The sequence below is a fragment of the Cohnella sp. 56 genome, assembly GCF_037963805.1.
Taxonomy (GTDB): Bacteria; Bacillota; Bacilli; order Paenibacillales; family Paenibacillaceae; genus Cohnella.
On the sequence record NZ_JAZDQE010000004.1, the window covers coordinates 1 to 57,671 of the forward strand.

Sequence of the window (57,671 nt, forward strand, 5' to 3'; positions counted from 1 at the left end):
CCATTTGTTGCGGCGTGAGATGTCGGCGGGCCAGGTTATGGAGTACCTTTTCTTGATTTTCCGTCACCGTCACTTCTGCTTTCTTCGGTCCGGTGGTCATACAAGAAACCTCCCTGGAAAAGAGCTGTTTCTCTTCATTACCCTTTTCCACAAGAAGCTTTTGTAATGGATTGGCTATTTCAAGAGTAGTGCACTAGCGGCCTGTCAAAATGGCTTGCCGGAAAGGGGGAACCGGATGCGCGATATTCAGCGGCATATGCAGCGGTTTTTGGAGCGGATGGTCGAGGAGGGCAGGGAACGCGGCGTTCAACTGGCGGCCTATTATGAGGGCGAATTGATCGTAGATGCATGGGCGGGCATCGCAGATTCGAGATCGGGCAGGCCGGTGGACGATCGGACGCTGTTTCCCGTATTTTCGGTGACCAAAGGCATTGCGGCGACGATGCTTCACGTGCTGGCCGAACGGTACTCCCTCGACTACGACACGCGGATCGTCGAGCTGTGGCCGGCGTATGGCGCTCATGGGAAAGAGGCGACCACGATCCGCCACGCGCTGGCTCATACATCAGGGATTCCGCATATGCCGGAAGGCATCGGCAGAGCCGAAGTCGCGGATTGGAACCGGATGCGGGACCAGATCGCGGCTCTCAAGCCCCAATGGCCGCCCGGCGAACATATGGCGTACCACGCCGTCACGTTCAGCTGGATCGTCGGAGAGATTATTCAGCGACTGGACGGGCGTTCCTTTCAGCAAGTTCTGCAAGAAGAGATTACGGGTCCGCTCGGCATTCCCGACCTGTACGTCGGTATCTCCGAAGCGGAAGAGCCGCGTGTCGCTTGGCTGGAGGAGCCCGAATTCAATCCGGAGATGTTCCCCGCGACGGGACTTCAGGCGATACCGGCTTGGATCTGTCCGCTCGCGGATTGGATGAACGGGTCTGAGGCGAGATTCGCCTGCGTTCCGGCGAGCAACGGCATCATGACGGCCAAGGCGGCTGCGAAGCATTACGCCTGCCTGCTTCCCGGAGGCGCAGAGGGAGTGGCGCTCTTGTCGCAGTCCCGGATGCAGATAGCAACGGCCCGGCAAATGACCCCGGGTCAGGGAGATCAGTACAGAGGTTTGGGCTACCAACTTGGTCCGACGAATCCCATGATGGGATCGCGAACGTCCATTTTCGGACATGCCGGTTATGGCGGATCGATTGCGTTCGGAGATCCGGACCGGCGGCTTGCCGTCAGCTATGCCAAAAATTTATTCTCCAGTCGTGGAGCGGGACTCGACGTCGTTCAGGAGCTAAAAAAACAATTGAACCTTGAGGACTAAAAAACAGTGGAGGTGCACGTGAATGAACACCATTTCCCGCAAAGAGGTACAAACGGAAAAGCTGCGGATTTCTTATCTTGAGGCCGGAAACCCTGAGCATGAACCGGTATTGCTTCTGCACGGCAACGTCTCATCCAGTCTGTTCTGGACAGACACGATTGAATTCCTGTCCGATCGCTACCGGGTGCTGGCTCCCGACATGCGCGGCTATGGGGAGACGCAGGCGGAACCGATCGATGCGACGCGTGGATTGCGGGATTGGTCGGAGGACCTGGCCGCCTTCCTGCAGACTTTGCGAATCGACAGCGCTGTCCACCTCGTCGGTTGGTCCTTGGGCGCAGGCGTTTTGATGCAGCTTCTCATCGATCGGCCGGGAACGGCGGCTTCGCTCACGCTGCTGAATCCGATGTCCCCGTTCGGATTTGGCGGTACGAAGGATGTGGAAGGCACTCCTTGTCATGCCGACTTCGCAGGCTCGGGAGGGGGCACGGCAAATCCGGTTTTCGTGGAACGGCTGAAAAACGGAGATCGGACGGATGAGGACCCGAACAGTCCCCGCAACGTTCTGAACCAGTTTTATATCAAACCGCCGTTTCGGGCCGAGAAAGAAGAACAATACGTCACCTCAATGCTGGCGACCCACGTCGGACCCGGGCTGTATCCGGGGACGTTCGTTGCCTCGGCGAATTGGCCGGGGGTTGCGCCCGGAGCGGAAGGCATCAACAATGCGATCGCTCCCAAATACGTCAATCTCTCTTCCTTCTCCTCCATCGCGGAGAAACCGCCTGTTCTGTGGATCCGGGGAGCGGATGACACCATCGTCTCCGATACTTCCTTCCTGGAGTTCGGGTACCTTGGCCAGTTGGGCTACGTACCGGATTGGCCGGGTCCGGACGTATATCCGCCGCAGCCGATGGTTTCGCAGATGAGATTCGTTTTGGACCAATATGAGGCGGGCGGCGGGAGTTATGAAGAAGTCGTCATCGAGGCGGCGGGTCATTCCCTCCATATCGAGAAGCCTGAGGACTTTAGAAGGGTTTGGAGCAGGTTCGTGTCCGAAGTTAAGTAAACGAAGAGGGCGGTTCCTGATCGATAATGGCGTATTTTTTGAGCTGTAGGAAAGGTAACTTTCCTGCGGCTTTTTCATGTCGTTTTTGTTCAGATAAACTTGTATAACGATGTATTGGTACAATATAATAAATTAAGGAAAATTTTCACTGTGGAGGTAGTTTGATGAGTAGAGAATTAATGAAAGGGAGCATCGATATCTTACTTCTTTCTGAAATTAAATCTGGTGACAAGTACGGATATGAAATTGTCCAATCTTTAAAGAAAAAAAGCAGTGATACATACCAAATGAGCGAAGGTACATTATATCCGGTCCTTAAACGCTTGGAGCGCAAGGGGCTTCTCACCTCTTACTGGGGACATGAGCCGTCTATGTCGGGAAGAAGGAAGTACTATCAAATTACGGAGTCAGGCATGAAGAAACTCGATCAGCACCTTGCAGAATGGAACAAAATAAACAAATTGATGCAATTATGTATGGGGGGGGCAGTATGAATCGAATCGCTACTTATCTGAAACAAGTTATCGATGCGTTAGATACCGATATTGCAACGAAGTCTGAAGTGTACGATGAACTTTATGATCATTTGCAAATGTCTAAGCAATCGTATGTGGAAAACGGATTTTCTGAGGAAGAAGCGGAGAGTAGGGCAATCTACGATTTTGGGCAAAGTAGGGCGATAGGATCAAAATTACAGATGAGCATGTTCCCGGCAAAATTTATTGTTAAAATTGTCGGTTGGTGCACATTCGTTTTATACACGTTATTTTTGATCCTTAATACTTTGATATGGACATCGCAAAGAACCGATTGGTACCAACGCTTGTTCGAGCCGGGAAATATCGCGCATCCTTATAATTTTACGCCGTTTAAGACAATAGGCCACTTTTTGATCCAGCACGAATCGTATAACTTTCGGGTTTTTACTTCCAATACTGTTTGTCCGGTGTCGTCGGGCAAGTATCACCATTGGAGTTTCAGTTATTGTGTCTGCAATGATTGAAGTCATTCAGTATTTAGCGCATTCCGGGATTGCGGATGTCGATGATGTCTTGCTTCGGGCCTTTGGAGGCCTAGTTGGCCTAACCGTTTATTTTTGTGTATTACGGATTTTGACTGAGCTAAAGAAATATCAGAAAAGGAAGCTATCGAAATTGCTGAATTAAGAAAGCAAAGCAATGATGTTCACCGCAGTGCATGTTACAAAGCTGACGAAGAACCGATAGATCCCCGACGAACGGATATAGCGACGCCTGGCGTCATCCAGCAGAGCAACATAATCCGCAACGATGCCGCAACGACCACGACTCGCCCGATCGGCTCGAGCTGCCAAACGATCGGCGGCCAAAGCAGCTCGCAAATACTGCGTAGTCGCAGTCACGTAGCGTAGCAGCCAGAGATATAAGCCAGAGATCGTAATACGCGTAATAACGGAATAATCCCAAAAACAACACCGGCCGGAACGCGGAATCCGTTAATGCGGATTCCGCCACTATTCAAATCTATACATAAACACAAAACCCGTATTTTATACATATGTATGTCGGATAGCTTCTGCGGCACCGGATTTGTTTTATTCCGAGTATTCGGTGCCTTTTGTTTATAGGTGCTACGTGAATTCGCGTGAAATTCTGCGCAGCGAATTATCAGGACTCTACACTGCGTCCGTCAGCCTTGTCAAGCGTCTCAGGCGGCGCGGCGAACACAGTCAGTTAGCTTAATCAAAAATCCCCATTCCACATTCTTATTACTTCTTTTAATTCTAAATTTTCAAAACTTAATTTATAAATATCTGGTTTCTTTAATTGAATTAAAAAATCCAAACCATAACTTGAATCAAAATAATTCATCATCAATGTCATTACAAGTCCATGTGTTCCAATCGCTATTTTTTTCCCAGAGTGTTCTTTTAATATGTTTTTTATCACTGATATCGATCTATTCTGGCATTCAGAATTAGACTCCCCGCCCGGTAAAGAATAATCAAAATCATAAAATTTATCACTAATGACGGACATTAAATTCTCAATAATTTCTCTAGAAAAATGCCTTTCCCTGAGATCTTCAAATGTTTCGATTTCTAATCCCAAGTTTTGTGCCAATCCCTCAATACTCAGAATTGCTCGGTTATACGGACTAGATATAATGACATCAATTCCTTCTTCTTTAAGAATTTCTGTAACTTTTTCAACATCACCCTTGCCCTTGGTGGTCAGTCCCCTTGTTCTTTCTGTTCCTTCATTGTAGGGTGATTCAGCATGCCTAACCATATAGATGATGGTGTTCATATAATCCTCCTTGATTTCACATCACGTGATAATCGAAGTTCGTGAATATTCCGTCTCAAAAAGTATTCGCGAAGTCATTTAAACTATCCTGCCCTTTAGTTTAATGGAAAACAGCAGACGAGCTTTTGGCCGGCTGCCGTCGTGTTGAGCTATAGTTCTCCATCACCGCTATGCCCAAGATGGCTGGACATAAAGCGAAACCATGCGCGCTCATTTTCAATATTATGGTCAAACACGACAACTCGAATAGCAAAAGGGGGCATTAAGTCTCCATTCAACTATCGTGCCCCGTTAATAAAATTGTCTTAGTTCTCGGTTTTCTCTTATCTATCTGTCATTATTAAATCCAGGTCTGGTGGGATATGTCCCTTCATCCGTCCCATCGTGGCAATTTGCCCCTTGTGGTGAAACTCATGCGTCACAGTATGTGTGAAAAGCCAAAGCGGTGTAGCTACAAACTTTTGTCCACTAAACTGACCTTCAATTCGCGTCTCAAAATTTTGTGAATAGTGTTCCAGAAATTCGAGAGCCAATTTATTCACTCCTGCAAATAAGCCGCGCATCGCGGCTACATCCATGACCGGTTCCAACCTCCATTCGAAAGTACGTCCCAAGCCGAACTCTCCGAGCCAAAAAGCGTAGCACTCCGCAACATGCAAATGCAATTCACGAATCGACCCACGACCGAATTGCCCCGCTTCCGTTATGTACTCATCCGCTGTCATTTTCTCACAATAATTAAACAGTATCTCACGTGTACGTTGAACATAATCGTACTGCTTCAAGAATAACTCCATCCCTCAACTTCCTTTCATGCACCAAGCGGCCTCATTGCCGCTAGAATTCCCACCTGCGGATTGCGATGATAAAGAAAATCAGTGCCCCGATAGAAGCAATCGTCCGCACATGATTCCACGGCATCCAACAGTCCAAATAGTCCTTCCACGTTTGTGCCATCTCCGCGCTCCCGGAGGTTACGGAGGCTAAAGTATCGTTGAGCGGTACATTAAATAAAGTTGTCACCAGAAACACGCCGACAAAGATGAGCAGGCTCCCGGCAATCACGTATAACGCGCCGATTTTTCCGAATTTGATAAATGAAAGGATTCCCAAAACGACGCTTAGTACAGTTGTGCCCATGAAGACCACCGTAAAGGACGATTGCAAAATCGTGGTATTAATGTTCTGCATGGCAGTAGCGCCTTGTTCCGCAGGAAGCTTGGCAAGCGATTGCATGACGAAGACTGAGAAAGCGAAAAACACACCAGCAAGCAAGCCGGCCCCCAACGAGCATGTAAAAGTTAAATAAAATAGAAGCTTCGCCATCACTATTTCCTCCTCTACCGTTCCGTCTTGCCTCCAGATTCTTCATGCGTTCCTTACTGCACTGCTTCAGTGTTCGCTATAGTTTTCTAAAGATAACAGTTGTTTCATCACGCATGACAATGTCTCGGTTGAATTCCCGGCCTGACCGGAGCGCCATGCGACAAAACCGTCTGGGCGGATGAGCATGGCTCCTCCTGCTGGGATCCGATAGATTTTGTGCCACCGGTTTTCAGGATCTTGTAAGCTTCCTGTTTGTCCAACGGTGTATATATCGATTGTTAGGTTGTTAAAATCGGCAGCCACATATTGTGCTGCATGGATCCATGTGCTGTATTCATCAGCCAAAAGGACAAAGTTTTTGTTGAAAAGATCAATCGTGGAAATGGGGTGTCCATTTCGTTCTAACCAGATATGGGGTGCACGTGTACCAGGTTTTCCATCAAGCTGTTCAACATAAGGTAATAAGCTTCTCTCTGCATCAGAGTCTTCAGCGATAACTGCTGATGAACGATATTGGTACCGCATAATAACATGATTATTACTAGCAACGGGAGCTATGCTCTCTTTTTTACTACTAACCATATTCAGCTGTCCTGTATTCGCGATCAGACCAGCTTGCTCGGTAGTAAAGTGGGAAACTGCTTTTCGTTCGATCTCATAAGTGCTTAAGAGCTCAGGTGCGGCCATGCCTTTTAGAACAGCAGCTAATTTCCAAGCTAAATTATGTCCATCTGCAATCCCTGAATTTCCACCAAATCCTCCAGTAGGTGGCATGAGATGCGCCGCATCCCCGACTAAAAAGATACGACCGACTTGAAACCGATCCGCTACCTTTACCGCAGCTTCCCAAGGAAGGACACTGATCATCTTCACATCGAGCTCCGGATTCCCCACTGCCTTACGGACCAGTTGGATACAGCGCTCATCAGGGAAGTCACTCAAGCTTTCTCCCCGGGCCGGATCGAAATTCACATGAAAGGTCCAAAGATCGTCATTATTAATCGATACCAACGTTCCGGTAGCCTCTGGGTGATTAATATTACAAATGCTAAACTCGCGACCTTCGACGTATGGTTTCAAATTGGCCCGGAAATACAAGTTCATATTATAGCTAAGCGTTCCGCGTCCGCTCATTTGAATCCCTAGTGCTTGGCGGATCCGGCTATTTGCACCATCGGCTGCAATCAAATATTCCGCATAGATCGTTTCGCGAACACCTGTATCACGATTCTGGATGATTGCTGTAACCCCTTGATCGTCCTGAGTAAACGAGACCAATTCCATACTGAATTGGACGTCCGCTTTATAAGCTTGAATCGCCTGCAATAAAATTGGTTCCATTAAATCTTGGGTCGTAAAACTACCACGCGTCGGGCTGAGTTGTTCAGTTTCAGAGACAAGCTGGTGTATCAAGTCTTTAATGGTTGAGAAATCTGCTTCGATTAATGTATTTGCTTGGAGCAGTCCGCCGCCACCTTTGCTTAAGGCTTCACCTGCTATACGAATCTGCTCTTCAATCTGAAAAGGGCGAAACAACTCCATCGACCGTGTATTGATCCCACGTGCTTTGGGATGAATAGATGTTCCATGATGCCGTTCAATCACGTAATAAGCAATGTTGTGATGACTCAAAAACAAGGCTGTTGATAAACCGACCAATCCTCCGCCAACGATCAATACAGGATATTTTTGTTTTCTCATACTGTTTTCCTCCTATGTTATTGGTAGATGGACTAAATTTATTCAGGCTTTAATGGGCAAGAATTTAACATTAACGCAAACCTTTGACATAATGACGATCGCAGGAAAAGTGTATATTAGCAAATAACTAAATGAACGTTCGTTGAGTTAAATTGATAAAAAAGAACGGGCCCTATACGGACCACATCTCGACATAGAAGTCGACCATTCGCTCCAGCTCTGCAGAATTTCGCTCTTTGCCAAATAAAATATATTGGAAGGCACCAATCGCTGCATGAGAGATTAGCTGAGACGAAGCCATCTCAAAATCCATCTGACGGATCTCGCCAAGTTCCGCACGCTTCTTTAAAAAACGGATTAATGCATCTGATGGCTGTTCAGCCATACGATTTAACCATTCCAATTGCTCTTTCTCCATCAAGTTATGTTCACGGATCAAAATCTGAAAGTATTCCTTGTCGTTCATAAACCGCTCGTTGAAGCCGTGGATCGCATTCAGCAACACATCCCGCATTGGCACATCACTACGAAATGTACTGTCAAACGACGTAAGAATGTTGGCCATCCGCTTTTCTTGTGTATTTTGCAATACAGCCTTTAAAATTTCCTGCTTGCCGCCGGGAAAATAATGATACGTCAGCGCCTCGGCCATGCCGATCTCTTTATTTAATTCGCGCATGGAAGTTGCATGAAACCCCTTCTCCGCGAAAAGCCGCTTCGCGATATCGAGGATCTGCTGTCTCCTCTCTTCCGCCAAGAGATCGCGGCTCGTCTTTCTTCCAGGAATAGGAAACCATCCTCCTTTTTCACTAAACGTTCGTTGAGTAAATAATAAGTTATAATTTTTTCCATGTCAAGTGAATTAATCGATCATACACCTTGTAACCTCGATATGCTCCAAAGATTCTTCGCTAGAATTTTGAATCGTGTCGTCGTTGAAAATGTGATTTCAGAAGCTTTGCAAGGAGGATTAGCATATGTCCCTCATTTAACGGGGAGATATCCAGTATGCATGTGATCCAATCATTTTCATATATAATATTGGATTCAATCTCTTTGCTACCCCGGTATCTTTATAAAACTACGGCTCCCTTTTGCTTTATATGAAATAGCACATGCTTGCTTAATGGACTATTTTTCTCAACCTTCGGGTGATGGAACATTTTAATAAAGCTCATGCCGATTTTAGTCATAACATTTTTTGAAGGAGTATTAATATCCGCTGTAAAACTGTAAATATCATGGAACCCCAAAGTGTTAAATCCATATTGTAAACAGGCTGTTGCACCTTCGGTTGCGTACCCTTTTCCCCATGCCTCTTTTTTCAGCCGCCATCCTATCTCAATACATGGTGTGAAATCGGTATCGAATGTCGCTCTATGAAAGCCTATAAACCCTATAAATTCTTTACTTTCCTTTACTTCAACAGCATAAAACCCAAAACCACATTCCTTTATTTCTGCTACAATTGAATGATAAAAACCGTTTGTTTCTTCTGCAGACAAAGTTTTTGGGAAATACTTCATAACTTGTTCATCTGCGTTAAGCCGATAAAACGGGGCCAAATCAGTTTCTTCCCAGTCACGCAGACGTAATCTTGATGTTTCTAAATAAATCATTCAGAACCCTCCAAAAAAGTTAGTTCTTGAACCATTTAATCGTGTAACCTTTTGAGTAATCGTATCCTTCGGGATTGCGTTCAATTACGTGGCAGCCTCAGACATAAGCCCATCCCAATATCATACGTTGACACTCTATATTAAAATGCCTGAAATTAATAAAATATTCAACATAATAAGACAACATACTTTACGTGGAATAATGAAAAAATCCGCATGAGTCGGGATCACCGAACGCTTGCGGATTTTTTCATGCGCTTGATTGTCTGACTGTTCTGCACTATTCCAGCGACTGAATGTAAAAGCTGCATGAATTCAACATTCACTAACCCCGTCAGCGCAATGCCGGAAAAACCGCGGGAATGAATGCAAGTTCTTGTCTTGCGCTTGGGACAAGAACTTGCTTGCATAACATAAAAAAGCCACGCTCGGCGTGACTACTTTATGGATGTATGTTCTTGTCCTCCGACAGATAGCGGCGCTTCAATGATTTTCGAACGCTACTGCCAGTTAACTTAACAGCGTTGTCAGCTTAGATTTTTTCGATTGGGATGTATAAATATAATTCTCCACTGCGATCTTTTGGATTATAGAACTCTTGAATTGCTCCAACAATTTGATAATTGTTTTTAGGCAAGTAGTCCGAGAGCATAAAGTTTAAAGTGTCTTGGTACGACTCCTGATTACACTTCGACACAACATATTTAAATGCAGGAAGAGTCCACTTCGTCCAGCCATGTGGAGGAAGTGCATCATCAGTGACTTCGCATCCTGCTAAATATTTGCCTTCATTCTTCCATCTTTCAAAATTCCCTTCAATGTCGCTCATTGCTCCCCAAACCCCAACAATGTTTCCTTGGGCATCTAACTTTGCAAGACTGCTAATTTCCGCAAAATTACTATTCGCTTCTTGCCATAACGGAGGTATCCAACTTGAACTCTGAGAAGATCCCTCACCCATTTTACCAATGACTGAGAACTGTTGTTTTTCTACGATTTCAATCACGTTTCTACCTCCCCATTCATGAATTTAGAATATTCTACCATGAACTCAATGCCAACTGTGCGACTGCTCGTTGCTTTAATGATTACAAGGAGCAGCACCACAGCGACCGACCTGCTTCCTGTCTTTCAATCAACAATAAATCATGCTAAACCACAAGCGATTAATTCATTGATATATTCAATCAAAGTTGAATCAGCTCTCCAGGAAATTGCCTTTCATGTGCCGCTTTGTTAACTTCGGAGACCGCAACCAGATCAACGACGTCCCGGCCCGCAATATTGTCGGGGGCCGGCAGGGTTGGGCATCGGCATCATCAAGACGGCCACCTCGCGGAGGGCGTCTCCCGGACAAGCTGTGCTGTATGAGCTCGAAGTTGTCAATACGGGCGCCATCGAGCTGACGGGCATTGTCGTCTCCGATCCGCTGCTGGGCGTGAAAAAACCACGCTGGCCAGCCTGCAACCGGACCAGCGCGTGACAATGCCGGTAAGCTACACCGTTCCGCCCGACACCGTTGCCGGTCATGTAATTACGAACACCGCTACGGCCGCCTCCGATCAGACGGGAACGGTGGATTCGACCGCCGAGGTAAGTGTGCTGCCGGTTTACCGCGTGTCGATGGGCAAGACCGTCGATCGCAAGACGGCCGTGCCGGGACAGACGATCGTCTATACGCTGATCATCGTCAACGGCTCGAATACGCCGGGATCAACGTTGCGGTCGCCGATCCGGTGACCGGCATGGCACAGACAATAGCCTGCGCATTAACTTCGTCGCCTCTCCGAATGCCGATCCCGCAGTGGGCATTCCGCTCAGCGAGCTGCGCTCGAGCGCCGTGCTTTCCGCCTATTCCGATATGACTACGTTCGAGGTGATGGAAGAAGAAGCGGAGGAATAAGACTTCCCTCTAGCGATGAAGCTGCCGGCGAAGTCAGTTCTCCATGAACTTCCAGATATGCAGGCTATGGCCCAGGCTCTCTTCATTTTTCTGCGCGGCTACCGAGAGCCGGACCGTATGCGGGCCGGGGCTTAGCGTCTCGCCGAGCAGCCAGATTTTCGGACGGTAGAACTTCGGGCAGTAGCTGTCGAACAGATCGAATGTAACCGCCGGCCCCTCGTCCACGGAAATGTCGACGGCGCCGGTGTCCGGGCCGGCCAGCAGGACGAAGCCGACCTTCGTTCCGTCGAGCGTCAGCGTGAGGCTGTCGCCCGGCGTCTCGCCCAGCAGGATGTCGGCCGGCGGTGTCCAATTGCACGTCCGCTCTGGAGCGGGCGCAAAGCCGCTTATCCGCGTCCATCCCGACCCCGACGCGATATCCGCCGCCACCGCATCGAGGCCGATCAGCCTCGCATGCTCGTAGCAGAGCGGATCGAGCGGGGGCGGCAGCGCCGGCCCGACCTCGGCAGCACCGGCGCAGGAATCGGCGGAATCGGCCTCCGCCGCCGCTGCCAGAAACGTCTGCATCAGCTCGGCGTACAGCGCATAACCGAAGTCTCGCGGATGCACATTGTCCGCGCTGAACGCGTCCCAATCGAAGTCGCCCGCCCCGATTCTCCGCGCGACCTCGGCGGACAAATCCACGGACGGAAGGCCGTAATGGCCCGCGACCTCCTCATGGCTGGCGATATTGGCGTCGATCTCTCCCGGCGACAGCAATCGCTCCACGCCGGACTGATGCGCCGTATAGACAAAGACAATATCGACGTCCGGATTCGCCGCCCTCGCTTGGCGTACGATTCCCTCCATCGCCCGGACGGATTCCGCGCGATTCCTGGCGTCGTTGACGGCGAACTCCACCAGCAGCAGGTCGACGGCTCCGCGCTCCAGCACGTCTTGCCGGAATCGGAACGCCCCGTATGTCGAATCGGTCCCGCCGACCGCAGCGTTCGTGAACCGGAACGATACATGCGGATAGGTCCGGTTGAAATACTGGCAGGTCATCGCGCGCCAACTGGTTCGTTCCGGGGCGGAGGCGCCCGCCCCAGCCGTCACCGAGCCCCCGAGGAACGCGATGCCGCAAGGGCGCCCGGTCCCGGCGGCGAGCGAGCCGTCATCCGGGCGCAGCTTGTCCCCGAAGCGCCTCAACCCATCGCGCAGCTTGTAATCCGAAAAGGTATGTCCATGGTGGCCTATCTTCACCTTGCATCCCCCCGTTCCCCATTGAAATCCCCAGCCCCGTCTTGCGCGGCGCCGAGCAAGATGTCCCAGAACCGCCGGGCGACAGGATTGTCGACGGTGCGGCCGGCCAGCTTGACCTGGCAGATGACAACGCTTCCGTCGCCCACCGCTTTTTCTGCTGCTGCCAAGGCTTTGCCCCACTCGCCGCCCACGTCCGTGTTGCCGCTCGTCAGCACGTCGCGGAAGCCGCGCGCCTGGAATGTAGCCTCGAGCAGCGGCGCGATATGGTCGGCCTGCGGATCGTACCACAGCCGGAAGTCGTCCGCCCGGAACGATCGGACAAGCGGATGCTCGGGGTCGCGCGCCGCAAAGTGCAGCGGGGACATGCCGCAGCTTTTGACGGAAACCGTCTCCCCGGCAATCGCGTAGTCGCCCTCCGGCAGCTCCAGGAAGATCGCCCGCGCCCCGCGCTTCACGGCATCCGTCAGCGCCGGCTCGCAGCTCGCATAGCTGTCATAGTCGTCGATCAGGATGACGTCGCCTGCTCCGGCCTCCTCAACAGCGATGCGGCTCCCTGCCGCCTCCGCCGCCAGCCGCTCGGCGATGCCGCGGCTCCCGAGCACGCCAATCCCGCCGACCCGGACCGGTTCCGCCGCCGCCGGAAACACCTCGATCCGCAGGCTCGTATCGTGCAACACCTGCTTGTCCTTGTCCAGCAGGCCGAGACGGACGACCAATTCGCCCCTTGTCCCGGTCTGCGGAGCCTTGAAGCGAAGCTTGCCCTGGAAGCGGCTGCCGCAAGCGGGAATCGAGGCCGGCTCTTCGCCGAAAGACACGATCTCGTCCTGCCATTCGACGCGGTATTGCAACACGGCGGCTCCGGGAATATCCGTCCGGTCGTTGCACAGCCACGCCTCGATCTCGACCTCCTGCTCCGCAAACCGCGTGAGTCGATCCGTCCGAAGATTGACCAGCAGCGGCGTCAACGCTTCCCTGTATGCGAAATAGGCCGGCTTCGGATTGCGCTCCACGTCCATAATCGTCTTCATCCAGCCCGACGGGAACGCGTCGATAAACAGATGGATGGCGAACGTGACCATGCGATCGTCCCGCCGGAACGCTTCCGTCATCGTCCGCGTCGCCCACGCCTGATGCCGGTGGCTGGCCGTCACCCAATCCTGCAGCGTGCGCGGCGTCTCGTAAAAGAAATAATGGAACATGCCCGACTGAGCGCCGACGATCCGGCTCGGCGACCAGTCCCGCTCCTCCGCGTCGTCCTGCGGCAGCCATTCCTGCGGGTAATGCTTCCTCATAACAGCGACAGGGTCCAGACCCTCGGCGCCGAACTCCCCGCAACCGTAATACCAGTCCGGCTTGACCGGCAGCCAGTATCCTTTGTGCAGCTTGCCGATGTCCAGGCCGTGCCCGTTGTACCAGGCCGGATAACAGTGGTTGTCCGGCAGTCCCGTCGACGGCGGATCGTAATCCCCGTCCACCTGCTTGATGACGCGATCCGGATTGCTGAGGCGAACGGCCGTGTCCGCCATGCGGAAGAAGCCCTCCAGCTCATCGCGAACGAGGTTGCGGTGCGGCTTGTTGCCGGCGTTGGGAAAAGGCTCGTTGATATAAGAAACGAGAATGTTGCTCGGATGCGAACGGACGAGCCGCTCCATCTCCTCGGCCTGCCTGACGGCCTCGCACAGCTGGTTTCGCCGCAACACGCCGAACAGCGGCAGGTCCGTCTGCACCATCAGCCCGATCCGGTCGCACAGCTCGTACACCTCCGACTGGACGGGCCGCTGTGTGAGCCGCAGAAAGTTCATATTGGCGATCTTCGCGAGCAGCAGATCGTCCCGCAGTTGCGCCCAATCCGCCTTCATGACGCATTGCTGCTCATGGCCCATCGTGTTCGCGCCGCGCAGCCGGATCATTTTGCCGTTCAGAAGAAAGCTCCCTTTTCGCTCGCCCTCCTCGTCCATGCGGAACGACCTCATTCCGAACTGCCGCTTGGCATAATCGAGCGGTGTCCCCTGCGCGTCGGCGAGCTTGACCTGGAGCTGATACAGCCATGGCTCGCCCGGCTCCCATATTCTCGCGTCTGGGATCGAGAAGGTGAACTTGAACAGGTTCACGCCCTTCTCCGCGAACAGCGGCTGAGGCCGGTCGAGCTTCCCTTCCCGGCGCAGATTGGCTTCTGTCAGCGAGTCGCCCAGTCCGACCGCCAGGTAGCCGGACGGCGAGCAGCGCAGCCCCTCGAACAAGGTCGCCGCAAAGTTCTGTCCGTACAGCGACAGCTCCAGCAGCGCCTCCGCAGGCACAACATCGCCGTGATAGACTTCGATCCAGGCTTCGGCGCGCCCTTCGTCGGGCAAAGGCCTGACGAACACGTCCCGCAAAAACATCCGCGCCCGCGTCTCGATCGTGACGCCCTGGTAGATGCCCATGCCCGGCGGACAATGATGCCAGCCCATGCGGGGATCGTCATAGCCCGGACCGGTCGCCGCGTAAATTTTGTCCCCCGTATAGCGAATGCCAGGGTGGGCTTCCGCTTCGTTGCCCAAGCCGATATAGTCGTTGTCCACGCGCACGAGCAGCGTGTTCTCCCCGGCGAGCGCATAAGCCGTCACGTCGAATTCGAACGGCGCGAAGAAGCCCTCGTGGGAGCCGGCGAAGCTGCCGTTCACGAAGACATGCGCCTTGTAATCGACGCCCCGGAAGCAGACAAAGCACGACCCCAGCCGCAGTTGCTCCTCGCTCAACGAGAACATAGTGCGATAATACGTCGTCGCTTGTCCCAACGGTCCGCCGTAATGGGGAATGCGAACCCTCTCCCATTGCCCTTCCCCGAGCAGGACGCCCTGGAACGAGCGGCGATCGTCCGCCGTCTGAACTCTCCAATCGAAGTCCCGCAGCGGCAGCGAGCCGCGAACGGCCGGCAGCGCGGGCGCCAGATCGGCCATGAACGGCGCGTAATACTGGCGCTGCCGCTCCAGCTCCTCCGCCAGCTGTTCGGCGGTATCCATCTTCTCCTGCGGCTGGAACTTCCCCTCTCCCCGATAAGGCGCGAGCGGCAGCCGCTTGTCGCCCAGCTCGGGCGGCAACGGGGCGACCAGTCCGGCACGCCCGGTATGAATTCCCCTGGCCGCGATGGCCGCGAATACATCTTTCTCCGATTGCATAGCTTCTTACTCCCTTTCACAAGCAAGGCGCGTCTTGCCGCTATGGCAGGACGCGCCTTGCGTCAATTAAATTCGTACCGCCGCGTCCAGACTCGTTCCTCTCCGGACCGGAGCGCAAGGGCGATAAATACCTCCGGGCTGACCACATGCCGATCGCCCCACAGCGCGATCGCGGACGGCGCAAAATCGACCGTCTCGCTCACGCGGACACCGCTCGGCTTGTGCAGCAGCTCCCAGCGATAGCCCGCCTCCGCCCCCGCCGCGATGTCCATGCGGGCATAAAAGGGCGCCGTCGGCGCCTCGACCCAGCCGATGCCGTCCGCTCGCGCCTCGATGCACCCCGGCATGGACGCAGCGGCGCGGAAAGGCCGCGATAGCCGCAGCGCGTAGTCCGGCCCGATCGGCTCGCCGTCGACGGCCAAAAAGTTGTGCTCGTATTCTTCCGTCACGATCGGTTTGTCCCCGACATTGCGCATCCGGTAGCCAATCGTCAGAACGTTAGCGGAGAGCGACACCGCTTTCTCGTATCGGACTGCGTAGCCCAGGCAATCGACCGGCTCCGCCACAAAAACGGCGCAGTCGGCGCCGGCCTTCACCTCTACGGGATAAGGCTCGGTCGCATACGGCCGCATAAAGGAATAAGGCTGTTCGTCGGGCCGGGTCAGCAGGCCGACCCCGAGCTTCGGGAACGGCTCGCCCGGCGCGGCCTCGTCGAAGCCGATCGGCGTGAACAGGCCGAACTCCCCGCAAATTCCGAAGCCGCCGCTCCCTTGGCCCGGAGCAAGCGATTCCGCGGCGCAAAAGCGATGCTTTCCGTCCAATGTCGCCTCCACGACATGTCCGGTCCAGTCAAACCGGGACCCGCGATACGCGCCGCCCGGCGCGGACAGCTCGACCTCCAGCCGCTCGGAATTCAAACGAAAGGTTGTCCGTTCCGTGCGTCCCATACGTTCCACATGTTCCACATGCTCCATGCGCTCCATACGTTCCAAAAGCTCCTCCCCCGCCGCCTACAAATTACAAATATTGGCGCAGGACGGCATAATAGTCGTCGCCGGCCGGCTCAACCGGCGAGAAATAATCGTGCTTGTCCGCGAGGATATTCCCGACCTCGACGGCAAAGCCGTTCCGTCTGGCGAGGTCGAAGAAGCGCTCGCGATTTTCGTCGTACAGGAAGAAATCAAAAGCGACGGGGCAGCCCGGCACTGAGTGCTTCAGCATGAGCGCCCGGTTGTAATGCTCCATCACGTTCGTGCTCGTAACGTCGTACGTTCGGTTCACGTCGATGAACGCGGCCAGGTACGGATGGCCGGCGCAGCCGATATGGCAGGCGTCCGGCTTGATCCGCTTCATCACCTGATAAAAATAACGGGTGACCTGGTAGATGTAGTTCTCCTCGCCGCGCCACGCCGGGTCGTAGACGGGCATATCCGCATGCACCTTGTCCGCCAGGAAATCCGTCTTCACGCCGTCCAGATCGAAGCAGCCCTCATCCGAGGAAAACAGGCGGTGGAAAAGCGGCTCCAGATACTCCTGCTGCGTCCGCGGATGCGAGTAATCCCGCATGCGGCAGCCATGCTTGTTCAGCCTGCCTCCGGCCAGCAGATGCGCTTCGTCGACTTCCGCGTCGTCCAAAATTTCCGCCCAGTTCCACCAGACGATCGCCTTCATGCCCCGGCGATGAATCTCGTCGACCAGCGCCCGCAGATCGGGGAACCTGTCCGGATGCGGGTCCCATTGCCCGCGCGTCGTCTGCCAGCCGTCATCCAGCAAAATCGTCGTAAACGGCAGCTTCTCCCGCTCGATCACGTCCAGCGCCTTGCGCACGAAAGCTTCATCCAGCAAATTCGCCGCCGCCGGCACCTTTCCCTGCTCGTTCAGCGCATCGGGAATTACAGCTTTGGACAAATATACCTGGTCGATCCATGTGCAATACAAATTCCCCGTGTGCCAGGCATGCCTCGTCTTCACCGCCGGGTCCGGAATATACCCGTTCCCGATCAGCAGGGACGTATACCGGTCGAGCATCCGATAGACCGTCGATTGCTGCTCCAGCGCGATGGCGAATACCGGGGATGCGAAGGCTTCTCCAGCCGAGAGCCGCTGCCCCCGGCCCGGAGCCCCGTAGTCCACATACCATTGCTTGACCGCATACTCCGCAACCTCGATATGCATGCCGAACGCCTGGGGCAGGCTTAACGCCCCGAACAGCAGATGCGTCTCGTTTTTCCGCAAAATGAACAAGGAAGGATGCGGCGCGAATTGCCAGTCCTCCGAGTAGGTGTCGGTGCTGAAGCCTTTGCCGCCGAAGTTCAGCTCGGGCCAGGTGTGCGCCGTATGATGGCGATTGCGGAAATTGACCAGGTCGTAAAAGTTGACCCGCGTCCCCCTCGGACACAGCTCCAGCCGGTTCAATTCGCAGGACGCAGCCGCCGTAAAGGAGGACGAGACGAGCAGACAGTCCCCCTGTACGCGGATGTTCACCCGGAACTCGTCGACCTGCTGCGACCGGCAGCGCAAGATCAGTCCGTCCGCGGCGGCCTCGATGCCCGTCAGCTCCAGAGAGGCAGTCGTCCCGTCGAGCACGGGGGCCAGCAGCCGGGCCGCAGGCAGCTCCAGCAGCAGATGGCCGGTGCGCCGGTTGTGCAGCACGATCCGGTCTTCGCCGCCGCGAACGGCCAATGCGATGCTTGGCGTGTTCAATTCATATTTCATGGCAATAGCGTCCCCTTTTGCGTTGATCGCGGCTTCGCCGCTACATTTTGATCGCACCCGACGTCATGCCCTGGACGAAAAATCTCATCCCGAAGATGAACAGCAGCGCCAGCGGCACGCAAGCGATCGCATAGCCCGCGGTCAACGGACCGTAATCGTTCGGGAAGCTTGAAGCCAGGTAAGCCAGGCCAACCACCAGCGGGCGCTTCGCCGGCGTCGTGATCGTTACGAGCGGCCAGATGTAGTCGTTCCACGTCCCGATGAACACATTGATCGCCATCAGCGTGATCATCGGCTTCAGCAGGGGCAGCACCAGATAACGGTACGTCAGCACCTCGCCCGCCCCGTCGATCTTCGCGCAATCGAACAGCTCCTGCGGCTGCTGGGCGATGAACATGCGCAGCACGAACACCCAGAACGGCAGCGCGCCGGCGGCGCCGAACAGAATGACCGCCCAATATGAGTCGAGCAGGCCGAGCTTCCACGCCAGGACGAATGCGGGAATCAGATTCAGCACGCCCGGCAGCAATATTTTGATGAAGATCGCCCAGTACATCACTTCCTGCCCCGGGAACCTCAAGCGCGCGAACGCATATCCGCCCATCGTCGCGAGCAGGACGGCCAGCAGCGCCGTTCCGCCCGACATGATAAGGCTGTTCACAATAAGCGGGCTCACCTGATGCCAGGCCCTCGTATAGTTCTCGTAGTGAAACGGGCCCTTAATTTGGAAAAATTGATAGATGACCTGACCGACATCCTTGAACGAAATCTGCACCATCAGAATCAGCGGATAGAACAGCATGAGGCAGGTTACGATCAGGAACAGATGCTTTAACCATTCGACGTTTTTTCTCGCGCTGAGCAGCTTCATGCTTCTTCACTCCTAATAAACTTCATGGCCCCAAGAGAGATCAACAGGGCGATGACGAACAGGATCAGCCCGACCGCCGAAGCGTAGCCGTACTCCGCGGACGTGCCGAACGCTTTTTGATACATATATAGACCCGGCGTCGTCGTGGAAAAGCCGGGACCGCCGTTCGTCATGATGAGCTGCGTGCCGTACCCGGTAATCGAGCCGACGATCACCGTGATGAGGTTCAGCTTGATCTGTCCCTTCAGCAGCGGCAGCTCCAGGCTGAACGCCTTGCGGATCGGTCCGACGCCGTCGATCTGCGACGCATCCCAGATCGAGCCGTCGATGCTCTGCAGTCCGCCCATGTAGATGAGCGCGCCGATCGTGGAGATCCACGGGAAGCCCATGAAGATCAGGCACCACAGCGCCAGGCTGCTGTCGCCGAGCCAGAGCTGCTGATATTGATGCAGGCCGAGGTAATCCAGCGCTTTGTTGAAAAAGCCGAACTGCGGGTTGTACATGAACTTCCAGATGAGCAGCACAACCATGCCGGGAATGATCATCTGAACGCAGAATACGACGCGGTACATATATTGCAGCCTGGCGCTCTTCAGCCGGAACAGCACGATGCAGGCGACGAACGTAGGCAGCATCAGCACGATGGAGGCGGCGAGGAAGATGAACATATTTTTCACCGAGATCCAGAACACGTCGTCCCGAATAATCTCCGCGAAGTTGTCCAGTCCGACGAACTTCTCGATATCCGCCCCGTTCCATCGGTAGAATGCGTGGTAAATGCCGTTGCCGATCGGATAATACTCGAACAGCAGCGTGAACAGCAATGCCGGCAGCGCGAACAGAAATCCGGCCTTCCATGAGGGGTTCAATCGTTGTTGTTTCATCTTGCTCTGCACCTCTTTTTTTGCGAAAAAAATAGGCAGTCGACCGCAACTGCATCAGACCGCCTATTTTTCCTGGCCGTATTTAGTGCGCCGTATCTCCGGCATATTTCTGGTACAGCTCCAGCTTCAGCTTCAGGAAGTCGAGCGTGCTCTGCTTGTCGTCGATCAGCACCTGCGATGCGCTGCTCGCCTTCAGGTCCGCCAGATCCTTCTCGACCGAAGCGATCGTCCGGGGGATGCCCGTCTCTTGGTCAAGCTGGGCTTTGGCGTCCTTCAACGCCTTGTTCATGACGCTCTCCTGCATCTTGGACAGGAATTCTTCCTTGCTCATCTTGTTCATGTAAAATTGCTGGGACAGCGCGACGCCGTTCACTTCCCCTTCGAACAGCAGGAACTTGGCGGGGAACGACAGGGTCGCCTTATCCGAGACGATAAACGGCTTCAATTCTTCCGGCGCTTCCACGCCGACGATCGAGGAGATCGTCATCGCCGTTTGCACGAACTTCTGCTGAGCGTCCTTGCTGGTCAAATATTGGAGGAAATCGACGGCGGCTTTCAGCTTGTCCGGGTCCTTCTCCAGATCCTTGTTCAGCGCCCAGCCTTCCGCGCCCAGCTTGTTGTCGCCCATCGGGAATCCTTCTGCGGCGTAAGGCGTCGTTTCCTTCGTGATCAGCGGGAACGGCATGATGCCCCACTCGAAGTCGTGGATATTTTCTTTGTAGAAGTTATAGTTCCAGTTGCCGTCCACGATAAAGGCCGCTTGCTGATACAGGAACAGTTGCTGCGCGCCCAGATCGTCCACGCCGGCCCAGCCGTCCTGCCAGTATTGGGAGAACTCCTTGAGCAGATCGTATTCCGCATTGACGACCGGATTCGTCTTGTCGACCTTGCCGGTCAGCACCGCCAGATTCCGCTTGGCGTCGTCCAGCGCCCGTGCGTCCTTGAACTGATCTTCAAAATACTGATTCAGATAGCCGTCGACGAACTGGTCGCTCGTCCAGCTTGTAATCCACTTCACCCAGCGGTTGTTGTCGGCGGCGATCGGCGTAATGCCGGCGGCTTTGACCTTTTTCAGCACCTCGATGAATTCGTTCCACGTCTGCGGCATTGCGGTGACGCCCGCTTTGGCCAGCAGGTCCTTGTTGTAGTAGAACGGGCGGTTTTCCGCGATGCCGGGGCCGTTGTCGACCGGCACGAAGGAGATGGCGCCATATTTATTTGTCGTTTTCAGATTGGAGAAGCCGGAATCGCCGCCGATAAACGTGTCGACCCAGTTCGTGCCGTCCGAGTAGGCGGTCGGCTGGCCCAGGTACGGATCGAGAGGAATGATATAGTCCTGGTCCGTATACTTGCCGATGTTGGCGCCTTGCAGGTCGATCAGATCGGGCGCCTTGTGCGCCACGAACTGTGTGTCCAGCAGCTTGTTGTAGCCGTCGTTGGCGAGCGGCTGGAAGATGTGCTCGATCTTCACGTTCGGGTGCAGTGCCATATAATCTTTGATCGCTTCGTCGTAAGCGTTCCAGTAAGCCTGGTTCTGTCCCTGCCAGGAGATCATCTTCAGCTCTATCGTCTTGTCCTGGGGGGCGGCGGCCGACCCGGGGGCCGCTCCGCTGCTGCTGCTCGCCTGGTCGTTCGCCTTGCTGCAGCCGGAGGCCGCCACGGCGAAGGCGAGAAAAAGTCCCAGCGAGGTGTATGCGGAAACGCGGGTTTTCTTGTTCCTCATCTCGATAATGTCCCCTTTGTTTTGGTTGAAGTTGTTGTGCAAAGCGCTTTGCACCCTAATCTTATGGGAATGGAGAGCGCTGTCACAAGGGAAACATTCCGTGATTAAGTGGAAAAAATCATGGTCGCTCCCTCCGGCGCTCCGGCCGCTGCACGGTCCGGTCGAGCCCCATTCGCTCCAGCGGCAGCGGCTCGAAGCCGGCTGCGAGCGCCGGGCTGGTGGCGGCCAGCCGGAAATCCTCGGCGTCCAAATCCGCGATTTGCGGATCGGCCGCGAGCGTGCCCGCGTCCCATCCGAGCGCCTGCCAGTCCGCCAGACGCAAGGACGACCGCTCTCCGTCCCGCCGCTCCACCTCGACGAGAATTTCGTTGCCGTACAGCCAGACGATATTGTGTTCGAACGCATTCCCTTCCACATCCGGCACATGCTCCTCCGTGGCGCAGTTGGAGAACAAATACATTTTGGCCGCAGCCTGGCGGGAGGCCAGAATGTTGCGGCAAAACGAGTTCCGGCGCAGCGCGAGGCCGTGCGTGCCCAAGGTCCGGTATTCCCGCTCGGGCTCCCATCTGCGGAAATGGGCCAGCTCCGCGTCCGTCTCCAGAAACATATTGTTCTCGACGACATTGTCCTGCCCGGCATGAATGTACGCGCCGCCGCCCAGCGTGCGGTACGTCAGATTGCCCCGCACCTCCACCCCGCTCGTATAGTCGTCCAGATAGATGCCGTAGGTCAGGCCGTGGCTTCTCCATCTCGGCTCGGCATAGCCGAGCACATCGTGGATGCGGTTGTAGCGAATCCGCGTGCCGTTCATCGCCAGGTCGCGATCCACCAGGTAGATGGCCGCCGTGTCGCTCGTCTCCAGATTGACATGGTGAATATGATTGTACGCGATGAGATTATCGCTGCCTCTGGACAGGATTCCCCAACGCGGGCTGTCGTGGACCTCATTGTGCGCGACGGCGATGCCGACCCCGTTGATCGCGATGCCGGCGGAGTTTTTCGTAAGCACTCCCGTATGATGGACATAGTTGTTGCGAATGTCGTGACGGCACGCATGCCTGCCCTTGAACGGCGAACGCACGCCCCCGGACGCATAGATGCCGTGATTCCCGATGTCCCGAACGTCGCAATCGGCCACGGTGCAGGCGATTCCGCCCAGGACGATCACCCCGACGTTGCCGGTATTGCGAATCGTACATGCCCGCACCCCGCAGCTCCGCACGCCGCGGATGACGATGCCGGCTCCGTCGCAGCCCTCCACCGTGAAGCCCTGGAAGGTCAGGAACCCGCGCTCGATCCCTTCCGGGTTTTGCGCCAGCCGGATCTCCCCGCCGGTATCGGTCCAGTCGATCTTCTCGAGGCTGAAGTCCTCCGCGGGCTTCGGCCTGCCGTTCACCTCGATCAGATTTTCCACCAGCGGCACGGTGACGACGGCGTCCGCCAGCGGTACGGGCGGATGCAGATACAGCACCTCCGCCCGCTTGTCCAAATACCATTCGCCGGGCGCATCCAGCTCCTCCCGAACGTTGCGGAAGTAAAAGCGGTCTCCCGGGTAGATTTCGTAGCTCGTCGGCTCGGCCAGCTTCACCTCGCCGGTCGCGGGATCGTAGCTTTGCAGCCGAACAATGTCGTTGCAGTAGTTCGTGCGGGGGAATACGAACAGCTCGACCTCGTCGATCCGGCTCCAGTCCTTGAGCCGGGGATCGCGGCAGATGAACCGGTCCTTCCTGCCGTGCCCGTCCTCGTTGATATCCACGGCCGGACCTTCCACATGCAGATAGCCCCCGGTATAAGGCTGCTCGGGATCGTAGTTCGGGTAGCGCGCCATCGGCATGCGCACGCCGTTGCAGATCAGCTGGCGGAACCGCAGGCCGGCATGCCCCGCCTCGGCCAGCGAGAACCGGGCGACGCCGTTGTCCTCCATATCGTACTTGTCCAGCCTAATGCCGCCTGCCAGGATCACTTCCCCGTCGCCGGCGGCGCGGTAGGTTACGGGCGTTGACTCGTCCCCGAGGTCCGCCTCGTCGAACCGCAGCGTCTCCGTGAACGAATAGCGGCCCGCATGGACGAGCACCTCGACCGGCGCGTGCAGCTTGCCGGCCCGGCGAATCGCGCGAATGCGGTCGCGGGCCTGGCCGATCGTAGCCAGCGGCCCGTCCGTCCCCGCCCCGTTCGGCCGGGTCATCGTGCCGCTCCAGCCGTCGCAGCCGTCCTCCGCCACATGAAGCTTAAATGCCGTTGTCATGTTTCCGTACTCCTTTTTGACCGTTGAGATCGGATACGCTCCGTTACGCTATACCATCTTATGGACTGGGCTCCGCGGCCTCAAGGGAAACATTTCTCGATTAAGTGGAATATTTAACGGTGCGGCTTGCTATCGGACCTCAATCGTTATACCATGGTTAAAAATCACGCTGGGAGCTTGGCGAGACAGGGAGGGTGCGACATTGCTGAAGGTACTGATCGTCGACGACAAGACCACGGTCGTCTCCGGCTTGCGCAGAATGGTCCCGTGGAGCGAGCTCAATGCGGAGATCGTCGGGGAATGCCGCAACGGCAAGGAGGCGTTGGAGCAGGCTTTGCTCCACCATCCCGAGCTGATTATTACCGACGTGCGGATGCCGGTTATGGACGGACTGGAGCTGAGCCGGATCATCCACGAGAAGGCCCCGGAGACCGTCGTGATCATCCTGAGCGCGTTCGACGATTTTACATACGCCCAGACCGCGATGCGGTACGGCGTGTCCGACTATATTTTGAAGCCGATCGACAAAGACAAGCTGAACCAATTGATCCGCCGCGTCGCGGAAATTTCGCTGCATCACGAGAAGAAGCTTTCCCTGGTCAAGCTGCTGTATCACACGAACCTGGAGCAGAAGCTGTCCTCCGCCATTCGGACGGGCGAGGTCGGCTTTGTCGACACATTTTTTGAAAGCGATTTCCCGAATTTGGAAGAGACGAAGTTCGAGCTGGTCAAGGATTTCTCCCTGAAGCTGCTGCATATTCTGATCGAATGCACGGCCTCGCTCGGCCTCGCGCTGTCATCGTTCGGCTTGACCGAGGAGAAGGCGTGGCAGCAGCTGCTCGGGGCGAATACGAAGAAAGAGCTGAAAGCGACGATCAGCCGCCTGTACAGAGAAGTAACCGGGTTTATCAGCGACAAAAAAAATTCGCGCGGCCACGCGATTATCGAGCAGGTCAAAAAGTATATCGCCGGCAACTACCACGATCCCGACCTGACCTTGTACACGATCTCCAACGAGCTGCAGCTTTCGCCGAACTATACCAGCGTTATTTTCCGCGAGATCGCCGGAGAGAATATCAGTTATTACATTACGAGGCTGCGGGTGGAAAAGGCTTGCGAGCTGCTCAAGGAGCCCGGCATGCCGATCAACGACACGGCCCTGAAGGTCGGCTATACGGACCCCCATTACTTTGCGAAGGTGTTCAAGAAATATAAGGACCTGACCCCCTCGCAGTACAAAAACGTCATGAGCCGCGTGGAGAACAGGTGAACCGATGCTGAAGCTTTCGCGATTCAACAACAAGATTACCGTCACGTTCCTGCTGGTCATTCTGTTCCTGATCGCCTCGACCAGCTCGATCATTTACTGGCGCTTCCACGACCATATGCAGCGGCAGGTTACGCGCGACTTGAACCAGATCATGGTGCAGAACAAAATCAATCTGGAAAACTTCATCAACAGCATCGACAACGCCACCTTGCTGCTGTACTCGGACACGACGATCATGGACATTTTGAACGAGACGCCCTCCGACTTTCTGACCACCTACCAGGATCGGATCACGCTGAACAACGCCCTGCTGAAATATTTGTTTGTGCCCTTGAGCAGCGCTCTTACGTCCTATACGGTGACGTTTTTCGCGATGGACGACATTCCGTTCGCCGAGGCGCTTACGCCGGGGCATAACTTCTTTTACGGTTTTTTTCGGGACAACGAGGTGGCGAGCGAGTCGTGGTACCGGCAGACGATCGACAACGACGGCGTCCTGTACTGGTTCCATGCGCCGGATCAGAACAACCGCCTGTACGCCGCCAGGCTGATCAAAAATCCGAAGGTGCTGGCGACCGAAAATATCGGCACGAGCGACCCGATCAAGCAGAATATCGGTGTGGTCGTCATCGGCTTCGACGTCTCGCAAATTTCCAAGCAACTGGAAGCAACGATGCTGACCCCCTCCACCAGGCTGCTGCTGACGGATGCGGGCGGAGACCGGCTGTACGACAGCGAGCTGCGGAAAAAACCCGGCGCTCGTCCGCAGGACCGGACGGCCGCCCCGGAGCAGATTTTGGACGATCGCGATCCCAAGTATTTGATCAATAACTATCGCCTCTCCTCCGGCTGGAACCTGACCGCCCGCATACCGTTGAAGGACATCTCGCAGAGCACCTCCTTCGTCCGCAACATCATTTTGGTATCCGCGCTGATCTCGGCCGTCGCCGGCTTGTTCCTGTCGATCTTCCTGTCGCAGCAGATCTCGCGTCCGATCCGCAGCCTCGCCAAGACGATGAGGAGCATCCATAACACGAACGAGGTCGAGGTGTTCATTCAGCCCCCGCCGACGAACGACGAGGTGGGCATTCTGTATCAGAGCTTCAATACGATGATGAACCGCATCAATCAGTTGCTCGACGAGAATTATCAGACGGGCAAGCGGGAAAAGGAAGCCGAGCTGCGGGCGCTGCAAGCGCAGATCAATCCGCATTTCCTGTACAATACGCTCGACTCCGTGAACTGGCTGGCCCTGGAGGCGGGAGCGCATCCGATCGTGTCCATCGTGTCCACGCTGTCCGACCTGTTCCGCTACATTACCGGCAATTCCAACGAGCTGGTGGAAATCGGCGAAGAGGTCGAGCAGATCCGGCGGTACATCGACATCCAGTCACTGTGCTACGACAACAGCTTCGACGTCGTGTACGAGCTTGATCCGCTCGTGGCGAAGGCGGCCTGTCCCAAGCTGATCCTGCAGCCGCTCGTGGAAAACGCGATTTTGCACGGGTTCGAGAAAATGGAGCGCAGAGGCAGCATCGTCATCGCCGGATTCGTCCACGACCGTACGGCGGTCGTCTCCGTCCACGACAACGGTCCGGGGACGGACACCGACCGGCTTAACGCATACTTGCAGGGGAAAAACGCATCGGTTCCGGAATCGCGGGGCTACGGAATCAAAAACGTCAACCAGCGCATCAAGCTGCGCTTCGGCGAAGCGTACGGCCTGCGCTACGAGACGAACGAAGCCGGAGGCGTGACGGCCATTATCTGCTTGCCGCTGTGAGAGCCCTCCGGCTTTTACCGGGGCCTCCATAGTCTTTCCAACTCCTCCACAACACCGCATTTTGGATCCCGCTTCCCTCAATCATGGCAAGTCGGCTGCCTTTATATTTATCGTTCACCTTCAGCGCATCGAGTATATCCCGTATCCTCCCCAAAACGAACAACAGCAGCCATGTTAACCACGGCTGCTGTCTCCGATTGCGATTGCACAGTTCGTTCGATTATTAGGTGACAAGTATTGGGTGACAAGCTTGTCTGTCCACCTTGATCGTAAAAGCAGAATTAACGACTTTTGACCAGCAGTTCTACCGCTTCCTTCACCATTTTGCCAGTATCTTGGTTCCCCGCCGCCTGTTCAGCCAGGATGCATTGATGCAAATATTCTGCAACGATGTTGGCAATGGCTTTATCGGAGGCGTTGCGCACGGCGGATAGCTGTGCGACGACCTCTTTGCACGATTTGCCTTCCTCCATAAGCCGGAGTACACCGCGAACCTGCCCTTCGATTCGGCGTAGACGCGTCTTCATTTCATCCGTGTAGTTGTATTCCATCGTGTTATCTCTCCTTCTCTATTGATATACCGGTATGGGTATATTATAGAGCAAAAAAATAACGACATCCAATGATTATATAAATAAGTTGACCTTGCCGTTCGAAGCATCCCCGAGATACGCGGCAACGCCGGCATACTCGATTCCGTCAATCAATTCCTCCTGCTGCAGACCAAGCAAATCCATCGTCATCGTGCATGCGACGAGTTTAACACCCTGCTCCTGTGCCAGTTCGATCAGTTGTGGCAGTGTAAGCGCATGATGCTTTTTCATCACATGCTTGATCATTTTCGGCCCCAAGCCTCCGAAGTTCATTTTGGACAAGTCCATTTTCCGGGGGCCGCGGGGCATCATCCAGCCGAATGCCTTCTCCAGCAAGCCTTTCTTTGTCCTAACCGCTTCGTCCTTGCGAAGCGTATTCAGACCCCAGAAGGTGAAAAAGATCGTCACTTGATGGTCGTATGCCGCAGCGCCGTTCGCAATGATGAATGCGGCAATCGCTTTGTCCAGCTCGCCGCTGAACAGCACGATGGTTGTGTTCTCTTTCATTATGGGCTTACACCCTCTTCCCTTTTATTCATGCATTCAAAGAATGTTTGACCAAACTTTTACCGCCGTCAGTGCAATGAGAACAACCAGCCCGTACCGGAGCAGCTTGACGTTGAGCTTCGTACTTATCTTAGAGCCGTGCGACGCCCCGATCAGGCTGCCGATTACGGTGAATACCGTAGGCCATAAGGGAATGCCACCGCCGCCGATTTTGCCGATGACGCCGCCAATGGCCGACACGAACACAATGGCCAGCGAAGAGGCGATGGTCGTACGCATAGGAATGCGGAGCACGTTCAGCATAATGGGAATGAGGATAAACGCGCCGCCCGCGCCTACGATTCCCGACAACACGCCCACGACTAATGCCGCTCCGACAGCGACCCATTTATTAAAACGCAGCTCGGCGGCTGGCTGATCTTCTTTTCCTTTTACCGGTATCAGCATCAGCATGACGGCCAGCACCGCCAGAACGCCATAGATCAGGTTGATCACATCGCCATGAAGCATTCCGGATACGTAGCCGCCAATCAGGCTGCCGGCCAGGATGCCGCTCCCCATGTAGAGAACCAGCCCTTTGTGTACAACACCGCTGGCTCCTTCCTTACGCTTTCTTCGAAAAGCAAGGACACCGGCCAGCGAAGCAAAAAACACCTGAAACATGCTGATCGATGACACCTCGTGTGCCGAAAAATGAGCGATGCCAAGCATTGACGGCACGTAAAGCAGCAACGGGTAGTTGATAATGGCCCCGCCGATCCCGAGCAAGCCGGAAAAGAAAGATCCGACCAGTCCAATTGCTAACATGACGATAACCAGCAGAATGTCCACGGCGTTCTCCTTTCATCTCAGAGTTGGACAACATAAATTCCGTTCACAGCGTATCTTCCTATCTCTATTCATCTTATTTATCGTGCACGGCACAGCGGTTTGGTCCGATCTCCATCTCACGCTGTTCGTCTTCGCTGGGGAGCAATTTGCCCATATTCGTCTGGCGGATTTCCTGATACGCATTCGGCTGTGGCGGCAGGTTTTCCGTTACCGTTCGGCGGAAAGCGCCCTCGTCCCGGATGTTTAATCCAGGGTTGCGCAGGTACAAGTCCGACAGACGGGCCATGACGCGTCCACTCTCTCCCAGCTCGGTAACCTTGCCAAAATGTGCCGGCAGTACGGTAAGCTCCTGAGACAGCTCCTTGTACCGATTGTAGAGCGTGTTGCGGAGGTCGCTCACCCAGTCCTCGGCTTTGCCGGCCAAATCGGGCCGACCGATCGACTCGATGAATAGAATATCTCCTGTAAACAGATAACGGTCATCCACCATGAACGACGTACTGCCGATCGTATGCCCCGGTGAGTAAACGGGTTGAATTTGAATTTTCGTCCCGCCTACGGTAATATCGCGGCCCTCTTCAAGCTTTTCATATGAAAAGGTGACTTCATCGGCATCCTTGGGCGGCAGCCAATATGTGGCGCCGGTTCGCTCGGCCAATGTGCGGCCACCGGAAATATGATCGGCATGAAGGTGCGTATCGAGCGTATGCTTGATTACCGCGCCTTGCGCTCGGGCAAACTGCTCGAATACATCGGTCAGTCGGAGTGTATCGATGACGGCCGCCTCACCGCCGGAGATGACCATGTAGGACAAACAGCCTTTTCCGATGCGGACAAATTGGTATACCGAGCCGCCGTCTCTCAGATCGCCGATCTTGACCGGCTCCAGATGCTCGCTCCAGGACTTCATACCGCCTTCCAGGTAGTGCACATGCGTACGGCCTGCCTCAACGAGCTGCTCGGCGATGAATTGGGACGATCCCTCCTTCGCGCATACGACCAACACTTTTTTTCCAGCCGGAATCCGGTCCAGCGCCGCATCCACACTGTCCAGCAATTCAAAATAAGGGATGTTGATGATCTCGGTGCCGTCCCCTTCAATCCTCCAGTCGTTAAAGTCGCTTGCATTGCGCACATCCAAAATGAACAGTTCTTCTGAGGCCAGGACGATTCGGGTCAGCTCCTTGGCTGTCATCATGCTCGGTTCTGTCGAAATATCCATCTTGCGGTTCCTCCTCGTGGTATCGAATGTCTAAGACGCGAATGCATGCGTTGCTATTGGTTTTGTTCCGCAGGTCCTGTCCATTCGGTCATGCCTTGCTCGACGTTTTTCACTTTTTTGAAGCCCTTCTCTGCGAGCAGTTGGCACGCCATGTCGCTGCGGTTGCCCGTACGGCATATCACATGAATCTCGTCCTCCGAGTTTAATTCGCCCAGGCGGCTTTCCAGTTCACCGAGCGGGATGGAGATCGCACCCGGAATACGGTTAAAGGCATATTCGGCAGGCTCACGGACATCGAGCACCGTTACCTTTGCTCCGCTCGCCAGCTTGTGCATCAGTTCCTCATTGGAAATGAGGTGCGCAAACTTCTTCGGTTCCATGACCTCCTGGGCGGTGGACTTGCGAAGGTAATGCTTCAGCACGTTGCCCTCCTGAATCGTGCCCAAATACTGATGCCCGGTGTTTTTAGCCCACCCTTGCATATCGGCCAGGGACCCTTTATCCGTCGCCTGCACTTCGATCACCTGCCCGGCCTGCAGCTGGTCCATGGCCTTTTTGGTCCGCACGATCGGCATCGGGCAGGCCAGGCCCTTGCAATCCAGCGTTTGATTCGCTTTTAACTGTGACATGGAACATCCTCCTTCGTCGTATTTCCTCTGGAACAATGCTGGGCAAACCAATGCGGCGTAAACCGCTCAGCGGGTAATACATATACCCCTATATGTATATTACGAGCGAAGACAATCGTTTGTCAACCATGCGAGTCAGCCCTTAAGTTGTGAGATGATCCGCAATAACAAAAAAAAGAACGGCAGTCCGCATGAGACTGCCGCTCCGTGTATGTTTATTGACCGCCTTCGATCGCCTCCGCCGCCGGCAGCAGATCCGCGTCAATCGTCGGCGAGCAGGTTCTGCGCTGCGGGGATGCCGACAAGACCGTATCTCCTACAAGCCAGGCGCCGAGCGAGACGCCGTCTTCCGATACCGTAACTCCAGGCAGCATAAGACGCCGCTCCCTCCGCTTGTCTTGTCAATGCGACTGTCCGTGCAACAGTCCATGCGATTGTCCATGCGGCAGCACAGCGCCGTCCGGCACCGTAAACCGGTGCCGCCCCGGGCCGGCTTCGCGCTCGATCAGGACCGCTTCCCGGTCTAGAGATGCCGGCAGGACGATACAGGCGTCCGCACCCTCCGGAATATTCACCTCTACGCGAATCTCCGCGCCCTCCCGCCGCCAGCTGCAGGCGACCGTGCCGCGCACCGTGTCCAGGCGCGCCTCTATCCAGTCGAGGCGGGCAGGAAAGACCGGCTTGACCCGGATTTTCGCATAGCCGGGAGCGAGCGGCGCGATGCCGCCGAGCCGGGTATAAAAAGAAGCGCCGACGCCGCCGAACATGGCATGATCGTGCGAGTGCATGCCGCCCCTGGCGCTCCACTGCTCCCAGAGCGTAGTCGCTCCCTGCGCGATCTGATTGCCGAAGCTCGGATATTCCGGCCGGGTCAGCATTCCGAGCGCCAGGTCCGCGTCCCCGCGGTCCGCGAGCACGTCCAGCAAGTAGCGCGTCCCGTAGATGCCGGTATCGAGCCCTCCGCCCTTCGCCTCGATTGCGGCGAGCAGCACGGCATAAGCGGCATCGGCATGTTCCTCCGATACCATCCCGAGCGCGAGGGGCATGATTTGCGCGGTTTGCGAGCCGCTGCCGTACCTGCCTTGGCCGTCATGGAACCTCGCGTCGAACGCCTCCAGGATGGAGTCGGCAAGCTTGGCGAAGCGGGCTTGGTCCGCCTGCCGGCCGCACACTGCGGCAGCCTCGGCCGCAACGGTCGCGAGCCGCCAGTACAATGCCGTATTCACGATCGCGACCTCGTTGAAGTAGTTGTCCCAGCCATCCTCGTTGGGCGCGCACCAGTCGCCGAAGCCCTCCTCGACGATACCGGACGGATGCTTCTCGGCGAGCAGACCGACATAAGCGGCGATCGACGGATAGCATGCCTCCAGTATAGCGCGATCTTCATAGTACTGGTACAAGTGCCAGGGCAGCGTCACCTTGTCGCCGCTCCAGTCCGGGTTGCCTGCGTCGTGCCGGATGTCGCCCAGCCATTTGCGGTAATAGGACTGCATATCGAAGTTGTGGATGGCCGCCTCCTCGACGACGGCCGAGTCCATCAGACAGGGCGTGCGTTCGTCCCGCTGGCAGCAATCGGTCGGGATGCTGTACAGATTGTTCAGCATCGACCACCGCAGGTTGCGCTGCAAGCGGGAGAGCACCGGGTCCGAGCAAAGGAACGAGCCGACTTCGCCTACATCGCTGTGAACGGGGACGGCGGCGATGTCCAGCAGCTCCGCGTCTCCGGATGTCTCGACATATCGGAACCCGTGATAGGTGAACCGCGGCTCATAGCTTTCCGTTTCTCGTCCGCTCGTTATATAGACATCCGTCGCCGCCGCGTTGCGGTTCGTCCACGGATCGATCCGTCCGGCCGCATCGACAAGCTCGCTGTGCCGCAGCGCGATCCGCGCGCCTGCCGGTCCTCGGACCTTGATCCGCGTCCAGCCGGCGATATTCTGTCCGAAGTCGTAGACGACGGCGCCGTCTGCACCGGGTACGGTCCGAACCGGCCGCAGCGGCTCGAACGTCTTGAGCGGCGGCTGTTCCCCCTTCGCGAAGCCGCCCTCCGGCGGCTCGGCCGGCGCAGCCGGCGTCCAGTCGGACGCGTCGAAGCCGTACATGTCCCAGCCGGACCGCTCCAGTCGCGCATCGTAGGTCTCGCCGTCGTACATATCGTTCGCGAGCAGCGGACTCGGCGCGGTCAGCCAGGATTCGTCGGTCGCGATCGTCCGCGTCGTGCCGTCCGCCAGCGCTATCTCCAGCTCCGCGATCGCCGCCTTCTCGCGCTGCCACTTCCACCCCCAGCGCGAATAGTTCATATTGTAGCCGTTGCCGAGCCACAGACCGAGCGCATTGCCACCTTCAGCGAGGAGGCCGGTCACATCGTACTCGTCGTACAGCAGCCTGCGTGCATACGGCGAATTCGCAGGCGCGAGCACGCGGTCATCGGCCTTGATGCCGTTGATGCGCAGCTCGTACCAGCCGAGGGCGTATACGCGCAGCTTCGCACGGACGACCGGGGACGCGAGCTCGAAGGCTTGGCGCAGCAGCGGACTGTCCGGCGATATCGGCGCTTCGCACAGCGCCAGCTCGTTCGCCTCCAGCCTGAGTCCGCTGCCCGAGCCGTCGATCCGTCCGCCCGAGAACTGGATCGCGGACGGGTCGTAGAACCGGTTGACGTAGAGCGTGCGGCCGTCCGGCGCTGCTACGCGAAGCCTGCGGATGACGGCCGCCTGGCCGTCGCCGGTCTTGAACCCGATCGAGCCGGGCCGCCGGTTCGGCTCGACGGCGGCCACAGCCTGGCGGCCGTCTATATACACGGCGACGGCGGCGGCGCGCCGTTCGATGCGCAGCGCCAGCGCCGTACGAACTTCTCGGGCTTCTCCCGCTTCTCGCATTTCCCTCGCTTCGCGGCCTACCGCCAGCTCCGGGGCGTCGGCGCTGTCCCACTCCCGCCGCTCCCCGCCTTCCAGCGCGAACAGCGCTGCGGTACCGGCCTCGCAGTCCAGCGCACAACCGCTGCCGCCTCCGTCGGCACCGACGCCGAACAGCAGGTCCACGCCGCCGGACAGCACTTCAAGCTCCAGCTCGATATCGTATTCGTCCCACTGCCGATGATCCGGCCCCGGCGCACAGATCCACCGGGCTTCGCCGAAGACAGGGCTAACAGCTTCCTCACGCTCCATGCTCGTTTCCTCCTTCTGGCGCATCACCCGCCCGTTGCGCAGCAGCCGCCCCGTCCGCCCATACCCGAGGCGCATTCCAGGCGCCGACCGACAGCGCCGCAAGCGAGACTTCGGCATCCGCTTCGTAGCCGATCTCCCGCATCTCGCCCGGGCGAAGGCCGATGCCGTTGTCCGCCAGGTAGCAGCTCCACTCCTCGGGGAAGCCCTCGATCGTCACCCGGACCGCAGGCACCGTGCCGACGTTACGGATGCGGATGGTGCCGCCTCCGGCTTGACTGCGCGCCACGGACAGCGCGAGCGCAGCAGAAGGCAATTCGCGCAGCGGCGCCGCCGACAGACCCGCGTACAGCGCGAACGCCTCCGCCGCCTGCGCGCCGGGATATTCGTTGTCTGCGCCGCGATGCGCAGACTCGAAGGCGAGCAGGTCCGCCGTCTTCGGCTGCGCGTTGAAGGCGTACCATTGGTCCGAGATCGGCGCGCCGTCTCCGGCTTCGAGCCTGACGGACAGCAGGAACGGCGCGATGCGCGCCGCATCAGGCAGTTCAAGCGCGATCCGGCCGAGCGTCTGCCGCCCGTTCGCTGCGAGCTCGAACGCTTCGAAGCGCGCCGACCACAGCTCGCCGAGTCCGCTGTCGTAGACGACGGCGCTGACGACGGCGCCCCGCAGCGCCGCTGACGTATCGTTGGCGGCATGGATCGCCGCCGTAAACGTCTCATGCGCCTCCCAGCCCTCGATCCGGTCGAATGTGGCGAAGGCAGAGCGGGGAGCGCAGGCGCGCTTCGCCTCGTAGTAGGACAGCTTCGGCGTGCCGTAGAAGTCGACCGTGCCCCAGGAATGGCCGGGAAACAAGTCCGTGAGCTTGTAATACCAGAAGCCCGTCTTGCCTTCGCCCGCGCCGGCGCGCTGAAGCTCCGCCGCGAACCGGATCGCTTCGCCCTGCGCGGCCTGCGAATACGCGATATACGTGTCCCAGTCGCGAATCGGGCCGTATGCGCCGTAGCGCATCACCTTGATGATGTCCTTCAGCGCAAATTGATGAAAGTGGGCCAGCAAGCCCCGGCTCGCCTCCGTCGGCGGCCATTCGTCCAGCGCCGCAGCCGGCAGAAAGCGTGCGCAGCCGGAGCGATCCGGCATGCTGGGAATGCCGTACTCGCCGTAGAATACCGCCGGCATGCCGAGCGTGCCGGCATCGAGCGGCTCGCCGCCGTGATACACGTCCCAGTTGTGGGCGCTGCCGCCCCAAGGATCCGTGCGGTGATAGGGACGGGACGGATCAAGACCGCGGCACCGCCGCCCGACCAGGTGCAGCGCCTCGTCCGCGCCGCCGGGCGCGCCGTTCTCGTTGCCTCCGCCCCACATGACGAGCGACGGGTGATTGCGCAGCCGCTTCACCGAGGCCGCGACCTGACGGTCGAGCGTGCCGAAGTCGGTATGCGGCGCGTCCATCGGTCCCCAGCACAGCGGGAACTCCTGATACACCATGATCCCCGCCTCGTCGCAGAGACGGTAAAAGACGTCCTCCTCGACGATGCCGCCGCCCCAGGCGCGCAGCATCTGCACATGTCCGCGTCGCGCGAGTCCGATCAGACGCGCATACAGCGCCTCCCGCTGCTCGAGCAGCGGGTCCGGCCAGCACCAGTTGGCGCCCTTTATGAACATCGGCACGCCGTTGATCGTGAACTGCCAGCGATAATCGGCCTCGGGACGCGCGCCCGCCGCCGCCAGCATCTCGATCGTGCGGATGCCGAACGTCACCTCGGCCCCGCCGACGGTCAGCGTGCGGGGCGCCGCCGCTTCCGGCCCGCCGTCGCTCTCCTGCGCAGCCTTCGCGGTCGCCGCCGCATGGCCATGACCGCCCAGCGACAGCCGATAGAGCGCCGGCTCACCGTAGCCCGCCGGCCACCATAGCGCCGGATCGGCGATGCGGACCACGGTTCGGTGCCGGCTGCGTCCGAACGGCGCCTCGACGGCATTGCTGAACCGGATCGGTGCCGTGCCCGCGCCTCCGATCGGCGCAATCTCGCCTGCGACGGTCAGCATCGCGCGTCCCGGCTCGGCGCTGTCTATCGTATATTCGATGCCGAGCGTCGCGCCGTCCGCCCCGATCGACTGCGTGACGACATGCGGATCGAGGAGCGCGATATCGGGCTCGGCCCGCAGCCACACATCCTTCCAGATGCCGAGCGAGATCAGATGTCCGTAGTGCCATCCGAAGCCCGGGCTGCCCTTCAGGATGCCGTTCCACGAGCGCGGCGCCTGGTCGATGCGCACGACCAGCTCATTGGCGCCCTCCCACGTCAGGAGCCGGGAGACATCGAGCTCGGGTCCGCCGAACATGCCCGCGTGATGGCCGAGCGACACCCCGTTCAGGTATACGCTGCCCGCATAGTCGATGCCGTCGAAGCGGAGTGTCACCCGCCTCCCGCGCCAGCCCCCGGGCACCTCGAAGCGGCGCGCGAACCACCAATCCTGCCGCTCGGCGCGCGTCCGCCTGAACCAGACCGGCGTCTCCTTCGGCTCGCCGTGCGCTTCCAGCTCGTCGATCGTATTCGTGTCCCAATACGGGTCCGCCAGCTCGCCGAGCTGAACGAGCGCGCGCTGCACCGTCGTAGGCACGGTCACTTCGTGCCAGTCGCTGCGGTCGCAGCCGCTCGCGTACCATTGCCCGGCCATGCCGGGGCTCGGCGTCGCCCTCCGCCCGAACCACCCCGTGTTCGGCGCCGGATCGCCCGGGTCGGCGGGCGCGCAGCCCTTCATGAGCCAGCGTCCCGACAGGCAGATCCTCTCGGCGTCCGTGGCCGGCGGCTGCGCCGGCGAATCGGCCGCTCCCCCGTGCGGCATTGCGGCGGCGTCGTACACGGGCTGCCGGCTCTCCGCCTCGCAGGCGGCGTCGCCATACAGCGAGCTGCGCCGGTATTCCTCGTCCTGCACGTCGTCCAAGTATCGTTGCTCCATGAGGCGTCACTCCCCGTTGTCGAATTTTGCGACGAAGAGCCGGAGCCCCCGGGCTCCGGCTCTTCCGCTCGGCGGCATCGGCCGCCGCTTGCTTTGCTTTATTGCAGACCGTGCGCGGTTCTCAGCTTGACGACCTCTTCGTTGTAATACTTGGTGAAGTCGTCGGCTCCGGCCTTTTTGAACGCATCGATCGCTTCCGATTTGGCCTTGGCGAATGCGGACTCGTCCTTGGCGAGCACGATCTTGGCCGCCTGCCGCGCCGCCAGCTCCTTCAGCGCCGCTTCCTTCTTTTTGTAATCGTCGCTCAGCGTCACGCCGGGCACCGTGTTCTGCTTCAGAATCTCGTCGTCCGACAGACCGTCCATCCACGTCGTGAACGTCTTCAGCTTGCCTGCGTCGATTTGCTTTTGGAACACTTCGCCGGAGTACGACGCGCCGTAATGGTCGGAGAAGTCCTTTTCAAGCGGCGTGACCGCTTTTTTGAGCGCTTCCTCCGCGCCGAACAGGTCGACCGGCTGGTTGTCGTTCGGATCGACGACGTCGCCGCCGAGCCCGATGATGTTGCGGTCGAGCGAGAGACCGGTCGACTCGAACGGGATGCCGCCTGCGGCCTTGAGCGCCAGCGTCTCGTCCGTCAGCGTCGGCTTGCCGTCCGCGACGTTCCATTCTTTTCCTTCGGCGCCGTTGTACATCGTCCTTGCGCCTTCGTACGAATAAATATAGTTCAGGAAGTCCAGCGCCTTCTCGGGATTTTTCGAGCTTTTGGAGATGGCGTACGATTTGTCCTGCCAGCCGAGCGGATTGACGCCGCCCGTCCAGGCGAGCTTGCCGGCCGGTACGACGATGTAGCCCTTGCCGTCGTTCGTATGCTGCGCGTTGAAGTCGCCCATCGCCCATGTCGCCGGTCCGACGACGATCTGTCCCGCGGTCGCCTTCGCCATGTAGTCGTTGTTTTTCATCGTGAGCGCATCCGGATCGAGCAGTCCCTTGCGGAATGCCTTGTTGTAGAAGTCCATGGCGACCCAGAAGTTGGACGACTCGTCCGTCAGCGTGCTGATGAAGTCATGACCGCCGATCTGCGAAGCGGTCAGATCGCTCGTCGTGCCCGTCGACATCGTGAACGTGAGCGGCGGGATCAGGTACGGCCACAGGCCCCAATCCTGCCACATCGATACGCCGTACACCTTTTTGCCGTCCTCGGTCGTCGGATGCTTCGCGACAATCTGCTCGAGCGCGGACAGCAGATCGTCCATCGTGTTCAGCTCCGGCGCGCCGATCTCCTTGTACCAGTCCCAGCGGATCGTCGGGCCGATCGTGATCGGCTTGATCGACGTGCCTGGCTTGGGCTGAACCTGCGGCGGCAGGAAGTACAGCTTGCCCGTGCCGTTGCTCCAGTTCTGCTTGCTGTAATCGACGACCGTCGGGATGTTCGCCGCGATGTCTTTGCCGTGCTCGGCGAGCATATCGTCCATCGGGACGACCAGGCCGCCTTCGATCAATTGCTTCTGGTATTTGTTGACGTCGGAGCGGACGATGTCGGGCAGGTCGCCGCTGGCGAGGAGGACATTGAACTTGTTCTCGTCCGCTTCGACATATTCGATCTTGACCCCGACCTTTTCCGCGATCGCCTTGGCCACGGTGCTGTCCGGATATTTGTTCCACTTGGTGCCCGGCTCCATGACCAGCACGCGCAGCGTCACCAGTTCTTTGGGCGCTTCGCTTGCAGAGGCGGTAGCAGTTGGAGCGGCGGAGCTGGCCCCCGCGCTGCCCGATGCGGACGGCGAGGCGTTGCCGTTCCCGCCGCCCGAGCAGGCGGACAGCAGCAGCGAAGTCGTCGCGAGCAGTGCCGCGCCCGCTTTGAGTGTTGCTTTCTTTCTCATCGTAACCCTCCTAAGATGGTAGAGATTTATAATTATCGGCGATTTCGCCGGATAATCCAAGCATGTATGCTTCGCTATGCGCTTCAGCCCTTGACCGCGCCCATCATGATGCCTTTGACGAAATACCGCTGCAGCAGCGGGTACACGAGCACGATCGGCAGGGTGACGAGCATCGTGATCGTCATGCGGATCGACTGCGGTGTCAGCGTGCGGACCAGATCGCCCCGGTTGAGCTGCTCTGTCGTCATGTTGGACAGATTGCTCGACTGGTTCAGGAAGTTGTAGAGAACGAGCTGCAGCGTCTGAAGCTTCGGATTTTCCACGAGAAAGTAGTTGTCGAACCAGGTGTTCCATTGGCCCACGGCTGCGAATACGGCGATCGTCGCGATGATCGGCATGGACAGCGGGAAGATGATGCTCGCAAATATGCGGAAGTATCCGGCCCCGTCGATCTTGGCCGACTCCTCGAGCGAGGCGGGCAGTTGTTCGATAAACGTTTTGATCAGGATGACGTTGAATCCGACGAGAGCGGAAGGCAGCACGTACAGCAAAAAGTTATTTTGCAGGCCGTATGTCTTCATCGTCAGGTACCAGGGAATGAAGCCTGCGTTAAAGTACATCGTGACGAGCACGAACCGGTAGATCGCCTTGCGGAAGGGCAGCTCCTCTTTGGTAATCAGATAAGCGAAGAGCGCGCAGCAGAACACGGTGATCACCGTCCCGATGACCGTCCGGGAGATCGTCACGACGGCTGCGTCGATGATGCCCGGCAGGCTCGCCGTCGTGCGGTAGGCTTCGAGCGAGAAGCCCGTCGGCCAGATCGTGACCCCCTTCTGCGCCTCGATCGAATCGCTGATGGAGTAGATGAAAATATAATAGAAAGGGTAAATCGTCACTACGATCAACAGCGACAGCACTACATAATTAATGATGTTAAAGGTTAAGTCTTTCCCGTCGATTTTACGTCTGCGACGCGGCGCTTGCGCGGCTGCGGCGGCTTTCCGGGAAGCCGTATGCGTATTCATGGGGAAGCTCCTTTCCGGTCAGACGATGCCTTGGCCGCGGAATTTTTTGGAGAGCAGGTTGACCGCGAACAGCAGTCCGATGCTGATGACCGACTTGAACATGCCGACGGCCGTCGAGTAAGAGTAATCTCCGGTCACCAGACCGAGCCGGTACACGTACAGGTCGAGCACCTCGATGCGGTCGGCAACCATCACGTTGCTGAAGACGAGGTACTGCTCGAAGCCGGCGGACAGCAGATTGCTGATGGACAGCAGCAGCAGCACGATGAAGGTCGGCATGATGCTCGGCAGCGTGATATGCCAGATTGTCCTGCGTCTGCCCGCGCCGTCCACCTTGGCCGCGTCGTACTGCTCGCTGTCGATGCTGACGATGGCCGCGAGGTAGATGATCGCGCTCCAGCCGACGGACTTCCAGAGCAGCAGCAGCGTCTGTACGGTCCATACGCGGTCGTAGTTGCCCAGCACGTCGACCGGCGAGCCGCCGATGCCCGTCTTGATCAGCATCGTATTGACGGCGCCCTCCGTGCTGAACATGCTGAAGGCGAGCGCGTAGACGATGATCCAGCTGATGTAATGCGGCAGCGTAGAGACGGTCTGCACGAGGCGCTTGAACCAGCCGCTGCGCACCTCCGACACCAATATCGCGAACAGCATCGGGATCGGCGCGGTCAAGATGGAGAGCGCGCTGAGCGCCAGCGTGTTGACGAGCACAGGTCCCATGCGGCTGTCGCCGAACATGTCCCTGAAGTTGGCGAGACCGACGAACTCGCTCTTGGAGAGCGGTATGCCCGGATGATAGTCGAAAAAGGCGTAAATCCATCCGAAAAGCGGCACGTAGCTGAATGCGAATGCGATAACGAGAAAAGGAAGCGCTGCCAACAGCAGCTTGTAGCCGTCCTTTTTTCTGTGTCCCGATTTGAATCGTTTGTTGTTCGGGCTGTCCTTGCCTGCAGCCGTCATGTCCATGTTGAATCTCTCTCCTTCCCTCCCGAAGAAACTCTTCGTGTATCTGGTCTATGTCTCGATTATAGAGGCCCGCTCGGCAGCGACGAATGAACGATCTCTCGAATAGGTTGAAGTATATCGGCCCCTTTCTCGCGCCCGTTTGAACGATTTTGCGACCGCTTGAACAATTCGGCGTTAAAAAGCCGCCTTGCCCGCCGAAAAAGCGGCGGACAAAGCGGCCTTATGCAGTCTATGGATGCGTCACCAGCACGGTCAGCGTCTCGCTCGTCGTCGCGCCGGCCGCGTTGACAAGCTCCGCCTTGTATTCGTAGCGGCCCGCCTGCCTGCCCGAGATCGCCGTCGTCGCCGATTGCGCCGCAGGCGTAGCGCCTGCGAGCGGCCGGACGTCGATCAGCTCGCCGTTCTCGTACAGGCGGTAGGTCGCGGCGTTCGTCCCCCACCACATGTTCATCGTCACCTCGTAGCTTCCGTCGCCGTCCCAGTTGTTCGCCGACAGGACCGGCTTGCCCGGCTTCGCGTCCTTGACCGTCACCGTCAGCGTGTCGCTCGTCGTCACGCCGGCTTTGTTGATCAGCTCCGCCCGGTAGCGATACGTGCCGTCCGTGCGCCCCGCAATCGCCGTGACGGCAGTCTGGGCTGCCGGCGTAGCGCTCGTCAGCCGCTGCGTGTCGATCAGCGCGTCATTCTCGTACAGCTTGTACAAGGTGCCGTTCTCGCCGTACCACAGGTTCATCGCGATCTTGTAATCGCCGTCCAGCAGTCCCGTGTCGTAGCCGTTGTCGCTCGACAGCGCCGGCTTGCCCGGTCTGTCCGTAGCCTGCGGCTCGGCGGGCGGCTCGATGGCCTGCAGGGCGACGGCATCGAGGAAGGCCGTATTGTCGCCCGCGTCGTTCGTGGTCACGAAGCGGATCGTATGATTGCCCGCTGTCGCCTCGAAGACCGGCGTCTCCAAGGCGGCGAAGGCGGTTCTGTTCGTCGGCGCGAACGATGCGAGCAGCGTCGTATCGTAGTAGACGTCGAAGCCGACCTGCCCGCCGAAGTCGCGCCGCGCCGCCTGGAAGCTGATCTTGTACTCGCCCCCGACGAACCGGATCGTCTGCGACAGCTCGCCCTGGGAACCGTTCTTCGAGGTGATCAGCGCGGTCTGCACGCCCTCGGGCGCAGACGGCGCACCGAAGACCGAGCCGTTCGTCTGCACGCCGGACAGTCCGTTGAACGTCCAGCCGTATGTCATCGGGCCGACGCGGTAGTTCGTGACGGACGGCGACTCGAAGCCGCCGCCTGCCAGCGCCGGCACGAACGGCTCCAGCCCCTCCCGCGCCGCCGTCAGCCCGGCCAGCGCCGCATCCGTCTCTGCCTGCGTCGCGTACGCGTCGCCGAGCACCCCGTCCGCCGCAGCGAGCGCAGCCTGGAGCGCCGCCCAGCTCGCGTCCGTGTAGTCGGCCGCCTGCAGCTGCTCCGCCGCAATCTCGCTGCGCTTGCCCGCGAGCGCAGTCTGGTCGGCGGCCTCTCCGATCAGGATGAGACTCACATCGTCGATGAAGGCCGTATTGTCGCCCTCCGTCGTCGTCGCCGCGAAGCGGATCGTATGGCTGCCCGCCGCCTGAACCTCGAAGCCGTCCGACTTGTACGAAGCGAAGTCCTGCGACGGCGGCGTATAGGCGCCGATCCGCGTATTGTCGAAGTAGACGTCGAAGCTCTGCTGCCCGCCATAGCCGCGTCGCGCGGCCTTGAACGCCAGCTTGTAGCGGCCCGCCTGGAAGCTGACCGTCTGCTTGATCTCGCCCTTCAGCCCGCCGTTCGTCTGCAGCAGCGCGGTCTGGCTTCCCTCCGGCGCATCCTTCGCCCCGAACGCCGAGCCGTTCCGCTGGATGCCCGCGCGATTGTTGAACGACCAGCCGTCCGCGAAGGCGCCGGGCTTGACGCCGCTTGACGCCGTCACCGCCGGCGATTCGAAGCCCGCGTTCAGCAGCGTCGGCGGCTCAGGCGGCTTCGGCGCGCCGATCTCGACCGCATCGATGAAGGCGGTGTTGTCGCCCGTATGCGAGGTCGCCTGGAACTTGATCGTATGCTTGCCGCCGTCGGTGTGGAAGGCATTCGTGCGGAACGCCGTATACGACCCGGACGGCGCAAAGCTGCCGATCAGCGTATCGTCAAAATAAACGTCGAACGTCTGCTGGCCGCCGAAGTCGGTCCGGTTGGCGGCCTTGAAGCCGACCTGGTAGTCGCCCGGCTTGAAGCTGATCTCCTGATAAAAATAGCCGTCGATGCCGCTGTCCGTCTTCAAATACATGCTCTGCAAGCCTTGCGGCGCCGGCGGCGGGTTGAACGCGCTCGTATTGCTGTGTACGCCGGTATGACCGCTGAACGTCCATCCGTTCGTGAACGGCCCGTTGCGGTAGCTGGCGACCGCAGGCTTCTCGAAGCCTGCGTTGTAGAACGTCACCGTCGGCAGCTCGTCCGGCACGTCCGGACTGTAGTAGCAGCGCTTGGCTGCGCCGGGATTCGGATCGCCGAATTCTGCCGTCGTGCAGTCGATGCCGTCACTCGCGAGCTTGTAGTTGAACAGGCCGTCCGCGCCGTAGGCGACGATGCCGTCACCCTCAAAATAGCACTCGCCGCCGTCGTAGGCGCAGAACGAGTAGCCGTCCGGCGACACGCTGACATCGAGCGTCCGGTAAAAGGCCGACGTCACGCCCGACGGCGCGAGTCCGTCCTTGAACGCTCTGGCCTTGAATAGCTGCGTCGTCCCGGGCGCCAAAATAACGGGACGCTCGTATAGCGGCGACGCTGTGGTCGGCGTGCTGCCGTCAAGCGTATAGCGAATCTCGGCGCCCGGCGTAGTCGTCGCGATCGTCACCGCCTCGGAGGAATCGTATACGCCGTAGGGCAGGCTCAACGTCGGCGCATCGACGCGCGTGGAGACGGACCGCGGCGTCACCGTGACGCTGGCGATGCCGTACCCGTCCGGATCGGCGGCGCTGACGGCCTTGATCGCCACCTGCCGCTCGGATTCGACGTCCGGCGCGGTGTACAGCCCGTTCGCGTCGATCGTCCCGTTGCCCTGGCCGATGACGCTCCAGGTGACGCCGCCGGTATGGTCGACGACCTCCGCCGCCAGCTGGAGCGTGCCGCCGCCCGTCGCCTTCGCCTCGATCGGCGTCAGCTTGACCTGCGTCTGCGGCGCCTCCGTCGTGTAGATCGCGAAGCTGTAGCCGTCGGCGACGTCCGCATCCTCGAATCCGTCCGTCGCGGCGAAGCTGCCGGACACGGGCGGGAGGATCGCATTGCCGTCCCTCGTGATCCCGTCGGTGTATTCATGCTTGTAAAACGTCTTGCCGACCGTCTCCCCGCCGAAGTCGAACGCCAGCTCCTTGGGCGTGCCGGCCTTGCTCTCGACGACGATCGCGTAGTCCCCGCCGGCCGTCTTGAACGCGGCTGCGCGGACGTCGGACGAGCTCGCCTGAACCTGCACGACGTCGCTATGCGCCGGCACGTACCGATTCAGCAAGCCGGCCGAGTAAAATGTCCGCTTCGCGGTCAGCCCCTGCACGACCGAGTCCCACATCGTGTAGTTGCCGTTCACGTCGCCGAGCGGATCGGTGCTCCATACGCCGTTCAGCTGCCAGACGAGCGCCGACTGCAAGCCTTCGTTGGCGGCGCGGATCACGTAGTTCGCGAAGCCCGAGTCCCAGCCGCTGGCATCGTCCGCGGACCAGCCGAACTCGGTCATCTGCACCGGCTTGGGCGAGACCGCCGTCTTGCGCGCCGCGATCTCCGCGCCCAGACTCTCGTACGAGGCGCCGTACATATGGAAGCTGTAGCCGTCGATATGTGTGTCCGCCAGCGTATGCAGCGCCGTCGTCCAGTCCGCCGCGCCCGTCTCCTCCGGCGCCCAGATGCCGATCCGGTCGCGCAGGCCGTCCGCCGCGAGCCGCTGGCTGACCTTGGTGACGATGTTGGCATAGTACTGCTGCTGATTCGCCTTGTCGCCGCCCGTCTCGAAGTCCCCGCTCCCGTTGGGCTCGTTATAGAACGTTAAGTATTTGATGTTGTCATAGCCTCGCGCTTCGATCAGCTCCTCCAGCGTATTCGATGCGGATGCCGCGAAGGCGTCCACGTCCGCAGGAGCGCTCGTCCACGGATCGACACCGGGGAGGCCGAACCAGTCGTGGATCTCCTCGCCGTTTTTCCAGCCGAAGTTCAGCTCGATCTCGGTGCCCGCCTGCTTCAGCGCGTCCAGATACGGATAGACGGCCGTCATCTCGTCGCTGTCGAAGTCGTAGACGCCTTTTTCCTTTTCCACCCAGTCGACCTGGAACCACAAGCGGGCCACCTTGGGCTTGATCGTCAATATCCGCTTCTTGTCGATCTCCCACTCGGGACCGTCGTAGCCGTAGCTGGCCGACTTCGGCATGAGCGCGAGCGGCATCACATTCACGCCTACGCCCAGGAAGTTCTCATTGACTACTTGTCCGCCGTCGATCGTCAGCGTGACGGTCTCCGGCGACGGCGTCAGGGCCGCAGCGTCCGCCGGTCCCGCCACGGGCAGCGCGGCAGCCAGCAGCAGGGCGGCGCCCAGCACGCCCAGCGCACGATTCATCTTCTTCCTCATCATCCTCGACTCGCTCCTTTTGGACTTTTTACAATCGGTAACCGCTTACAAAACAATGTGTCGCAAGCACCTCCCCTACCCTCGATCGCCGCCGGGGCCGGCTTGCCGTTCGGCCCCGACCTTATCAACATAATCGCAGTCCGCGCCGCTTCATATGAACGATCTATCGAATCGCTTGAAAAAAAGCGGCGGCAGCCGGCAGGCGCGCTTGAACGATTTTCCGCTCCTGTTCAAGCCGATGCAGCCGCACACAAAAAACGGGACGAGGCAGGCCCAGCTCCTGCTTCGTCCCGTATAGACTAATCGTTGACGGTGAGCGACGGCATGCGGACGACAACCTCGGCTCCCCTGTCGCGCGGCACGAACCGCAATCCGTACTGCTCGCCGAAGTACAGCCGGATGCGCGAATTGACATTGCGCAGCCCGATACCGCTGCCGCCTCCCGCCGATTCGTAGGCTTCGCCCGATGCGAGGCTGCGATTGAGCTGCTCGAGCAGCCCGGGCGCGATGCCCTTGCCCGAGTCGCTCACGACGATACGCAGCTCCTCCCCGTCCGACTCGGCGTGGATGGAGATGAAGATCTCCTGCTCCTCCTCCCGCTGGCCGGAGGCGATCGAATTTTCCACGAGCGGCTGCAGGATGAAGCGGGGCACGAGGCAGGCGGCCGTCGCTTCGTCCACATCGATGTCGAACTCGACGCTGTCGTTGAACCGCATATTGATGATGCTGATATAATGCGTCAGGTAGGCCAGCTCGTCGCGCAGCTCGCACATCGGGTCCTTGCTCGAGAACACCGGACGCAGCAGGTTGCCGAGCGCGACGATGCTCCGCTCGATATCGTCCGTTTTTTTCATATTCGCCATCCAGCGGACCATATTGAGCGTGTTGTACAAAAAATGCGGATTGATCTGGTATTGCAGCGATTCGATCTCGGTCTCCCGCTTCTGCTCCTGCATGCTGTTGTTCTTGTCGATCAGCTCCACGATGCTCAGCGACATCTCGTTGAAGCGCCGGATGACCGTGCCGAGCTCGTTGTCCGGCACATGCTCGAAGGTGACGCCCAGCTCGCCTCGGCTCATGTCCTTCATCTTGCCGGAGAGGACATGCAGCGGCTTCATGATCTTGCGCAGCCATACGTAGGACAGTGCGAACATGATGAGCAGGCTGGCGATAAAAAACAGGGCGATCGCCCGCTGCATCTTGTAAATCTGGTCGGTGTACAGCCGCAGCGGCACTTCCTTGAGAATGTACCAGCCCGCATCCTGGAGCTTGTAGTACACCAGCTGCACATTGCGGTCCTTCTCGTTGCGGCTGCCGTAGTCCGCGCCTTCGCGCTGCGGGACGAACGCGCTCGCCGTGCCGATCTTGTCCTTGCTGCTGCCGGAGACGATGATGCCTTGCTTGTCCACGATGTACATCGCCCCGTCCTCGGGCCGCAGATCCGATGCATACACCGAGGCCAGGTAGTGCTCGTCGATATTGAAGATCAGCGTGCCGCTCGTCCTCGGCTCATATACGCTCCGGACGCCCCGCAGCATGCTGACGAGCGTCGCGTCGCTCGCACCCGTCCTGTACGGATTGTAGTAGGACTCCTTGACGTTGCCCTGCACGATGAGCTTGGGGAACTCGCGCTGAGACTCCAGATACGCATCCGACTGGAAAAATAGGCGCACCCACTCTTCCTCGGTCTGCACAAGCGTCTGGACGGCGTTGCCGCCGACGACCCCCTGCTTTTCGGCCGTCAAATAAATCGAGTGAATGTAATTGTAGTTGAAAATGAAAGACTCGATCCGGTTTTGCAGCAGATTCTGATAGTTGACGAAGTCGACGTCCTGCTTGTCCGAGATGTTCTGGAGCAAATACTGGATCTGCTCGTCGAGCCAGAACAGGTTGGACAGCCGGTCGACCTCGCTGACGACGCCGTGAATGTTGTGGTCCACCTGCTGGAACTGCTGGAGAAGGAGCCGCTCGTTCTGCGCCCGAATCTGGTTCAGCATGAACGAATAGACGTAGTAGGTGCCGGCCGACAGGACGAGCACGCTGATCAGCATATAGGAGAGGACGAGCTGCGAGCGCAGACTCCCGAAGCCGCGAACCAGCTTCATTCGGCCCCGAGCGGTTCGGCCGACCGCTGCCTCCGGTACTCGTTGGGATTAAGACCCGTCACTTTTTTGAACACTTTGCTGAAGTACGTATATTCGGGCGAAAAACCGACCTCGACGGCGATGTCGTACGACTTCATCTGCGTGCCCGTCATCAATTCCTTAGCCCGCTCGATCCGGTAACGGTTGAGATAATCGATAAACGTAATTTGCAGCTCTTTTTTGAACAAATAGCTCAAATAGCTGAAGCTGAGGTTCACATGATCGGCGACGGCCTGCAGGCTGATATTTTCTTTGTAGTGGCTTTTGATGTACTGGAGCGCCTTCGTGATCTCGCTGCTCATATGCAGGCGGTTGCGCGTCTCCTCCACGATGTCGTCAAAATAAACCGACACGAGGTCCAGCATCTCAAGCAGCGTATCCGACGCTTCGAGCCGTTCGGTCACGTTCATCAGCAGCGTTTTCTCGTTTTGAACGTCGTCGTACAGGCTGGTCCCCACCCATTGCAGAAATTGAAAGAGGCGAATCTCCGTCGCCTTCCTGCCGGCGGACAACGATTCCTCCAGCGCGTCGAGGCAGGCCGCATATTCCTTCTGCTTGATCGGCGACAGCAGCGCGCGCAGCGGCGAAGACTCGCGCAGCTTCTCGATCCGCGCACGCGCCCCGGCCGGATCTGCGGCTTGTCCGAAGCGGTGAACGAGTCCGCAGCCGGTCAAAAATTTGTGCTGCAGCGCCCCTCCGGCGTCCGCATAGAGCTGGGGCAGATGCCTGAAGCCGCTGCGGATGCCGCTGACGCCAAAGGAAGCGGAGGCGCTGAAGTACGTGGAGATCGCCTCCTGCACATGATTCAGCATGGCGTATATATCCTGCAGGATCGCCTGCTCCGAGGCGATGTCCTCGTACGACAGGAGGAGCAGGTAATGCCGGTCGTCGATGCAGAACGCCTCGCCCCGCCGCCTGAGCGCGGCAATCTCGCCGAGCATGTTGAGCAGGGTCATGCGGATGAGATGCCCGTGCTCGTCCTTGAACTTCTCCTTGAGCTGGCCGAAGCGGTCGAGCTCCATCTTGCAGGCGACGAGACGGACCGGCCGCAGCCGCATGCCCTGACGCGCCGCGAACCGTTCGAACTCCTCGGCGGAGAAGATGTTGTAGAACAAGAAGTCCTTCAGCACCTTTTCCTTGACCAGCTCCGACTCGGCCGGGTTGGCCTTCCCCGCGGACGCGCCGCTGCGCATCCCCTTCTCGTCGAGGCTGCGGCGCGCGACGTTCAGGACGTCTCCGATCTCCGACTCCGTCATCGTCAGCTTCAAGATATAGCCCGTCACGCCGAGCGCCATCGCCTTGCGGGCGAGGTCGAATTCCTCGAGACAGGACAGCACGATGATTCTCGTCTCTCCGTCCGCGGCGCGGATGCGCTCGATCAGTTGCATGCCGTCCATTCTGGGCATCCGGATGTCGGTGATGACGACATCCGGCTTTGTCTGCGTATAGAATTCCCAGGCCGCCTGCCCGTCCGGCAGATCCGCCACGACCTCCATGCCGTAGCGGCTCCAGTCGACAGAGCTTTTGAGCCCGATGCGGACCAGCATTTCATCCTCGACGATCATTACCTTGTACATCGCGGCGCTCCTCCCGACCGTGGGTTATCCATCCGTTGATCTCGAATATAACCGATTCCGGCAAGCTCGGACAAGACGGGCCTGCGCGGCTGCTCCGGTCCGCGGTGTCTGCTCCCGCTTCAGCGGGAACGATCTGTTCTTATCATAAGACGGAATACCCGCCGTGAGGTTGAACAATTTTACGATTTGATTGCGTTAAATCCGCCGACCGCCCCGCCGAGCCACGAGAAAAACCGGCGAAGCTGCGCGCTCCGCCGGTTCTCCGATCCGTTACTTCACGACGTTTCTCAAAAATTGCTCAAGCGCCGCCGGATCCGTAATGTTGCTGTTGCAAACTTCGCTGTCCACACACATATAGTTCCCGATCGCCTTGTAGTAGTCCGGAGAAGCGTTCGCCGGCCTGGACTTGGTGATCGCCGTGAACAGCCCGACTTCCGTCTGCCGGTTGCATACGAAGCAGGTGCCCTTCTTGTTCGTCGGCGTGAACCTGCCTTCGACTCCGACGAGGCGGCCGTCCAGCGGGTAGACGACGAACAGCTTGTTCGCCGCAATATCCGACCAGCCGAGATAGGTGATCGCCTTCATGGCGAGCGTCGCCAGGTCGGGGAGCTTCAGCTTCTTGATTTTCGGGAACAGCTTCTTCAGCTGCTGCTCGGTCCCCGGCTCGAATGCGATCCGATGCGCCTCCAGCGAGGCCAGATACAGCTGGAACTCGGGCGCCGTCCCCAGCTCCGACCCGCGGTTCAACATATCGCGCGCCGCATCGTCCGCGTCCGGGAATGCCTCGGCGAGCTTGAATTGCATATTGGAACGGACCGACTCGACAATCTTCGGGTCCGCGACGGTCGCGCAGGTGTGCTGCAGAAGACCGACTTGTTTTTTGATCAGGTTATATTGATGGTTTCTAATGAATGGTTGCATGCTTTCAGCCCCTTAATTAGTATGAATCGCTAATAAGGTGCAAAGCCCATGATTAGAAACGATAACGCTGGTACGGGCGATCGTTAATTCTGAAAGTCCGGCCCCATGCAAAGTATCGCCCTATTCGCAGGCTTTGCATGAGTTAAGCGCATTCCGGCAAAGTGATTTGCCATCCTCTAACGCCCCCCTCTCAACTAGCATTATACCGAATCTCATAATCCGGAACAAATATGCTTCTGAATTTGCCGGCCCAAGGCTCGATCATCGGGGGAAGCAATTCGTAGAGCTCGTTCGCCTTGTCCTTGTACAGGGACTGAATGACCTTGCAATATTCGATACAGCCTGAATCCCGTACATACTGCACATGTCCAAGCTGCTCGGCCGCGAATCTCTCGTACGGCACTTCGCCTTCGTAATATTGCTCGAGCACGGGATATTCGGCGCGGCTGTCCTCCAGCATGAACAACACCGGCAGCGTCCGCTTCTTGTACAGCAGGTCGTTCTTGCCGTCGAGCCGCAGCACGTCGAGGGCGTCGTTCTCGATCTGGGACACGATGCCTGCGCAGACGGCCAGTTGATCCAGCGTGGCCGCGACCGTCTCGTCCAAGTCTGCTACAAGCGAATACCCCATATGCACCGCCAGTTGCACCAATGCGCCCGACTTGTTCGCCACCATGTTGAAATATTGCGCCTCTGTGCGCACCATTCCTGTCACATCCGCCTGCTGCCCTTGAATCGAGCGTGCGAGCAGCTGTGCGATCTTGCCGGCGGTGCCCGGACGCTCCGAGACGCTGCCGAGTATGGCCGCGAACATGGCGAGGATGGCATTCAGCGTGACGGCCGGATCGCAGGTCATCCACGACCGGTGCATGCTGTCACGGTCTTGCAGGTCGTCCACGATGTCCAGCAGCAGGATGACAAGCTCCGTCAATGCGGCATGCCGGGTTACCAGCGGCGACTGTCCGCCGAGCATATGATGCGTGAAGCGGGTCATGTCCGACCACACGGTCTTCTCAGTTGCCTTTTCCTCAATAAATGATCGGATCGCCGCATTCAACGCCTCATCCAGCGCATATGCGTCCACCATCCGATACAGTTCCTCGCGGATCGCCGCATCCATCGGGTACCCCTCCCTAATCCTGATACTGAGGACTCTGCACGAATTTCTCAATCGCCTGGGCCCTCGTCTGCACACCGAATTTCTCGTAAATTCTGCGAAGATAGTTATCGACAGATCGCTTGCTGATGTACATCTGCTCCGCGATTTTCTCATACGTATCGCCTTTGATGATGAGCTTCATGAGGAGCACCTCCTCGTCCGACAGCACGAACTCCACGGCATCCGCACGCGCTGAGCTCTTCAGCTGCTGCAGCATGCTCTGCGGCAGTACGACATGATTGTCCAATACACAAGCCACGATATGCTTGATCGCCGACTCGTTGACCCCTTTGGAGATGATGCCGCTGATCTGGCCCGACAGGAGGTACTCCAACAGATCCGACACATCGACGCCGGTGAAAATAACGATCCGCATGTTCGGGTTCGCGGCCCTCAGCTGTTCTGCAACCTGCGTGCCGCTGAGATCCGGAAGCTGATAATCCAGCAGCACCAGATCCGGATTGACGGATGCGCACAGCTCTATCGCCTCTTGCCCGCTCTTGGCGATACCCGCCGCCTCGATCCTGTCGATCTGGTCCAATAGCTGCAGCGTGGCCTGCGCCATGAGCGGATGATCATCTACGACAATTGCTTTAACCTTGCGCTTCATGCAGTCCTACCTTCCTTTAATGGAATGACGGCGCTGAACAGCATACCGCTGCCCTTGCCCGAATTAATCTCAAACAAGCCCCGCATCGATAGAATCCTGCTCTTAATCTGTTCCAGTCCGATATGGGTGCCTCCGATCTCCCGAACGACCGGTTGCTCAGGTGCTATCCCGACGCCGTCATCCTTGTACAATATCGTCAGCTTACCGTTCGCTGCGCCTATGCTGAACAATATTCTAGAGGCGTTGGAATGCTTCTTCGCATTGTTGACGAGCTCCTGGAATACGCGGAACAGATGACGCTTCATCTCCATGTCGCAGCTCTCGATAAATTCAATCCCCGTATATTTGAACTCGATCATAAAAGGCAGCGTCGATCGTTCAAGCTCGACCAGCTTGTCGATCGTTCGCACCAGACCCAGCTCCTGGAGCAAATAAGGATGCAATTCGAAGCAGCTCTGACGCAAGTTCATATTAATAATATCGATGTATTCCAGCAAACCTTTTGCCTGCTCAGATTCCTGCCAGTCATCCGAATACTTGTCGAGCAGCGTGGAGAGCTTTCTTTTTAAGAAAAACAAATCCTGCATCGTCGTGTCATGCAGATCGGTAGCGATTCTGAACCGTTCCTTCTCTTGCAGCTCGAACATCAGCTTGCGGAACCAGGCGATTTCGTTGGCTGATTCTTCGCTAGGAACCTGGGAAGCTAAATGCTCCAGCTTATTGGACATCTTGCGTATTAAATATAGATTCTCCATGCTTATTGATAAGTACGAAATTATCAGATTAAGCCATTGCGTTTCTTCTGAACCAAGATACGTATTCGTTTTTTTGCGAGTAAGCACTAAATAACTTGTATACTCTTGATTTTTTGTTAATTCAAAAACCAATAAATCAGATGGATTACCTTTTTGATTAATGCTCCCTACAACTTCTGACTCTAAAATCTCTCCTTCGCTAATTACCTCAATAGAGTCAGAATACTCGAAAATAATTGCACCACCGTGTACTTGTAAAATTTCTATGATGTCTTGCAAAACTAACTCTTTTAACTCTTTAAAGCTTGAAATAAAACCTAGCTTTTTAGCAATTTTTTTAATAGAACTTTGAAGATAATGACGTCTTGGAAAAATCGTTTTTTCCAATTTCGTAGTTAGATACTCCAACGAGTACAATGTGATAGATACCAGAACCAATAAAAATATAAAGGCTATAACCATATGACTAATTTCCACTTTATATGAGTACAAGAGGGGGATCATAACAACGATAATTAATGCAGGGATTATTGAAACGGCTGTTGTCAATATTATTCTGCGAACTACTAAATCGATATCATAGATTTTCTTTGTGGCTAAGAGATAGGTAAAGGAAAGTGGAAAAATAAGAATAAACCATGCTGAATATCCAGATTTAATCCATTCCAAATTAAAAATGAGTTTTGTGGCAAATGAAAAACATATAATTGGAAAAATGGATAGCGCAAAGAAGAAGCCTATGGTCTTTAACATTGTGGACATATAAGGATGAGTGCTTTTGTATTTGAAATAAACATATATTAAAAAAAGAATAATGAAACATGAACCTAACGAAAACATTACTAATTCATATGTAAAAAAAACTTTGTGTATCAAGTAATTTAATTCGATATTATTGAATTTAGAAAATTGTAAGATATTACTAGAAAGAACAAAGCTATAAATCCACTTTATCCAATTGTATTTTAAGTTAATCTGTCCTTTTTCTTTCAAAAAAACTATTAGAAAATGCATCATAACAACCGGTACCATAACTAAACCTGTTCCAAGTGCTAGTTTACCTATTAAATCCCCCCGGATTGAAGCTCCAAGACTTAAAAAAGTCATTCCGATTGTTAGAAAGACATGTGAAAGATATTTTGCAGATAAATAGTTTTTGAGTCCATAAGATATTAATATTGAAATAGCAAAACATCCAAACCCTCCAACGATGGACAATAAATCATGTGCTGTAAATTTTGGCAAATGGTCCGTAGTTAACACAAAACTTTCGCCGTTACGTTTTACTGTAATTTCGTCAGCTTGATCAACTGAACTCCAACGAATAACAGAAGAGTGTTGCTCGACTGGTTCTCCATTAATCTTTAAAATTTCATCTCCGATATGGAGTCCTTTTTTCAATATTAAACTTGTGTCATCTATCTTTGCAACAAACCACTTACCATCTACTTGTTTTACATCAAAATCCATATACGGATATTTTATTGTGATTAATAAAAACCAACACTGTAATATAAAAAGAAATGCCATAAAAGCCCTATAAATGATTTTATTCGACAAAAAACACTTCCCCTTTCAAGAAATTATGTTAGTATAAAAAGGAAAACATATCCACATTGGAGGTAATCAGAATGGTACTAGAAATCCCTTCAAGATTACATGCAGTTGTAAAATCCTTTAAGAATCCTGATCAGGAAGGTCAAGTGAAAAACACGCTTGGAGCCTCAAAAGATGATCAAAGAATACTAAACACAATTTTAAAATCTAATGATAATGTTGGTACACAAAGTTATTGGTTATAATTGGCGTTTAATGAAGACTTGTGTTGGCTTTACAACACAAGTCTTTTTTTATTGGAAAAAATGCATTTCTTTTGTGCGTTTTTGCGCAAACACATTGCACTGACAAGCTCAAGGAATTACAGGTAAACTTTAACATATAAATCAAATGCATTCAAAGAAAATCTAGTAGTTAGAAGTCACAAAAAATGAGGTATGCAGGTGAATACGGTGAAGCAGCTGAAAGAAGGCAACGAGGCGCTATATGTGTCACTGGCTCTGCAGACTGTTCTTCATGAGAACGCGTCTGCACTGGATGTAAAGCACACAGAAGTGTTAAATCTCGCCCACAAAATTCAAGAAGAAATTGAGAGATTCCATGAAGCGGCCCACGCTTTAAGAACGCCATCAGGCAAAGTCGTACCTCAAATGAGATTCATATTGGCTCACTTGCAGGATGAGCACCTCGCGAGCAGTTATTTTGAAGCACGTTCGCTGGGTCTAGATGCTGATTTTGTTCATATGCTTCGTACCGAAATTATTCGAAGAGGCATCACTGATTTGTATTGTGAAGATTTAGAGCATTAATCTGTCGAATTCGATATTTTAGTGTCGTTAAATGTCGCAATAAGTCGTACAATGAAAACGAATGCTAAATAGGAAGGAAATGCACCATAATGAAGCCTGCATTTATGCGGGCTTTTATTATGGAGACATGGGCTAGTTGAGGAGCACATGATTTTCTGTGTTGGCTCCTTCCTCTTTGACACTTAGTAATAAAAATCCAAATTATTGTTTACATAATTATTATTCTGACTCCATTTTAAAAAAGGAGTTTAAGCTTTAATCTCGAAATTTATGTTAAAAATCACAAAGGACAGGAGTTGGATATGATGATAAAAGGCTTCGGAGGCGTATTCTGGCGAACCAAAAACCTGGAAGCTACGAAGAAATGGTACAGTGATGTACTCAAGATTGACATCGAAAACTGGAATGGGACTGTCATAACGCCAGATGCAGAGAACAAGACGATCTTTTCTTTTTTTGCAGAGAACGACAGTTACTTTCCAACGAATCAGCAAGTAATGTTAAATTTCCAAGTCCATAATCTTAACGAAACGATCGAACATCTCGCCCAAATTGGTGTCCCCCTGGCCAAGCCAAAAGAGGCGGGTGACTTTGGACAATTTGTGTGGGTCAAAGATCCTGATGGCCGACTGGTCGAGCTTTGGGAGAAGTAAAGAATTGATTTTAATAATGGGGAACCTCGACAAATGAGGTTCCCCTATTTTATTGAGTGGATGATGCAGACATAAGAATCCTCCACATATCACAAGAGACTGCGTAATTAAAAAAACCTTCTTCACTTTTGTCTATCTGCAGACTTTTTTGTAAATAATACAGGAACATGAATTCTTCTCACGAATAATGAAGTAGTATGACTTATAGCGAGAATGGAATGGCGGGTGTAAAGATGAATCGGCAAATAAAATCAAAAGTTGATTCTATATTTGTTCATTACCATGGTATTGCCCGAACTAAAGATCTGCTGAATGAAGGGATTACCCATTATCATATTAAAAAACTGGAATCACAGGGTGAGATCGTTCGTGTAAAACAAGGTCTTTACCGTCATGCCGATCACAACAACAATAATCCAATTGAAGAATTGGTGGAAGTTGCCAGACTTGTTCCCAAAGGGGTTATTTGTCTGCTGTCTGCACTCTCCTATTACGAACTTACGACCTACAATCCTGGTGAGTACCAAGTTGCGATTCATCGAGGGGGCAAAAAACCGAAGTTGCCCGCCTATCCCCCGATTAAAGTGGTCTATCTAGCGGATACTCAGTACCATTTGGGTATAAGCGAAGTGGAACTTGAGGATGGTATCGTAAACATTTATGATCCGGAGAAAACCATTTGCGATATTGTGAGGTATCGAATGAAGATAGGCATCGATATTATGAAAGAAGGACTACGCAACTATCTTCACTCTCCGTACAAGAACATCACGAGACTGATTCAATATGCGGATAAATTGAGGATTCGTACGGTTCTTCAAAAATATTTGGAGGTACTGATCTGAATGAGCGATATTACAAATATTTCTGCATCCGTCTCCGAACGGCTGAAGAATATTGCACGCAAGTCTGGGAAGGCATTCGATTCTCTGCTGCTGCTTTATTTTCAGGAACGATTTTTGTATCGTTTATCCATTTCGGACTTTAAAGATCATTTTATTCTTAAAGGCGGGCTGTTTCTGTACTCGCAAACGGGATTTAAATCTCGTCCCACGAGGGACATTGACTTTCTAGCCAAGAAACTTCCAAATGAATTGGAAGATTTGCGCAACTCGTTTGTTAACATCTGTTCAATTGAAGTACCAATCGATGGTATTGTTTACCTTAAAGACGAGATGTCAATCGAACGGATTAAAGAGGATCAGGTATACGAGGGCGTTCGTGTAAAAGTTACCGCAATGCTGGGGCGTATTCGGAAGGTTTTGCAGTTTGACATCGGCTTTGGCGATGTGGTTATCCCTAAGCCGCAAATTATTGATTATCCTGTACTGCTTAACATGGAGATGCCAAGGATACAGGCTTATTCTAAGGAATCGGTCATTTCAGAAAAGTTTGAAGCCATGATCAGTTTGTCTGTTATGAATAGTCGAATGAAGGATTTCTATGATATTTATTCCCTGCTAATAGCAGAAAACTATGATGGACGAGTTTTGCATAAAGCAGTCTTGGAGACTTTTCAGCGGCGTGGCACGATTGTAGAGAAAAATCATCCCTTATTCTTTAAAGAGTTTGCTGCTGATATAGGACGAATTAAACAGTGGAATGCTTTCCTGAACCGAACGGGAATTGATTGTACACTTGATTTCAAAATCGCACTAGAAAATATCGTGACATTTTTGGAGCCAATCTATCGTGCTATCCTCGGAGAGCAGGAGTTCTTTGGAACATGGTATGCCACAGATAAGAAATGGTCTTTGCCTAATCCGACAATATGAACCTTTTCTCCTAGTATCAACCTTTCTACAAAATTAACGGTGTTAACACGTTCATTTACATAATATATATTCTGACTTCTGGTTGGAGCGATGCCGACCTTCATGTCCAATTAGTCTGCTATAATAATAGAAAAACCCGCATGGAGCGCGATACGGATGAACCTTCAGAAAGTAAAAGACCGCGAAGAGTTGGATAAAC

At 56.0% G+C, this 57,671-nt stretch carries 49 protein-coding genes (1 of these 49 running past the window's edge); 15 read left to right on the forward strand and 34 right to left on the reverse strand.

Translation table 11 applies throughout. The features are described from left to right. Positions 1 to 235: 235 nt before the first annotated feature. The 5 genes from VQ071_RS08350 (at position 236) to VQ071_RS29285 (ending at position 3,559) form a co-directional block, all read left to right on the forward strand. A complete protein-coding gene (locus VQ071_RS08350; RefSeq protein WP_340513476.1) occupies positions 236 to 1,324 on the forward strand; it encodes a serine hydrolase domain-containing protein in 1,089 nt (362 codons plus the stop codon). A gap of 22 nt (positions 1,325 to 1,346) precedes the next feature. Further along, a complete protein-coding gene (locus VQ071_RS08355; protein ID WP_340513477.1) occupies positions 1,347 to 2,393 on the forward strand; it encodes an alpha/beta hydrolase in 1,047 nt (348 codons plus the stop codon). Positions 2,394 to 2,557: 164 nt separating this feature from the next. Beyond that, complete coding sequence (locus VQ071_RS08360) at positions 2,558 to 2,887, forward strand: PadR family transcriptional regulator (RefSeq protein ID WP_340513478.1); 330 nt, start codon at positions 2,558 to 2,560, stop codon at positions 2,885 to 2,887. After that, a complete protein-coding gene (locus tag VQ071_RS08365) occupies positions 2,884 to 3,396 on the forward strand; it encodes a permease prefix domain 1-containing protein (RefSeq protein WP_340513479.1) in 513 nt (170 codons plus the stop codon). Before VQ071_RS08360 ends, VQ071_RS08365 begins: the two co-directional genes overlap by 4 nt. Then, positions 3,362 to 3,559, forward strand: coding sequence for a VanZ family protein (locus tag VQ071_RS29285; protein WP_445293279.1), 198 nt, complete (start codon positions 3,362 to 3,364; stop codon positions 3,557 to 3,559). Before VQ071_RS08365 ends, VQ071_RS29285 begins: the two co-directional genes overlap by 35 nt. A 555-nt stretch (positions 3,560 to 4,114) precedes the next feature. Here the strand turns inward: VQ071_RS29285 and VQ071_RS08370 are convergent. The 8 genes from VQ071_RS08370 to VQ071_RS08405 form a co-directional block, all read right to left on the reverse strand. Then, a complete protein-coding gene (locus tag VQ071_RS08370) occupies positions 4,115 to 4,681 on the reverse strand; it encodes a histidine phosphatase family protein (RefSeq protein WP_340513481.1) in 567 nt (188 codons plus the stop codon). A 323-nt stretch (positions 4,682 to 5,004) separates the two neighbouring features. Continuing rightward, on the reverse strand, positions 5,005 to 5,466 hold the full coding sequence (locus tag VQ071_RS08375; RefSeq protein WP_340513482.1) for a DinB family protein: 462 nt from the start codon (positions 5,464 to 5,466) through the stop codon (positions 5,005 to 5,007). Positions 5,467 to 5,518: 52 nt separating this feature from the next. After that, positions 5,519 to 6,007, reverse strand: a complete 489-nt coding sequence (locus VQ071_RS08380; RefSeq protein ID WP_340513483.1) for an anthrone oxygenase family protein — start codon at positions 6,005 to 6,007, stop codon at positions 5,519 to 5,521. A gap of 66 nt (positions 6,008 to 6,073) precedes the next feature. Further along, positions 6,074 to 7,708 carry an FAD-dependent monooxygenase gene (locus tag VQ071_RS08385; protein ID WP_340513484.1) on the reverse strand — a complete coding sequence of 545 codons (1,635 nt, stop codon included), beginning with the start codon at positions 7,706 to 7,708 and terminating at the stop codon, positions 6,074 to 6,076. 172 nt (positions 7,709 to 7,880) lie between these two features. Further along, entirely contained in the window at positions 7,881 to 8,465 is a 585-nt protein-coding gene (locus VQ071_RS08390) for a TetR/AcrR family transcriptional regulator (protein WP_340513485.1), read from the reverse strand. Positions 8,466 to 8,619: 154 nt separating this feature from the next. Continuing rightward, positions 8,620 to 8,760 (reverse strand): hypothetical protein, encoded by a 141-nt coding sequence (locus VQ071_RS08395; protein ID WP_340513966.1) that lies wholly within the window; start codon positions 8,758 to 8,760, stop codon positions 8,620 to 8,622. Positions 8,761 to 8,781: 21 nt separating this feature from the next. After that, positions 8,782 to 9,327: a GNAT family N-acetyltransferase gene (locus VQ071_RS08400; protein WP_340513487.1), complete on the reverse strand. Its 546-nt coding sequence runs from the start codon at positions 9,325 to 9,327 to the stop codon at positions 8,782 to 8,784. A gap of 532 nt (positions 9,328 to 9,859) precedes the next feature. After that, entirely contained in the window at positions 9,860 to 10,333 is a 474-nt protein-coding gene (locus VQ071_RS08405; RefSeq protein WP_340513488.1) for a GyrI-like domain-containing protein, read from the reverse strand. Positions 10,334 to 10,630: 297 nt separating this feature from the next. Between VQ071_RS08405 and VQ071_RS08410 the strand changes: the two genes are divergently transcribed. Together VQ071_RS08410 and VQ071_RS08415 are read left to right on the forward strand one after the other, a co-directional pair. Continuing rightward, positions 10,631 to 10,810 carry a DUF7507 domain-containing protein gene (locus VQ071_RS08410; protein ID WP_340513489.1) on the forward strand — a complete coding sequence of 60 codons (180 nt, stop codon included), beginning with the start codon at positions 10,631 to 10,633 and terminating at the stop codon, positions 10,808 to 10,810. Between the two features lie 2 nt (positions 10,811 to 10,812). Continuing rightward, on the forward strand, positions 10,813 to 11,067 hold the full coding sequence (locus VQ071_RS08415) for a hypothetical protein (RefSeq protein ID WP_340513490.1): 255 nt from the start codon (positions 10,813 to 10,815) through the stop codon (positions 11,065 to 11,067). A gap of 196 nt (positions 11,068 to 11,263) precedes the next feature. Here the strand turns inward: VQ071_RS08415 and VQ071_RS08420 are convergent, their stop codons facing one another. The 8 genes from VQ071_RS08420 to VQ071_RS08455 all read right to left on the reverse strand — a co-directional run bounded on the left by VQ071_RS08420 (position 11,264) and on the right by VQ071_RS08455 (position 24,068). Continuing rightward, positions 11,264 to 12,472: a GDSL-type esterase/lipase family protein gene (locus VQ071_RS08420; protein ID WP_340513491.1), complete on the reverse strand. Its 1,209-nt coding sequence runs from the start codon at positions 12,470 to 12,472 to the stop codon at positions 11,264 to 11,266. Then, positions 12,469 to 15,630: a glycoside hydrolase family 2 protein gene (locus VQ071_RS08425; protein ID WP_340513492.1), complete on the reverse strand. Its 3,162-nt coding sequence runs from the start codon at positions 15,628 to 15,630 to the stop codon at positions 12,469 to 12,471. Before VQ071_RS08425 ends, VQ071_RS08420 begins: the two co-directional genes overlap by 4 nt. Positions 15,631 to 15,692: 62 nt before the next feature. Further along, positions 15,693 to 16,613 (reverse strand): hypothetical protein, encoded by a 921-nt coding sequence (locus tag VQ071_RS08430; protein ID WP_340513493.1) that lies wholly within the window; start codon positions 16,611 to 16,613, stop codon positions 15,693 to 15,695. A 34-nt stretch (positions 16,614 to 16,647) separates the two neighbouring features. Further along, a complete protein-coding gene (locus tag VQ071_RS08435; protein ID WP_340513494.1) occupies positions 16,648 to 18,345 on the reverse strand; it encodes a TIM-barrel domain-containing protein in 1,698 nt (565 codons plus the stop codon). A gap of 40 nt (positions 18,346 to 18,385) precedes the next feature. Beyond that, positions 18,386 to 19,216 (reverse strand): carbohydrate ABC transporter permease, encoded by an 831-nt coding sequence (locus tag VQ071_RS08440; protein ID WP_340513495.1) that lies wholly within the window; start codon positions 19,214 to 19,216, stop codon positions 18,386 to 18,388. Further along, positions 19,213 to 20,100: a carbohydrate ABC transporter permease gene (locus VQ071_RS08445; protein WP_340513496.1), complete on the reverse strand. Its 888-nt coding sequence runs from the start codon at positions 20,098 to 20,100 to the stop codon at positions 19,213 to 19,215. The genes VQ071_RS08440 and VQ071_RS08445 overlap by 4 nt, the downstream gene beginning before the upstream one ends. Before the next feature lie 82 nt (positions 20,101 to 20,182). Further along, the gene (locus tag VQ071_RS08450) at positions 20,183 to 21,823 is read right to left on the reverse strand and encodes an ABC transporter substrate-binding protein (RefSeq protein WP_340513497.1); all 1,641 of its coding nucleotides are present in this window, start codon (positions 21,821 to 21,823) and stop codon (positions 20,183 to 20,185) included. A gap of 118 nt (positions 21,824 to 21,941) precedes the next feature. Next, entirely contained in the window at positions 21,942 to 24,068 is a 2,127-nt protein-coding gene (locus VQ071_RS08455) for a right-handed parallel beta-helix repeat-containing protein (RefSeq protein WP_340513499.1), read from the reverse strand. 202 nt (positions 24,069 to 24,270) lie between these two features. Between VQ071_RS08455 and VQ071_RS08460 the strand changes: the two genes are divergently transcribed. Both VQ071_RS08460 and VQ071_RS08465 read left to right on the forward strand, forming a co-directional pair. Beyond that, positions 24,271 to 25,338: a response regulator transcription factor gene (locus tag VQ071_RS08460; protein ID WP_340513500.1), complete on the forward strand. Its 1,068-nt coding sequence runs from the start codon at positions 24,271 to 24,273 to the stop codon at positions 25,336 to 25,338. A gap of 4 nt (positions 25,339 to 25,342) precedes the next feature. Continuing rightward, a complete protein-coding gene (locus VQ071_RS08465; RefSeq protein WP_340513501.1) occupies positions 25,343 to 27,121 on the forward strand; it encodes a cache domain-containing sensor histidine kinase in 1,779 nt (592 codons plus the stop codon). 281 nt (positions 27,122 to 27,402) lie between these two features. Here VQ071_RS08465 and VQ071_RS08470 read toward each other — a convergent pair whose 3' ends face one another. The 18 genes from VQ071_RS08470 to VQ071_RS08555 form a co-directional block, all read right to left on the reverse strand. Beyond that, positions 27,403 to 27,672: a metal-sensitive transcriptional regulator gene (locus VQ071_RS08470; RefSeq protein WP_340513502.1), complete on the reverse strand. Its 270-nt coding sequence runs from the start codon at positions 27,670 to 27,672 to the stop codon at positions 27,403 to 27,405. 75 nt (positions 27,673 to 27,747) lie between these two features. Continuing rightward, positions 27,748 to 28,221 (reverse strand): DsrE/DsrF/DrsH-like family protein, encoded by a 474-nt coding sequence (locus VQ071_RS08475; RefSeq protein ID WP_340513504.1) that lies wholly within the window; start codon positions 28,219 to 28,221, stop codon positions 27,748 to 27,750. A 36-nt stretch (positions 28,222 to 28,257) separates the two neighbouring features. Next, positions 28,258 to 29,052, reverse strand: coding sequence for a sulfite exporter TauE/SafE family protein (locus tag VQ071_RS08480; protein WP_340513506.1), 795 nt, complete (start codon positions 29,050 to 29,052; stop codon positions 28,258 to 28,260). 73 nt (positions 29,053 to 29,125) lie between these two features. Then, positions 29,126 to 30,274, reverse strand: coding sequence for an MBL fold metallo-hydrolase (locus tag VQ071_RS08485; RefSeq protein WP_340513507.1), 1,149 nt, complete (start codon positions 30,272 to 30,274; stop codon positions 29,126 to 29,128). A 53-nt stretch (positions 30,275 to 30,327) separates the two neighbouring features. Continuing rightward, entirely contained in the window at positions 30,328 to 30,903 is a 576-nt protein-coding gene (locus tag VQ071_RS08490) for a sulfurtransferase TusA family protein (RefSeq protein ID WP_340513508.1), read from the reverse strand. A gap of 215 nt (positions 30,904 to 31,118) precedes the next feature. Then, positions 31,119 to 31,277 (reverse strand): hypothetical protein, encoded by a 159-nt coding sequence (locus VQ071_RS08495; protein WP_340513510.1) that lies wholly within the window; start codon positions 31,275 to 31,277, stop codon positions 31,119 to 31,121. 27 nt (positions 31,278 to 31,304) lie between these two features. Further along, on the reverse strand, positions 31,305 to 34,070 hold the full coding sequence (locus VQ071_RS08500; RefSeq protein WP_340513512.1) for a family 78 glycoside hydrolase catalytic domain: 2,766 nt from the start codon (positions 34,068 to 34,070) through the stop codon (positions 31,305 to 31,307). Continuing rightward, the gene (locus VQ071_RS08505) at positions 34,060 to 37,026 is read right to left on the reverse strand and encodes a glycoside hydrolase family 2 protein (RefSeq protein ID WP_340513513.1); all 2,967 of its coding nucleotides are present in this window, start codon (positions 37,024 to 37,026) and stop codon (positions 34,060 to 34,062) included. Before VQ071_RS08505 ends, VQ071_RS08500 begins: the two co-directional genes overlap by 11 nt. A gap of 98 nt (positions 37,027 to 37,124) precedes the next feature. Beyond that, positions 37,125 to 38,906, reverse strand: coding sequence for a hypothetical protein (locus tag VQ071_RS08510; RefSeq protein WP_340513514.1), 1,782 nt, complete (start codon positions 38,904 to 38,906; stop codon positions 37,125 to 37,127). A gap of 83 nt (positions 38,907 to 38,989) precedes the next feature. After that, positions 38,990 to 39,931, reverse strand: a complete 942-nt coding sequence (locus tag VQ071_RS08515) for a carbohydrate ABC transporter permease (RefSeq protein WP_340513515.1) — start codon at positions 39,929 to 39,931, stop codon at positions 38,990 to 38,992. 18 nt (positions 39,932 to 39,949) lie between these two features. Further along, a complete protein-coding gene (locus VQ071_RS08520) occupies positions 39,950 to 40,897 on the reverse strand; it encodes an ABC transporter permease (protein WP_340513516.1) in 948 nt (315 codons plus the stop codon). A gap of 229 nt (positions 40,898 to 41,126) precedes the next feature. Beyond that, positions 41,127 to 45,515 (reverse strand): chitobiase/beta-hexosaminidase C-terminal domain-containing protein, encoded by a 4,389-nt coding sequence (locus tag VQ071_RS08525; RefSeq protein ID WP_340513517.1) that lies wholly within the window; start codon positions 45,513 to 45,515, stop codon positions 41,127 to 41,129. Between the two features lie 296 nt (positions 45,516 to 45,811). After that, the gene (locus VQ071_RS08530; RefSeq protein WP_340513518.1) at positions 45,812 to 47,617 is read right to left on the reverse strand and encodes a cache domain-containing sensor histidine kinase; all 1,806 of its coding nucleotides are present in this window, start codon (positions 47,615 to 47,617) and stop codon (positions 45,812 to 45,814) included. Next, a complete protein-coding gene (locus VQ071_RS08535; RefSeq protein WP_340513519.1) occupies positions 47,614 to 49,233 on the reverse strand; it encodes a response regulator transcription factor in 1,620 nt (539 codons plus the stop codon). The genes VQ071_RS08530 and VQ071_RS08535 overlap by 4 nt, the downstream gene beginning before the upstream one ends. 270 nt (positions 49,234 to 49,503) lie before the next feature. Next, positions 49,504 to 50,154 (reverse strand): FusB/FusC family EF-G-binding protein, encoded by a 651-nt coding sequence (locus tag VQ071_RS08540; RefSeq protein ID WP_340513521.1) that lies wholly within the window; start codon positions 50,152 to 50,154, stop codon positions 49,504 to 49,506. A 190-nt stretch (positions 50,155 to 50,344) separates the two neighbouring features. Continuing rightward, positions 50,345 to 51,274, reverse strand: a complete 930-nt coding sequence (locus VQ071_RS08545; protein ID WP_340513522.1) for a polyprenyl synthetase family protein — start codon at positions 51,272 to 51,274, stop codon at positions 50,345 to 50,347. A gap of 13 nt (positions 51,275 to 51,287) precedes the next feature. Beyond that, positions 51,288 to 51,923: a response regulator transcription factor gene (locus tag VQ071_RS08550; protein WP_340513524.1), complete on the reverse strand. Its 636-nt coding sequence runs from the start codon at positions 51,921 to 51,923 to the stop codon at positions 51,288 to 51,290. Further along, positions 51,920 to 54,238 carry an ATP-binding protein gene (locus VQ071_RS08555; RefSeq protein WP_340513525.1) on the reverse strand — a complete coding sequence of 773 codons (2,319 nt, stop codon included), beginning with the start codon at positions 54,236 to 54,238 and terminating at the stop codon, positions 51,920 to 51,922. The genes VQ071_RS08550 and VQ071_RS08555 overlap by 4 nt, the downstream gene beginning before the upstream one ends. 71 nt (positions 54,239 to 54,309) lie before the next feature. Here VQ071_RS08555 and VQ071_RS08560 point away from each other — a divergent pair, with 71 nt between their 5' ends. From VQ071_RS08560 to xerS, 6 genes are all read left to right on the forward strand, one after another. Next, on the forward strand, positions 54,310 to 54,480 hold the full coding sequence (locus VQ071_RS08560) for a hypothetical protein (RefSeq protein WP_340513526.1): 171 nt from the start codon (positions 54,310 to 54,312) through the stop codon (positions 54,478 to 54,480). A 198-nt stretch (positions 54,481 to 54,678) separates the two neighbouring features. Beyond that, on the forward strand, positions 54,679 to 55,044 hold the full coding sequence (gene sda, locus VQ071_RS08565) for a sporulation histidine kinase inhibitor Sda (protein WP_340513528.1): 366 nt from the start codon (positions 54,679 to 54,681) through the stop codon (positions 55,042 to 55,044). A 305-nt stretch (positions 55,045 to 55,349) separates the two neighbouring features. Continuing rightward, on the forward strand, positions 55,350 to 55,697 hold the full coding sequence (locus VQ071_RS08570) for a VOC family protein (protein WP_340513529.1): 348 nt from the start codon (positions 55,350 to 55,352) through the stop codon (positions 55,695 to 55,697). Between the two features lie 233 nt (positions 55,698 to 55,930). Further along, the gene (locus tag VQ071_RS08575) at positions 55,931 to 56,542 is read left to right on the forward strand and encodes a type IV toxin-antitoxin system AbiEi family antitoxin domain-containing protein (protein WP_340513530.1); all 612 of its coding nucleotides are present in this window, start codon (positions 55,931 to 55,933) and stop codon (positions 56,540 to 56,542) included. Continuing rightward, a complete protein-coding gene (locus VQ071_RS08580; RefSeq protein WP_340513531.1) occupies positions 56,543 to 57,472 on the forward strand; it encodes a nucleotidyl transferase AbiEii/AbiGii toxin family protein in 930 nt (309 codons plus the stop codon). A 156-nt stretch (positions 57,473 to 57,628) separates the two neighbouring features. Next, on the forward strand, positions 57,629 to 57,671 hold the 5' end (the start) of the coding sequence (xerS, locus tag VQ071_RS08585) for a tyrosine recombinase XerS (RefSeq protein ID WP_340513532.1). It continues 1,043 nt past the right edge of the window; the window shows 43 of its 1,086 coding nt (coding positions 1-43); the start codon lies at positions 57,629 to 57,631; the stop codon falls past the right edge of the window.

Coding starts and splice junctions, on each gene's coding strand:
- VQ071_RS08350 (WP_340513476.1), top strand. CDS start 236: ATGCGCGATATTCAGCGGCATATGCAGCGGTTTTTGGAGCGGATGGTC.
- VQ071_RS08355 (WP_340513477.1), top strand. CDS start 1,347: ATGAACACCATTTCCCGCAAAGAGGTACAAACGGAAAAGCTGCGGATT.
- VQ071_RS08360 (WP_340513478.1), top strand. CDS start 2,558: ATGAGTAGAGAATTAATGAAAGGGAGCATCGATATCTTACTTCTTTCT.
- VQ071_RS08365 (WP_340513479.1), top strand. CDS start 2,884: ATGAATCGAATCGCTACTTATCTGAAACAAGTTATCGATGCGTTAGAT.
- VQ071_RS08370 (WP_340513481.1), bottom strand. CDS start 4,681: ATGAACACCATCATCTATATGGTTAGGCATGCTGAATCACCCTACAAT.
- VQ071_RS08380 (WP_340513483.1), bottom strand. CDS start 6,007: ATGGCGAAGCTTCTATTTTATTTAACTTTTACATGCTCGTTGGGGGCC.
- VQ071_RS08385 (WP_340513484.1), bottom strand. CDS start 7,708: ATGAGAAAACAAAAATATCCTGTATTGATCGTTGGCGGAGGATTGGTC.
- VQ071_RS08400 (WP_340513487.1), bottom strand. CDS start 9,327: ATGATTTATTTAGAAACATCAAGATTACGTCTGCGTGACTGGGAAGAA.
- VQ071_RS08415 (WP_340513490.1), top strand. CDS start 10,813: ATGCCGGTAAGCTACACCGTTCCGCCCGACACCGTTGCCGGTCATGTA.
- VQ071_RS08425 (WP_340513492.1), bottom strand. CDS start 15,630: ATGCAATCGGAGAAAGATGTATTCGCGGCCATCGCGGCCAGGGGAATT.
- VQ071_RS08430 (WP_340513493.1), bottom strand. CDS start 16,613: ATGGAGCGCATGGAGCATGTGGAACATGTGGAACGTATGGGACGCACG.
- VQ071_RS08435 (WP_340513494.1), bottom strand. CDS start 18,345: ATGAAATATGAATTGAACACGCCAAGCATCGCATTGGCCGTTCGCGGC.
- VQ071_RS08440 (WP_340513495.1), bottom strand. CDS start 19,216: ATGAAGCTGCTCAGCGCGAGAAAAAACGTCGAATGGTTAAAGCATCTG.
- VQ071_RS08445 (WP_340513496.1), bottom strand. CDS start 20,100: ATGAAACAACAACGATTGAACCCCTCATGGAAGGCCGGATTTCTGTTC.
- VQ071_RS08450 (WP_340513497.1), bottom strand. CDS start 21,823: ATGAGGAACAAGAAAACCCGCGTTTCCGCATACACCTCGCTGGGACTT.
- VQ071_RS08455 (WP_340513499.1), bottom strand. CDS start 24,068: ATGACAACGGCATTTAAGCTTCATGTGGCGGAGGACGGCTGCGACGGC.
- VQ071_RS08465 (WP_340513501.1), top strand. CDS start 25,343: ATGCTGAAGCTTTCGCGATTCAACAACAAGATTACCGTCACGTTCCTG.
- VQ071_RS08470 (WP_340513502.1), bottom strand. CDS start 27,672: ATGGAATACAACTACACGGATGAAATGAAGACGCGTCTACGCCGAATC.
- VQ071_RS08475 (WP_340513504.1), bottom strand. CDS start 28,221: ATGAAAGAGAACACAACCATCGTGCTGTTCAGCGGCGAGCTGGACAAA.
- VQ071_RS08485 (WP_340513507.1), bottom strand. CDS start 30,274: ATGGATATTTCGACAGAACCGAGCATGATGACAGCCAAGGAGCTGACC.
- VQ071_RS08490 (WP_340513508.1), bottom strand. CDS start 30,903: ATGTCACAGTTAAAAGCGAATCAAACGCTGGATTGCAAGGGCCTGGCC.
- VQ071_RS08495 (WP_340513510.1), bottom strand. CDS start 31,277: ATGCTGCCTGGAGTTACGGTATCGGAAGACGGCGTCTCGCTCGGCGCC.
- VQ071_RS08500 (WP_340513512.1), bottom strand. CDS start 34,070: ATGGAGCGTGAGGAAGCTGTTAGCCCTGTCTTCGGCGAAGCCCGGTGG.
- VQ071_RS08505 (WP_340513513.1), bottom strand. CDS start 37,026: ATGGAGCAACGATACTTGGACGACGTGCAGGACGAGGAATACCGGCGC.
- VQ071_RS08510 (WP_340513514.1), bottom strand. CDS start 38,906: ATGAGAAAGAAAGCAACACTCAAAGCGGGCGCGGCACTGCTCGCGACG.
- VQ071_RS08515 (WP_340513515.1), bottom strand. CDS start 39,931: ATGAATACGCATACGGCTTCCCGGAAAGCCGCCGCAGCCGCGCAAGCG.
- VQ071_RS08520 (WP_340513516.1), bottom strand. CDS start 40,897: ATGGACATGACGGCTGCAGGCAAGGACAGCCCGAACAACAAACGATTC.
- VQ071_RS08525 (WP_340513517.1), bottom strand. CDS start 45,515: ATGATGAGGAAGAAGATGAATCGTGCGCTGGGCGTGCTGGGCGCCGCC.
- VQ071_RS08530 (WP_340513518.1), bottom strand. CDS start 47,617: ATGAAGCTGGTTCGCGGCTTCGGGAGTCTGCGCTCGCAGCTCGTCCTC.
- VQ071_RS08535 (WP_340513519.1), bottom strand. CDS start 49,233: ATGTACAAGGTAATGATCGTCGAGGATGAAATGCTGGTCCGCATCGGG.
- VQ071_RS08540 (WP_340513521.1), bottom strand. CDS start 50,154: ATGCAACCATTCATTAGAAACCATCAATATAACCTGATCAAAAAACAA.
- VQ071_RS08545 (WP_340513522.1), bottom strand. CDS start 51,274: ATGGATGCGGCGATCCGCGAGGAACTGTATCGGATGGTGGACGCATAT.
- VQ071_RS08550 (WP_340513524.1), bottom strand. CDS start 51,923: ATGAAGCGCAAGGTTAAAGCAATTGTCGTAGATGATCATCCGCTCATG.
- VQ071_RS08560 (WP_340513526.1), top strand. CDS start 54,310: ATGGTACTAGAAATCCCTTCAAGATTACATGCAGTTGTAAAATCCTTT.
- VQ071_RS08570 (WP_340513529.1), top strand. CDS start 55,350: ATGATAAAAGGCTTCGGAGGCGTATTCTGGCGAACCAAAAACCTGGAA.
- VQ071_RS08575 (WP_340513530.1), top strand. CDS start 55,931: ATGAATCGGCAAATAAAATCAAAAGTTGATTCTATATTTGTTCATTAC.
- VQ071_RS08580 (WP_340513531.1), top strand. CDS start 56,543: ATGAGCGATATTACAAATATTTCTGCATCCGTCTCCGAACGGCTGAAG.